The 55727-nt window shown below is 62.7% G+C and carries 56 protein-coding genes, 1 tRNA gene and 1 pseudogene (1 of these 58 running past the window's edge); 37 read left to right on the forward strand and 21 right to left on the reverse strand.

Annotation, left to right across the window (positions count from 1 at the left end):
- The 8 genes and pseudogenes from EP837_RS11365 to EP837_RS11395 all read left to right on the forward strand — a co-directional run.
- A protein-coding gene (locus tag EP837_RS11365; RefSeq protein ID WP_066527608.1) for a DUF2460 domain-containing protein crosses the window boundary here: on the forward strand, positions 1-376 show its final stretch. 1955 nt of this gene lie to the left of the window's left edge; the window shows 376 of its 2331 coding nt (coding positions 1956-2331); the start codon falls outside the window, past its left edge; its stop codon occupies positions 374-376.
- Positions 373-1188, forward strand: a complete 816-nt coding sequence (locus tag EP837_RS11370) for a DUF2163 domain-containing protein (RefSeq protein WP_066527611.1) — start codon at positions 373-375, stop codon at positions 1186-1188. The genes EP837_RS11365 and EP837_RS11370 overlap by 4 nt, the downstream gene beginning before the upstream one ends.
- Before the next feature lie 8 nt (positions 1189-1196).
- Positions 1197-1607, forward strand: coding sequence for a peptidoglycan endopeptidase (locus EP837_RS11375; protein ID WP_225870541.1), 411 nt, complete (start codon positions 1197-1199; stop codon positions 1605-1607).
- Entirely contained in the window at positions 1595-3331 is a 1737-nt protein-coding gene (locus tag EP837_RS11380) for a phage tail protein (RefSeq protein WP_225870542.1), read from the forward strand. Before EP837_RS11375 ends, EP837_RS11380 begins: the two co-directional genes overlap by 13 nt.
- Positions 3295-3786 carry a hypothetical protein gene (locus tag EP837_RS21565; RefSeq protein ID WP_225870543.1) on the forward strand — a complete coding sequence of 164 codons (492 nt, stop codon included), beginning with the start codon at positions 3295-3297 and terminating at the stop codon, positions 3784-3786. The genes EP837_RS11380 and EP837_RS21565 overlap by 37 nt, the downstream gene beginning before the upstream one ends.
- A 27-nt stretch (positions 3787-3813) precedes the next feature.
- Positions 3814-4316, forward strand: a pseudogene (locus EP837_RS11385) (DUF2793 domain-containing protein).
- A 178-nt stretch (positions 4317-4494) separates the two neighbouring features.
- Positions 4495-5583: an OmpA family protein gene (locus tag EP837_RS11390; protein WP_066527616.1), complete on the forward strand. Its 1089-nt coding sequence runs from the start codon at positions 4495-4497 to the stop codon at positions 5581-5583.
- Between the two features lie 231 nt (positions 5584-5814).
- The gene (locus tag EP837_RS11395) at positions 5815-6366 is read left to right on the forward strand and encodes a superoxide dismutase family protein (protein WP_066529286.1); all 552 of its coding nucleotides are present in this window, start codon (positions 5815-5817) and stop codon (positions 6364-6366) included.
- A 21-nt stretch (positions 6367-6387) separates the two neighbouring features.
- Here EP837_RS11395 and thpR read toward each other — a convergent pair whose 3' ends face one another.
- Positions 6388-6936 carry an RNA 2',3'-cyclic phosphodiesterase gene (thpR, locus tag EP837_RS11400; protein WP_066529289.1) on the reverse strand — a complete coding sequence of 183 codons (549 nt, stop codon included), beginning with the start codon at positions 6934-6936 and terminating at the stop codon, positions 6388-6390.
- A 118-nt stretch (positions 6937-7054) separates the two neighbouring features.
- Between thpR and EP837_RS11405 the strand changes: the two genes are divergently transcribed.
- On the forward strand, positions 7055-7789 hold the full coding sequence (locus EP837_RS11405; RefSeq protein WP_066527619.1) for a Bax inhibitor-1/YccA family protein: 735 nt from the start codon (positions 7055-7057) through the stop codon (positions 7787-7789).
- Between the two features lie 59 nt (positions 7790-7848).
- Here the strand turns inward: EP837_RS11405 and EP837_RS11410 are convergent, their stop codons facing one another.
- The 3 genes from EP837_RS11410 to EP837_RS11420 all read right to left on the reverse strand — a co-directional run bounded on the left by EP837_RS11410 (position 7849) and on the right by EP837_RS11420 (position 11428).
- Complete coding sequence (locus EP837_RS11410; RefSeq protein WP_066527620.1) at positions 7849-8481, reverse strand: glutathione S-transferase family protein; 633 nt, start codon at positions 8479-8481, stop codon at positions 7849-7851.
- A gap of 274 nt (positions 8482-8755) precedes the next feature.
- On the reverse strand, positions 8756-11074 hold the full coding sequence (gene clpA / locus EP837_RS11415; protein WP_066527623.1) for an ATP-dependent Clp protease ATP-binding subunit ClpA: 2319 nt from the start codon (positions 11072-11074) through the stop codon (positions 8756-8758).
- Between the two features lie 156 nt (positions 11075-11230).
- Complete coding sequence (locus EP837_RS11420; RefSeq protein WP_066527625.1) at positions 11231-11428, reverse strand: DUF1192 domain-containing protein; 198 nt, start codon at positions 11426-11428, stop codon at positions 11231-11233.
- Positions 11429-11529: 101 nt separating this feature from the next.
- Between EP837_RS11420 and EP837_RS11425 the strand changes: the two genes are divergently transcribed.
- The 7 genes from EP837_RS11425 (at position 11530) to EP837_RS11455 (ending at position 18214) form a co-directional block, all read left to right on the forward strand.
- A complete protein-coding gene (locus EP837_RS11425) occupies positions 11530-12549 on the forward strand; it encodes an NAD(P)H-quinone oxidoreductase (protein WP_066527627.1) in 1020 nt (339 codons plus the stop codon).
- Between the two features lie 84 nt (positions 12550-12633).
- A complete protein-coding gene (locus EP837_RS11430) occupies positions 12634-13497 on the forward strand; it encodes a UDP-2,3-diacylglucosamine diphosphatase (RefSeq protein WP_066527628.1) in 864 nt (287 codons plus the stop codon).
- Positions 13497-14525 (forward strand): glycosyltransferase family 4 protein, encoded by a 1029-nt coding sequence (locus tag EP837_RS11435; RefSeq protein WP_066527631.1) that lies wholly within the window; start codon positions 13497-13499, stop codon positions 14523-14525. The genes EP837_RS11430 and EP837_RS11435 overlap by 1 nt, the downstream gene beginning before the upstream one ends.
- A gap of 114 nt (positions 14526-14639) precedes the next feature.
- Positions 14640-15323, forward strand: a complete 684-nt coding sequence (locus EP837_RS11440; protein WP_066527633.1) for a DUF1013 domain-containing protein — start codon at positions 14640-14642, stop codon at positions 15321-15323.
- 182 nt (positions 15324-15505) lie between these two features.
- A complete protein-coding gene (locus tag EP837_RS11445; protein ID WP_066527636.1) occupies positions 15506-17212 on the forward strand; it encodes a long-chain-fatty-acid--CoA ligase in 1707 nt (568 codons plus the stop codon).
- A gap of 43 nt (positions 17213-17255) precedes the next feature.
- Positions 17256-17789 carry a peptide-methionine (S)-S-oxide reductase MsrA gene (gene msrA / locus EP837_RS11450; RefSeq protein ID WP_066527640.1) on the forward strand — a complete coding sequence of 178 codons (534 nt, stop codon included), beginning with the start codon at positions 17256-17258 and terminating at the stop codon, positions 17787-17789.
- A 158-nt stretch (positions 17790-17947) separates the two neighbouring features.
- Positions 17948-18214 carry a hypothetical protein gene (locus tag EP837_RS11455; protein WP_066527642.1) on the forward strand — a complete coding sequence of 89 codons (267 nt, stop codon included), beginning with the start codon at positions 17948-17950 and terminating at the stop codon, positions 18212-18214.
- A 27-nt stretch (positions 18215-18241) separates the two neighbouring features.
- Here the strand turns inward: EP837_RS11455 and EP837_RS11460 are convergent, their stop codons facing one another.
- Entirely contained in the window at positions 18242-19198 is a 957-nt protein-coding gene (locus EP837_RS11460) for an L-threonylcarbamoyladenylate synthase (protein WP_066527644.1), read from the reverse strand.
- 109 nt (positions 19199-19307) lie between these two features.
- Between EP837_RS11460 and EP837_RS11465 the strand changes: the two genes are divergently transcribed.
- Positions 19308-20126, forward strand: coding sequence for an ATP-binding protein (locus tag EP837_RS11465; RefSeq protein ID WP_066527645.1), 819 nt, complete (start codon positions 19308-19310; stop codon positions 20124-20126).
- Positions 20127-20140: 14 nt separating this feature from the next.
- Here EP837_RS11465 and EP837_RS11470 read toward each other — a convergent pair whose 3' ends face one another.
- The gene (locus EP837_RS11470) at positions 20141-21469 is read right to left on the reverse strand and encodes a PQQ-dependent sugar dehydrogenase (protein ID WP_066527648.1); all 1329 of its coding nucleotides are present in this window, start codon (positions 21467-21469) and stop codon (positions 20141-20143) included.
- A 42-nt stretch (positions 21470-21511) separates the two neighbouring features.
- Positions 21512-21685, reverse strand: coding sequence for a hypothetical protein (locus EP837_RS21335; RefSeq protein ID WP_197486271.1), 174 nt, complete (start codon positions 21683-21685; stop codon positions 21512-21514).
- Between the two features lie 223 nt (positions 21686-21908).
- On the opposite strand from EP837_RS21335, the gene EP837_RS11475 reads away from it, so the two are divergent.
- On the forward strand, positions 21909-22118 hold the full coding sequence (locus EP837_RS11475; protein WP_197486272.1) for a hypothetical protein: 210 nt from the start codon (positions 21909-21911) through the stop codon (positions 22116-22118).
- Between the two features lie 146 nt (positions 22119-22264).
- Here EP837_RS11475 and argC read toward each other — a convergent pair whose 3' ends face one another.
- The 4 genes from argC to EP837_RS11495 form a co-directional block, all read right to left on the reverse strand.
- Positions 22265-23209: an N-acetyl-gamma-glutamyl-phosphate reductase gene (argC, locus tag EP837_RS11480; RefSeq protein ID WP_066527650.1), complete on the reverse strand. Its 945-nt coding sequence runs from the start codon at positions 23207-23209 to the stop codon at positions 22265-22267.
- Positions 23206-24114 carry a C40 family peptidase gene (locus tag EP837_RS11485; RefSeq protein WP_066527651.1) on the reverse strand — a complete coding sequence of 303 codons (909 nt, stop codon included), beginning with the start codon at positions 24112-24114 and terminating at the stop codon, positions 23206-23208. The genes argC and EP837_RS11485 overlap by 4 nt, the downstream gene beginning before the upstream one ends.
- Positions 24074-24481, reverse strand: coding sequence for a MarR family winged helix-turn-helix transcriptional regulator (locus EP837_RS11490; RefSeq protein WP_066527653.1), 408 nt, complete (start codon positions 24479-24481; stop codon positions 24074-24076). The genes EP837_RS11485 and EP837_RS11490 overlap by 41 nt, the downstream gene beginning before the upstream one ends.
- A 62-nt stretch (positions 24482-24543) precedes the next feature.
- A complete protein-coding gene (locus EP837_RS11495; protein WP_066527655.1) occupies positions 24544-25941 on the reverse strand; it encodes a leucyl aminopeptidase family protein in 1398 nt (465 codons plus the stop codon).
- A 140-nt stretch (positions 25942-26081) separates the two neighbouring features.
- Here EP837_RS11495 and EP837_RS11500 point away from each other — a divergent pair, with 140 nt between their 5' ends.
- Both EP837_RS11500 and EP837_RS11505 read left to right on the forward strand, forming a co-directional pair.
- Entirely contained in the window at positions 26082-26282 is a 201-nt protein-coding gene (locus EP837_RS11500) for a hypothetical protein (RefSeq protein WP_066529293.1), read from the forward strand.
- Positions 26282-27130: a DUF4163 domain-containing protein gene (locus tag EP837_RS11505; protein WP_066527656.1), complete on the forward strand. Its 849-nt coding sequence runs from the start codon at positions 26282-26284 to the stop codon at positions 27128-27130. The genes EP837_RS11500 and EP837_RS11505 overlap by 1 nt, the downstream gene beginning before the upstream one ends.
- Here the strand turns inward: EP837_RS11505 and rimO are convergent.
- The 4 genes from rimO to serS all read right to left on the reverse strand — a co-directional run bounded on the left by rimO (position 27103) and on the right by serS (position 31771).
- Positions 27103-28491, reverse strand: a complete 1389-nt coding sequence (rimO, locus tag EP837_RS11510; RefSeq protein ID WP_197486273.1) for a 30S ribosomal protein S12 methylthiotransferase RimO — start codon at positions 28489-28491, stop codon at positions 27103-27105. The two genes, EP837_RS11505 and rimO, sit on opposite strands and share 28 nt — an antisense overlap.
- 38 nt (positions 28492-28529) lie before the next feature.
- Positions 28530-29588, reverse strand: coding sequence for a potassium channel family protein (locus EP837_RS11515; RefSeq protein ID WP_066527659.1), 1059 nt, complete (start codon positions 29586-29588; stop codon positions 28530-28532).
- Positions 29589-29607: 19 nt separating this feature from the next.
- Entirely contained in the window at positions 29608-30372 is a 765-nt protein-coding gene (surE, locus tag EP837_RS11520) for a 5'/3'-nucleotidase SurE (protein ID WP_066527661.1), read from the reverse strand.
- 121 nt (positions 30373-30493) lie between these two features.
- A complete protein-coding gene (gene serS / locus EP837_RS11525) occupies positions 30494-31771 on the reverse strand; it encodes a serine--tRNA ligase (RefSeq protein ID WP_066527663.1) in 1278 nt (425 codons plus the stop codon).
- 92 nt (positions 31772-31863) lie between these two features.
- Between serS and EP837_RS11530 the strand changes: the two genes are divergently transcribed.
- From EP837_RS11530 to EP837_RS11545, 4 genes are all read left to right on the forward strand, one after another.
- Positions 31864-32304, forward strand: coding sequence for a host attachment family protein (locus tag EP837_RS11530; protein ID WP_066527666.1), 441 nt, complete (start codon positions 31864-31866; stop codon positions 32302-32304).
- A gap of 356 nt (positions 32305-32660) precedes the next feature.
- The gene (locus EP837_RS11535; RefSeq protein ID WP_225870544.1) at positions 32661-33146 is read left to right on the forward strand and encodes a hypothetical protein; all 486 of its coding nucleotides are present in this window, start codon (positions 32661-32663) and stop codon (positions 33144-33146) included.
- Positions 33147-33709: 563 nt separating this feature from the next.
- Positions 33710-34174, forward strand: a complete 465-nt coding sequence (gene dksA, locus EP837_RS11540) for an RNA polymerase-binding protein DksA (RefSeq protein ID WP_066529300.1) — start codon at positions 33710-33712, stop codon at positions 34172-34174.
- A gap of 63 nt (positions 34175-34237) precedes the next feature.
- Entirely contained in the window at positions 34238-34597 is a 360-nt protein-coding gene (locus EP837_RS11545; RefSeq protein ID WP_066529301.1) for a PilZ domain-containing protein, read from the forward strand.
- A gap of 133 nt (positions 34598-34730) precedes the next feature.
- Here EP837_RS11545 and EP837_RS11550 read toward each other — a convergent pair whose 3' ends face one another.
- Entirely contained in the window at positions 34731-34886 is a 156-nt protein-coding gene (locus tag EP837_RS11550; RefSeq protein WP_066527673.1) for a YdcH family protein, read from the reverse strand.
- 189 nt (positions 34887-35075) lie between these two features.
- Between EP837_RS11550 and EP837_RS11555 the strand changes: the two genes are divergently transcribed.
- The 5 genes from EP837_RS11555 (at position 35076) to EP837_RS11575 (ending at position 42925) form a co-directional block, all read left to right on the forward strand.
- Positions 35076-35255, forward strand: coding sequence for a YdcH family protein (locus EP837_RS11555; protein ID WP_066529305.1), 180 nt, complete (start codon positions 35076-35078; stop codon positions 35253-35255).
- Positions 35256-35374: 119 nt separating this feature from the next.
- A complete protein-coding gene (locus EP837_RS11560) occupies positions 35375-35854 on the forward strand; it encodes a DUF1465 family protein (protein WP_066527675.1) in 480 nt (159 codons plus the stop codon).
- A gap of 115 nt (positions 35855-35969) precedes the next feature.
- Positions 35970-37979: an autotransporter assembly complex protein TamA gene (locus EP837_RS11565; protein ID WP_443019111.1), complete on the forward strand. Its 2010-nt coding sequence runs from the start codon at positions 35970-35972 to the stop codon at positions 37977-37979.
- The gene (locus EP837_RS11570; RefSeq protein ID WP_066527687.1) at positions 37979-42157 is read left to right on the forward strand and encodes a translocation/assembly module TamB domain-containing protein; all 4179 of its coding nucleotides are present in this window, start codon (positions 37979-37981) and stop codon (positions 42155-42157) included. Before EP837_RS11565 ends, EP837_RS11570 begins: the two co-directional genes overlap by 1 nt.
- 114 nt (positions 42158-42271) lie before the next feature.
- Positions 42272-42925: an outer membrane protein gene (locus EP837_RS11575; protein ID WP_066527694.1), complete on the forward strand. Its 654-nt coding sequence runs from the start codon at positions 42272-42274 to the stop codon at positions 42923-42925.
- 46 nt (positions 42926-42971) lie between these two features.
- On the opposite strand, the gene pyrF is transcribed toward EP837_RS11575, so the two are convergent.
- Positions 42972-43646, reverse strand: a complete 675-nt coding sequence (gene pyrF / locus EP837_RS11580; RefSeq protein WP_066527696.1) for an orotidine-5'-phosphate decarboxylase — start codon at positions 43644-43646, stop codon at positions 42972-42974.
- Positions 43643-43978, reverse strand: coding sequence for a DUF1049 domain-containing protein (locus tag EP837_RS11585; RefSeq protein WP_066527698.1), 336 nt, complete (start codon positions 43976-43978; stop codon positions 43643-43645). Before EP837_RS11585 ends, pyrF begins: the two co-directional genes overlap by 4 nt.
- Positions 43979-44115: 137 nt before the next feature.
- Between EP837_RS11585 and ku the strand changes: the two genes are divergently transcribed.
- Genes ku through EP837_RS11600 form a run of 3 tightly spaced genes read left to right on the forward strand, consistent with a single transcriptional unit; the run spans position 44116 to position 47734 of the window.
- Complete coding sequence (gene ku / locus EP837_RS11590; RefSeq protein WP_066527700.1) at positions 44116-44994, forward strand: non-homologous end joining protein Ku; 879 nt, start codon at positions 44116-44118, stop codon at positions 44992-44994.
- A 3-nt stretch (positions 44995-44997) separates the two neighbouring features.
- Positions 44998-47490 (forward strand): DNA ligase D, encoded by a 2493-nt coding sequence (gene ligD / locus EP837_RS11595; protein ID WP_066527704.1) that lies wholly within the window; start codon positions 44998-45000, stop codon positions 47488-47490.
- Between the two features lie 58 nt (positions 47491-47548).
- A complete protein-coding gene (locus tag EP837_RS11600) occupies positions 47549-47734 on the forward strand; it encodes a hypothetical protein (protein WP_066527706.1) in 186 nt (61 codons plus the stop codon).
- 87 nt (positions 47735-47821) lie between these two features.
- On the opposite strand, the gene EP837_RS11605 is transcribed toward EP837_RS11600, so the two are convergent.
- Positions 47822-48307: an EF-hand domain-containing protein gene (locus EP837_RS11605; protein WP_380807097.1), complete on the reverse strand. Its 486-nt coding sequence runs from the start codon at positions 48305-48307 to the stop codon at positions 47822-47824.
- 167 nt (positions 48308-48474) lie between these two features.
- On the opposite strand from EP837_RS11605, the gene purB reads away from it, so the two are divergent.
- The gene (gene purB / locus EP837_RS11610; RefSeq protein ID WP_066527711.1) at positions 48475-49791 is read left to right on the forward strand and encodes an adenylosuccinate lyase; all 1317 of its coding nucleotides are present in this window, start codon (positions 48475-48477) and stop codon (positions 49789-49791) included.
- Between the two features lie 181 nt (positions 49792-49972).
- On the opposite strand, the gene EP837_RS11615 is transcribed toward purB, so the two are convergent.
- Both EP837_RS11615 and EP837_RS11620 read right to left on the reverse strand, forming a co-directional pair.
- Positions 49973-50049 (reverse strand) — tRNA-Pro (locus tag EP837_RS11615).
- Positions 50050-50149: 100 nt separating this feature from the next.
- Complete coding sequence (locus EP837_RS11620; protein WP_066527714.1) at positions 50150-50449, reverse strand: JAB domain-containing protein; 300 nt, start codon at positions 50447-50449, stop codon at positions 50150-50152.
- Between the two features lie 167 nt (positions 50450-50616).
- Here EP837_RS11620 and thyA point away from each other — a divergent pair, with 167 nt between their 5' ends.
- From thyA to EP837_RS11640, 4 genes are all read left to right on the forward strand, one after another.
- Positions 50617-51576: a thymidylate synthase gene (gene thyA / locus EP837_RS11625; RefSeq protein ID WP_225870545.1), complete on the forward strand. Its 960-nt coding sequence runs from the start codon at positions 50617-50619 to the stop codon at positions 51574-51576.
- 105 nt (positions 51577-51681) lie between these two features.
- Positions 51682-53040, forward strand: a complete 1359-nt coding sequence (locus EP837_RS11630; protein ID WP_082919623.1) for a 3-methyl-2-oxobutanoate dehydrogenase (2-methylpropanoyl-transferring) subunit alpha — start codon at positions 51682-51684, stop codon at positions 53038-53040.
- 235 nt (positions 53041-53275) lie between these two features.
- Positions 53276-54280, forward strand: coding sequence for an alpha-ketoacid dehydrogenase subunit beta (locus tag EP837_RS11635; protein ID WP_066529314.1), 1005 nt, complete (start codon positions 53276-53278; stop codon positions 54278-54280).
- A 102-nt stretch (positions 54281-54382) separates the two neighbouring features.
- On the forward strand, positions 54383-55699 hold the full coding sequence (locus EP837_RS11640) for a dihydrolipoamide acetyltransferase family protein (protein WP_066527717.1): 1317 nt from the start codon (positions 54383-54385) through the stop codon (positions 55697-55699).
- The last annotated feature ends 28 nt before the right edge of the window (positions 55700-55727 follow it).

Below are 55727 nucleotides of genomic sequence, written 5' to 3' on the forward strand. Positions count from 1 at the left end.
TGATCGCAGCTGCGGGGTTGGCGCGGTGCCGGGGGCGCTCGACCAGCGGCTGGGAATTGGTGACGGGGTGCGGACCGAGTTTCCGCTGCAGCGCTATTATGGCGAGGGTGAGGAAGCGCAGGTGCGGCGCATCACTCGGCCTGTGGCGGGGAGCATCCGCGTGGCGGTGGATGGCGTAGAACTGACCGATGGCTGGAGCCATGCGGGGCTAGGCGTCATCGCCTTTGACGCGGCACCGGAGGAGGGCGCGGTGCTGACGGCGGGCTTTCGCTTCGATGTGCCGGTGCGCTTTGCCGAGGACCGGCTGGACATCAATCGCGCGACCTTCGCGGCGGGCGAGGCGCCTTCGGTGCCGCTGGTGGAGATACGGGAATGAGCGGGTGGGAGGCTTTGGAACAGCCGCTGGCGACGCTTGCTTTCTGCTGGCGGCTGGAGCGGCGGGATGGGGTGACGATTGGGCTGACCAGCCATGACGGCGATCTGGAGATTGGCAATGTCCGCTATCGTGCTGCGCCGGGCGTGATGCCTTCGGCGATCCGGAGTGGGATCGCCGCCAATGGGAGCGATGCCGATCTGCAGGGCGCGCTGGTGGCGGATGCGATCAATGAGGCCGATCTGATGGCAGGGCGCTGGGACGGTGCGGCGCTGGAACTGCGGCTGACGGAGTGGGAAGCGCCGGGCGAGATGTGGCTGCTGCTGGCGAAGGGGGAGATTGGAAGCGTTTCGCAGAAGGGCGGCGCTTTCACGGCGGAACTGGTGGGGGCAATGGCGGCTCTAAAAGCGCCGGTTGCGCCATCGACTTCGCCGGATTGCCGGGCGGCGCTGGGGGACCGGCAGTGCCGGGTCGATCTGGCGGGGCGGCGTAAGACCGTGGTAGTCGGGAGCGTCGATAACGTCGAGGTGAGCGTCTCCGGGTTGGTGGCGGGGGCCTATGCCTTTGGCACGCTGCGATGGATGACGGGTCCTAATGCCGGGGCGGTGCAGGCGGTGGTGGACAATGGCGTGGGCGTCCTGACGCTGGCCGACCCGCCGGTCTTTGCAGTGGAGGCAGACACGCTGGCGCTGCTGACCGAGGGGTGCGACCGGCAGTTGGAGACGTGCCGGAGCCGTTTCGCCAATGTCGTGAACTTCAGGGGCGAGCCCTATTTGCCGGGAACGGACCTGCTGACGCGCTATCCCGGCGCATGAACTGTACGATGGCGGACCGGATCGTGGCGGCGGCGCGCGATCTGGTGGGGGTGCGGTTTCGGCTTCATGGGCGCAGTACGGAACGGGGCGTCGATTGCGTGGGGCTGGCGGCGATCGTCTTGGCGCGGGCGGGGCATCGGGGGACTGCGCCGCGCGGATATGGGCTGCGGTCCGGGGATGGGGCTCTTGCGTGCGTATGGCTCTGTGAGGCGGGGCTGTCGGCCGTGCCCGAGGGCCGGGCTGGCGACCTGGCGCTCGTGCGGCCGGGACCGCTGCAATTGCATCTGATGATCCTGGTGCCGGGTGGGCATGTGCATGCTCATGCGGGGCTGGGGCGCGTGGTCGAAACGCCGGGGCCATCGCCCTGGCCGGTGATCGGTCATTGGCGGGTGAGACAGGAGGAGACATGGCGACTTTAGTGCTGACGGCGCTGGGCACGGCGATCGGCGGACCGTTGGGCGGAGCGATAGGCGGCCTGATCGGCAGCATCGACCAGGCGGTGCTGTTCAAGCCCAAGGGCCGCGAAGGCCGGCGGCTGAGCGACTTGCAGTTGCAGACATCGACCTATGGGGCGCAGATCCCCAAGCTGTTCGGGACGATGCGGGCGGCGGGATCAGTCATTTGGGCGACGGATCTCAAGGAGAAGAAGAACAAGAGCGGCGGCGGCAAGGGACGGCCGAGCGTCACCACCTACAGCTATTCCGCGAGCTTTGCCGTGGCCCTGTCGGCGCGCAGGGTGCGGGCGGTGCGGCGCATCTGGGCCGACGGCAATCTGCTGCGCGGTGCGGCTGGGGATTTCAAGACGGGGCTCAATGCGTTTCGCCTGCATCTTAGGGCCGAAGATCAGATCGCGGACCCGCTGATTGCTTCGGCGGAGGGGATCGACCGGACGCCCGCGCATCGCGGGGTCGCCTATGCCGTATTTGAGGACCTGCAGCTTGCCGATTATGGCAACCGTATTCCGTCGCTGACGTTCGAGGTTGAGGCGGATGAGGGGCCAGTGCCGATGGAGACGGTGGCCGCAGACCTCAGCGGGGGGTGGCTCGGTGCGGTAATTGGCGAAGCGGTTAGCGGCTTCGCTGCGGGTGGTGCGGATGTGAGCGATGCGATCGCGCCGCTGGTGGACGCGTGGGACTTGGCCTTCGTTGCCGATGAACAAGGGTTGCGGCTCGAGGGCACGAGCGCCGAGGGAGCGGCTGCTGAAATCAGCGCCGCTGCGCTGTGCGGGCGGGTGAACGGGCGATCCGTCGATCCTGTCGAGCAGTCCGGCGAGGGCGCGGACTCCGTGCCGCTGTCGCTTTCGCTGCGCCACTATGATCCTGCGCGTGATTACCAGGCAGGCGTGCAGCGCGTGAGCCGTCCGGGAACCGGGCGGGTGGAACAGGGTATCGACTTGCCCGTCACCATGTCCGGCGATGCCGCCCGGCAGCTGGCGGCGCGGCGGCTGAGCCATGGCTGGGCCGGGCGGGCGGCCATGACGCTGCGCTGCGGCTGGGACGCGCTGCGTCATGAAGCCGGAGATCTGGTGACGGTCGAGGGGAGATCGGGGCGCTGGCGGATCGAGGAGCGGGAATGGGAAGCCATGGCCGTGCGGCTAGCGCTGCGCCGGGTGCCGGGGGCAGGAGGCGTGCTGCCGACCGGGGCATCGTCCGGCGCGATCGTGCGGCAGGCGGACGCGCCGCATGGGGCTACGTCACTGATGCTCGTCGATCTGCCGCCGCTGCGAGAGGCTGCAGCCGTTGCGCCATTGATCGTTGCGGCCGCGAGCGGTGGGGAAGGTTGGCGAAGCGCGGCGCTGTTTGCGATGAGCGATACGGGCGAAGCTACTCCCGCCGGGCTCACCGCGCCGCGGGCCGTGATGGGTCAGGCGGATGAGGCTTTGGGTGACGGGAGTTGCACGCTGGTCGATACCACCAATACGCTTCACGTGACCCTGCTGGCCGCTGACATGGAGCTTGGCGATGCGGATGAAGCGGCGTTGGCGCAGGGGCGTAATCTTTGTCTTTTGGGGCGGGAGCTTCTGCAATTTTCCCGCGCTGTGCAGACCGGCCCGGCGAGCTTCCGGCTTGAAGGCTGCGGCGCGGGCTGTGCGGGACCGAATGGGCGGTGGCGGGGCACGCCGCTGGCGAGCGGTTCCTGTTGATCGAGGAGGAGCGGCTGGCGGAGCCTTTTGCTGGTCAGGGCAGCGGCGAGATTGGCGGCGGGCTGCGGCTGGCCGCAATCGGAATTGGAGACGCGGAGCCGGTTGAAGCCATGCTGACGGTCAGCGGCGAAGCGGTGACTCCCGCGGCGCCCGTTCATGTGCGCGCCGTGTCCGATGGCATAGGCGGATGGAACCTTAGCTGGACGAGGCGCAGCAGGAACGGGTGGCGCTGGATCAGCGGCGCGGATGTGCCGCTTGGCGAGGAAAGCGAGCGCTACGAGCTACGCGTGCTGAGCGGCGAGAGCCTGCTGCGCCGGGTGGAAACCACATCGCCAGCCTGGGCATATGATGCGGCGGCGACCGCTGAGGATGGCGGGGGAATGGTGACGGTCGAGATTCGACAGATCGGATCCTTTGCGCTGGGCCGGCCGGGGCGGATCGATCTGGCGCTTTGATAGCGGAAGCAGGAAAGGAATTTGATCATGACGATGGAAGCGACCCCCCGCTGGGGCCTGCCGCAGCTGTTTGCCGGGCAGGCGCAGAAGGAAATCTTTCACAATGAGGCGCTTGCGAGGATCGACATGCTGCTGCACGGCCAGGCAGAGAACGCGGACGAAGGTGCGCCGCCCTCGTCGCCGATGCCGGGGCAATGCTGGATCGTGGCTGGAAGCGCGACTGGAGAATGGGCCGGGCAAGATGGCTTCGTCGCCTGCTGGACAGAGGGTGGATGGCGCTTTGCCGCGCCGCGCGCGGGCTTGAGGCTCTGGGTCGCCGATCGGGAACATTCCATGTTCTATGATGGTGACGCGTGGCGGGATGCGCCGGTGCGCGAGGACGGGTTTATGTCGGCGATTTGCGCGTAGCAGGGCCGCGCCAAGGGGCGATCGCTGACCCTTCAGGCGGAGCGGCTCCGGACAACGAAGCGAGGAGTGCGATCGGTTCCATCCTGGCTGCGATGCGGAGTCATGGATTGATCGAACCATGACTTATAGCTGTCCATCTTTTACAGTGGAGAGAGGCGGAAATGCTTAACGTAGCCGGGGCGGAGTTGCGGCATGATGTATTTGTGCAACAGTTTCGCCAAATGTGGACTTGCCATGAAACTTTCTAGCCGATACATGGTTTCAGCAGTCCTTCGTGACACTATTGAAAGGGGAATTCAGATGCGGAAGCTTGCCCTCGCGGCTGCTCTTGCGACCAGCGCCCTGGCCACTCCGGCCTTGGCGCGTGACGACAGTTGGTACATCGGGATCGATTCCGGTGTTGTGCTTGTCGAAGACCAGGATATCACCTTCACCCCCGGCATCAGCCCCACCACGGGCCTTCCGACCGCCAGCACCACTCTGGAAGATGTGGATTACCACAAGGGCTGGGACGGCGATGCCGTCATCGGTTATGACTTTGGCGGTTTCCGTCTGGAAGCTGAAGCCGGCTATAAGCGTGCCAAGGTCGATCTGGACAAGAGCGGTTTCGGCGGTTCGGCGTCGGCTCTCTCCTTCATGCTGAATGGCTTGCTCGACTTCGGTTCGGACGATGGCCTGCAGGGCTTCGTCGGTGGCGGTGTCGGCGTCTCGCGCGCCAAGCTGGCTAACGACCTCGTCAATGACAGCGACACTGGTTTCGCTTGGCAGGCCCTGGCGGGCGTTCGCTATCCGGTGACCAACAACATCGACGTCTCGCTGAAGTACCGCTTCTTCAACCAGGACGACATTAACCTCGTCCCGGCCTTCACGACGGTTGCTGGCGTTGCTGGTGGTGATGTCGAGACCAAGCTGCGTACGCACAGCCTGCTGCTGGGTCTGACCTACAACTTCGGTGGTGAACCGGCTGCTCCGCCGCCGCCTCCCCCGCCGCCCCCGCCGCCCCCGCCGCCTCCGCCGCCGCCTCCGCCGGTCGCTGAATGCAGCCCTGGGCCGTACATCGTCTTCTTTGAATGGGACAAGTCGGACATCACGCCTGACGCCGCCACCATTCTGGACAACGCGGTTTCGGCCTACAGCAACTGCGGTAGCGCCCAGGTCATGCTGGCAGGTTATGCGGACCGTTCGGGTTCGGCCTCCTACAACGTCGGCCTGTCGCAGCGCCGTGCTGACGCGGTCAAGGCTTACATCTCGTCCAAGGGTATTCCTGACGGCGTGATCACGACCCAGGCGTTCGGTGAATCGAACCCCCGCGTCGAAACCGCCGACGGTGTACGCGAACTGCAGAACCGTCGCGTGGAAATCACTTACGGTCCGGGTTCGGGTCAGTAAGCAAGATTTTCATCCTCGCGGATGGAACATGGAACAAGGTTGAGGGGCTGGTCGAAAGACCGGCCCCTTTTCCATTGGCTTTAGGGCCTCTCGCAAGGCTTCAGAGTGCAAGGCGATAGTGGAGCGCCGCGTGAGGAGGTCCGCACATCGCTTGGCAACATGAACTATATCCGCAACAAACGCTGTCTTGCCGCGTTCGCGAGATATGCTTTGCCCGGAGTCCTCATGATCATGAAAAAGCCCGCCCTTGTCTTCACATCCCCCTTCCTCGCTTTTCTTGCCGCTTGCGTGAGTGGGGATGGAAGCATGAACAATGCAGGGTTGGCCTCTGCGCCGTCTTCAAGCGCTCCGTTGCTTTCGGCAGATGGATCGCGTCGGGGAGACGCTACCGTGACGGAAACGGCCACTGGTTTGCATGTCGCCGTGCGTGCCACCGGGCTTACTCCGGGCGTTCACGCGGTCCATATCCATATGACGGGCACTTGCACGCCGCCAGATTTCACCAGCGCGGGCGGGCACTGGAACCCAATGGGCCGGCAGCATGGCAAGGATAACCCGGCGGGTATGCATATGGGCGACATGCCCAATTTGACGGCATCGTCTGACGGATCAGGTCAGATCGAATATCTCATTCCCGGCGGAACGCTCCGCACGGGAGCCCATCCATTGCTCGACGCAGATGGTGCCGCGGTGGTGATCCACGCTCAGGCCGACGACAACAAGACCGACCCTGCGGGTAATGCGGGTGGCCGGATCGCTTGCGGTATCTTGGCGGCGAACTGAACAGGGGGCAAACCTGCGTCTTCAAATAGCTGGCAGGTCGGCTGGATACACAACCGCAATATCATAGCGTGCGCCGCTCTGGGTCAAACGGCTTTCAAAAAGGATGAATTTATCGATCAGAAAAGGCGGAGTGGATAGTCCGGCGTGGCTCGCTAAAAATGTGTCGGTGGGACCGCCGCCCGTCCGGCTGAAGCGGGCCAGCGTGATGTGCGGCAGATAAGCGCGGTCATCCGCTGCAAAACCGGCGCGGCCGCAGGCGCGGTCGATTTTGCGGTGGAGCTGGGTGAGTATGTCGCGCGGTTCAACGCCAGCCCAAAGGGTATCGACCCGGCCCTTTCGCTCAAACTGACCGAGGCCGGACAGCGAAAGCGCAAACGGAGCGAAGCGGACCGTACCGAGGGCAGCGGCTAAGTCGTCGGCCTGATGGGTGTCGGCGCCGCCGACAAAGCGCAAGGTGATGTGCAACTGGTCATCATCCTGCCACCGGGCGCCAGCGACGCCGCCCATCAAGGACAAAAGCCTGGCCCGGATGTCAGCAGGCGGACGGATCGCGACGAAGAGACGATGCATCCTGTAGATATAGGACAGGAGCAGCGGTAGGCTATGGCCCACTCTCACTTGAATTGGCGGCGATATGCGCCGATAATGAACGAACCGGCGGACATGTGCCGGCGAAGGAGATTATCTCATGGCCAATTGGTCTGATCCCCGCTCGGGCGTAGCCGGCTTCGGCGGGACGACGGTAGCGCGTGGGGAGGCGTTCGACGCCGGTCTGCGCAGCTATATGCTGTCGGTTTACAATTATATGGCGAGCGGCGTGCTGTTGACCGGCATCGTCGCGATGTTGTTCGCCTCAAGTGGTCTAGCCTATCAGATCTTGGCAGGCCCCGGCATCCTGAAATATGTCATCATGTTCGCGCCGTTGGCCTTTGTCCTGGTGTTGAGCTTTGGCATTGGGCGGCTATCGACGGTGACCGCACAGGCGCTCTATTGGGCCTATGCGGCGGTGATGGGGCTGTCGCTTTCGTCCATCCTGCTGGTTTATACGGGAACCTCTGTCGCGCAGACCTTCTTCGCAACGGCGGCGGCTTTCGCTGGTCTGAGCTTGTGGGGCTATACGACGAAGCGGGATCTGTCGGGCTTCGGCACCTTCCTGATCATGGGCGTGGTTGGGCTGCTTGTCGCCTCGCTCATCAATCTCTTCCTGCGCTCCAGCGCGATGGACATGGTGGTCAGCTTCATCGGCGTGCTGCTGTTCGCGGGTCTGACCGCTTATGACACGCAGAAGATCAAGAGTATCTATGTCCATGTCGCGGGCACGGAAATGGTTGGCAAGTCGGTGGTGATGGGGGCGCTGAACCTCTACCTTGACTTCATCAACATGTTCCTGTTCCTGCTGCGTTTCATGGGCAATCGCGACTGAGAGCGGCAGCAGAACGGTTAGAAAAGAGGCCCGGTGGATCGTCCGCCGGGCCTATTTCTTTATGCGGGCTTTTTCATCTGAGCGATCAGCGCGCCGTCCAGTTCTTTCTGCCGCTTATAAGCGGGCCGCTCCCGAAGGCGGCTTGCATAGCCTTCGAAGGCGGGCCGGGTGGGCAGAGTGCCAAAGGTCAGGCCCCAATCCACCTGCGCTCCCACATAGACGTCCGCGGCGGTGAACTGATTGCCGCATATCCAGGCTGGCACTGAGACCGCATGCTCCAGCGTATCGATGGCATGGTCGAATGTTCCATAGCCCGCCATCCGATCGCGACCTTCCGGCATGACGAAGCCGAGCGCCTTGTTGGTGATGGCGGCCTCGACGGGTCCGGCGGCGAAGAACAGCCAGCGATAATAGTCGGAGCGGCTGTCGGTCGGCGGCGCCAGCCCAGCGGCGGGGAAGGCATCGGCGAGATAGGCGCAGATGGCGGCAGCTTCGGTCACGACCTTGCCCGCATGAACGATGGCAGGCACTTTGCCCATTGGATTAATCGCCATATAGTCGGCGGACTTCATGCCGTCGTCGCCATAATCCAGTACCACCGTCTCATAGGGCTGTCCGACTTCCTCCAGCATCCAACGAGCGATCTGTCCGCGCGACATGGGGTTTGTGTAGAAGGTGATATCTGCTGGCATGAGGGGGCTCCTTTACCGCGGCGAGTAGTATCGCTGCCAGCATGGACAATGATCGGGAGGCTGGCAACGGGCCAGGTCTCGCCCTCGTCGGGAACTGACCGTAGTTTGCCAGTATTTTTACGGGCGGCGCGGACGTCCAGAGGGGGCGGATCGCTTGCTCGGCGTTTCGTTTAAGGCGCTGGATGGAGGCCAGGGTGACTGCTGTTCAGTGGTCTGCTCGCATAAAAAAGGGCGGCCTAATTGAGCCGCCCTTATCCATCTTCGTCAGTTCAGATTACTTTGCCGATTCTGCTGGCTTGGCCTTGCCACCTTTCTTGCCCTTTTTGGGGGCGGCGGGGCTGATTTCGAATGCGAGGGCGTCGTCCTTCAGCCGGACATGGACCTCCCCGCCATGGACCAGCTTGCCAAACAGCAGTTCCTCGGCCAGCGGTTGCTTGATCTTCTCCTGCATCAAACGACCCATCGGGCGGGCGCCGTAGAGCTTGTCATAGCCACGTTTGGTGAGCCATGCCTTCGCTTCGTCGTCCAGCGTGATGTGGACGTCGCGGTCGGCCAGTTGCAGTTCGAGCTGCAGCACGAACTTGTCGATGACCCGCGCCACGATTTCCGGTGGCAGATAGCCGAACGGCACGATCGCATCGAGACGGTTGCGGAATTCCGGGGTGAAGAGTTTCTTCACCGCATCCTCCTGCACATCGTCGCGTGTCAGTTCGCCAAAGCCGATGCTTTCCTTCGCCATGTCCGACGCACCGGCGTTGGTGGTCATGATGAGGATGGTGTTGCGGAAATCCACCGTCTTGCCGTGATGATCGGTCAGGCGGCCATTATCCATCACCTGCAACAGGATGTTGAACAGGTCAGGATGTGCCTTCTCGATCTCGTCCAACAGCAGCACGCTGTGCGGCTGCTGATCGACCGCGTCGGTCAGCAGGCCGCCCTGGTCATAGCCGACATAGCCCGGAGGCGCGCCGATCAGGCGGCTGACCGAATGGCGCTCCATATATTCCGACATGTCGAACCGCTGGAGCGGAATGCCGAGCAGATTGGCGAGCTGGCGAGCGACCTCCGTCTTGCCGACGCCGGTAGGGCCGGAGAAGAGATAGCTGCCGATCGGCTTTTCCGGATCGCGCAGCCCGGCCCGCGACAGCTTGATCGCGGAAGACAGCACCTCGATAGCCCGGTTCTGGCCGAAGACGACGCGCTTCAGGTCTGTGTCGAGCGTTTCCAGCACCGACTTGTCGTCAGCCGAAACGGTCTTGGGGGGAATGCGGGCCATCGTCGCGATGACCTGCTCTATCTCGCGCGGGGTGATCGTCTTCTTCCGCTTGCTGGGCACGACCAGCATCTGCATTGCGCCGACTTCGTCGATCACGTCGATGGCCTTATCGGGCAGCTTGCGATCGTTGATGTAGCGCGCTGACAGTTCCACAGCCGCCTTTATCGCGTCGGGCGTGTACCGGACGTTATGATGCTCCTCAAAGGCGCTGCGCAGCCCGGCGAGGATCTTGATCGTATCCTCGATCGTGGGTTCATTGACGTCGATCTTCTGGAACCGGCGCAGCAGGGCGCGGTCCTTCTCGAAATGGTTGCGGAACTCCTTGTAGGTGGTGGAGCCGATGCAGCGGATCGTGCCGCCCGACAGAGCGGGCTTGAGCAAGTTTGACGCGTCCATCGCGCCGCCGCTGGTTGCGCCCGCGCCGATCACTGTGTGAATCTCGTCGATGAAGAGAACCGCGTGCGGCATCTTCTCCAGTTCGGTGACGACCGCCTTCAAGCGTTCTTCAAAGTCGCCGCGATAGCGGGTGCCAGCGAGCAGCGCGCCCATGTCGAGCGAGTAGATAACCGCTTCCTTCAAGACGTCTGGCACTTCGCCCTCGACGATCTTGCGCGCCAGGCCCTCCGCGATCGCGGTCTTGCCCACGCCCGGATCGCCCACGTAAAGCGGGTTGTTCTTGGACCGCCGGCACAGGATCTGGATGGTCCGGTCGACTTCGGCCGCGCGGCCAATCAGCGGGTCAACCTTGCCCCGCGCCGCCTTCTCATTGAGGTTGACGGTGAACTGCTCCAAGGCACTGTCCTTCTTGCCCTTGCCGTCCTGCACCTTCTTTTCCTCTTCCTGCGCGCCCTTGGTCTCGCGGGTTTCGGGCGCCGCGGTGCCCTTGCCGACACCATGGCTGATATAGCTGACCGCATCGAGGCGGCTCATATCCTGCTGTTGGAGGAAATAGACGGCATAGCTCTCACGCTCAGAGAAAAGCGCCACGAGGACATTGGCTCCCGTAACCTCATCCTTGCCCGAAGATTGGACGTGCAGGATGGCGCGCTGAACAACGCGTTGGAAGCCGCTGGTAGGGGACGGGTCGCTGGAGCCGTCCACCTTCAAACTGTCGAGTTCGCTGTCGAGATATTGGGTGACGGCGTCGCCCAACTCGCCCAGCTCCACGCCGCACGCCTGCATCACCTTCGATGCATGCTCATCATCGATCAGCGCGAGGAGCAGATGCTCCAGCGTCGCATATTCGTGACGGCGCTCCGACGCATGGGTCAGCGCGTTGTGCAGGGTGGTTTCAAGGGCGGGTGCGAAAGATGGCATGTCTGTTCTACTCCTGGCCCCAAAGAGGGGCTGACTTGAACCATATGTCGGCATTGCTCGACGGCAGATCAAGGAGGCTTCCCTGACCGCCGGAATTGCCAGACTGCCCGTGCCCGGTGAAGCCCCTGTCAGGGCAGCAAGGGGCGGGGCGCGGGTTCATCGCTTGAATAACGCCTCGGCACTTGCTTTGTGGTTAACGGCGCTTTCAATTTTTGATCGAGTTCGGGCTATTTCGCCCTCCAGCGCTCTGATGCGCTCCTCCAAATCGGCAACGGACAGCGGACCCAAATCCTGTCGAAGCAGTTGGGCCAGCGGATTATCAATCTTGCGAGGCAGATCGTCGTCCATGTCCATGCATGCCAATGTTGACCGCCGGGGCTGGTCTGTCAATAAGGCCCTTGAGCCGCTCGTCGAATTTGGGTGCGGTGCAACATCGCTGCTGGGGGACGGTCATCATGGCGCTTGAGAACGCGTTGCCCGATGAGATGACGGCAATCGCCATTCCTGTTCCCGGCGGTCCCGAGGCGCTGGTGCCCGAGCGCCGTTCCGTTCCCGTCCCAGCAGCAGATGAAGTGCTGATCCGTGTTGCGGCTGCTGGCGTGAATCGGCCCGACGTGATGCAGCGGCAGGGCAAATATCCGCCGCCTCCCGGTGCGTCGGACATACCCGGATTGGAAGTCTCGGGTACGATCGTCGCGGCGGGCGGCAGTGCGGAGCGGCTGGTTGGGCAGCGTGTTTGCGCTCTGCTGCCCGGTGGCGGCTATGCGGAATATGCGGTGGCGCCCGCGGGCCAGTGCCTGCCGGTTCCGGACGGCTATGACATTGTCGAAGCTGCTGCACTACCCGAGACGCTCTTCACCGTTTGGACCAATTTGTTCGAGCGCGCTTATGTCGTCGGTGGCGATACCGTGCTGGTCCATGGCGGAACGAGCGGCATCGGCACCATGGCGATTTCGCTCTGCCGCCTGTTCGACATAAACATCATCGTCACCTGCGGCAGCGATGCGAAATGCGAACAGGCGAAAGTCTGGGGCGCTCATCATGCCATCAACTACCGCGACCAAGACTTTGTCGAGGAAGTGAACCGCATCACTGGGGGCCAGGGCGTGCAGGCGGTGCTGGACATGGTTGGTGGCGACTATGTGCCGCGAAATCTCCAGTGCCTGGCCGAAGATGGCCGCCATGTCTCCATTGCGGTGCTGGGGGGAGCGAAGGCCAGCATATTTCTGCCCGCGGTCATGACGAGGCGACTCACGCTGACCGGTTCGACGCTGCGGCCGCGCTCGTCCGCCTTCAAGAGCCTGGTAGCCGACGAACTGGCGAGAGAGGTCTGGCGCTTTGTCGAGGAAGGCAAATTGCGGCCCGCGATGGACCAGCGCTTCGCTTTGACCGAGGCGGCACAAGCGCATGCCCGGATGGACGCGGGAGAGCATTTCGGGAAGATCGTGCTGACTGTCGATCCTGCCTGCAAGTAGCATTTCCGTCACAATCCTTGCGGAGTTGTAACATTGCGACGCTAAGGATTCGGTCCCGAGGACAATAGCTCCAGGGATCGCATCATGAATGCCATTACGCGCTTGCCCTTCTTGGCCGACATGGAAGAAGGCGTCATCGATCGCGTCGAGACGCTGGAACGAACGGGCAAGCGCCGCCGCTATCGCACCATCTGGATATCGGACATTCACCTCGGCACGCGCGGGTGCAATGCCAAGCTGCTCATCGATTTCCTCGACAGTGTCGATAGCGAGACCATGTATCTGGTCGGTGACATTATCGACGGCTGGCGGCTAAAGAGGCGCTTCTACTGGCCCGCCGCGCATAATGACGTCGTCTGGCGTGTCATGAAGCGCGCCAAGCGCGGCACCCGCGTCGTCTATATCCCCGGCAATCATGACGAGATGTTCCGACAGTTCACCGGTCTCAGCTTCGGCGGTGTGGAAATCCGGCGCAGGGCTGTCCATGAGACCGCCGATGGCCGCAAGCTGCTCGTCCTGCATGGGGACGAGTTCGATACCATCATGCTGGCCCATCGCTGGCTCGCCTTCGTGGGTGACGCTGCCTACAGCCTATTGATGCGCCTCAACGTCGTGGTGAATGCCGTGCGGCAGCGCATGGGCCTGCCCTATTGGTCGCTCAGCAAGATGGCCAAGCACAAGGTCAAGAACGCGGTCGAATTCATTTCCCGCTTCGAGGAAGTGGTTGCGCATCAGGCCGCCGCGCGCGGCGTCGATGGGGTCGTCTGCGGCCATATCCACAATGCCGAAATGCGCGAGATTGGCGGCGTGCAATATTATAATGACGGCGATTGGGTCGAAGGCTGCACCGCGCTGGTCGAGCATTTCGACGGCCGGATGGAAGTGCTGCATTGGGCGGATGAGGTTGCCGCGCGCGCTTCCGCCGCGCAAGCTCGGCTGGCCGCCTGATGCGCATCGTCATCGTCACTGACGCCTGGTCGCCACAGATCAATGGGGTGGTGAGGACGCTTCAGACGATCCAGGCGCAGTTGGAGGGAAGGGGGCACGCCGTCACGGTGCTCTCGCCCGATCTTTACGGCTCGGTTCCGTGCCCGACCTATCCGGAAATCCGCCTGGCCTTCGTTCGCTCTGGCGTGATCGGTCAAGCGATCGCAGCTTTTCAGCCCGATGCCGTCCACCTCGCGACCGAGGGGCCGCTATGCCTCGCCGCCCGGCGCTGGTGCCTGCGTAGCGGAGTGCCGTTCACCACCGCCTATCACACGCATTTCCCCGATTATATCGCCCGCCGTACCGGCCTGCCCGCGAGCTGGTTCTGGTCCTATATCCGCTGGTTCCACGGTCCCGCGCAGGCGGTGTTGGTTTCGACGCAATCCGTCCGGCGGCAGCTTCGCGCCCATGGACTGTCGCAGGTGCGCCCATGGGGCAGGGGCGTGGACCTCGCCGCCTTCACGCCCGATGCGAAGCCGCCGGCGCTGTTTGCCGGTTTGGCCCGGCCCATCCAGCTCTATGTCGGCAGGGTGGCGGTGGAGAAAAACCTCGAAGCCTTCCTGGCCGCCGATCATCCCGGCAGCAAGATCGTCGTAGGGGACGGCCCCGCACGCGCGGAGCTGCAGCGGGCCTATCCGAACGCGCATTTCATGGGCGCCCTGTTCGGTGAGGAACTGGCGGGCGCCTATGCGGGCGCGGACGTGTTCGTCTTCCCCAGCCGCACCGACACATTCGGCCTGGTGATGATAGAGGCGCTGGCTTGCGGCACGCCAGTCGCAGCCTACCCGGTGACCGGCCCGGTCGATATCGTGACGCCCGAGTGCGGCGCATTGTCGGACCGCCTGGACGATGCGATCGCTGCTGCGCTACGGTGCAGCCGCGACGCCTGCGCGCAGCATGGCCGCAGCTTCAGCTGGGAACGCAGCGCCGAAGAATTCCTGACCGGCCTCCATTGCATCGATTCCGCCGTCATGAACAGTGCGGCCTGACGCTTTTCCTTGCTCCACGGGGCTTCATGCACTATCTCGGATCGGGCGTGGCCGCCCTGCTTGGGCGGCCCTTGTCATTTTTAGTGCCGGAGAATACCCGTGTCCCAGCCTCTCATGCCCCATGCGACAGCCAGCTGGCTGGTCGATAATACCGCACTGAGCTTTGACCAGATCGCGGAATTTTGCGGGCTGCATATCCTGGAAGTGCAGGCGATCGCCGACGATACCGCCGGGACTAAATATACCGGCCGAGATCCCGTTCGTGCGCATGAAATCACCATGGACGAAATCCACAAGGGCGAGGCGAACCCGGATTACCGCCTCAAGATGCTGAAGGGCCCTGAGCCTGTCCGCCGCACCAAGGGTCCGCGCTACACGCCGGTTTCCAAGCGTCAGGATAAGCCCGATGGCATCGCCTGGATCCTGCGCAATCATCCGGAAGTGTCCGACGGCGCGATCGGCAAGCTCATCGGCACCACCCGCACGACCATCGCCGCTATCCGTGATCGCACCCACTGGAATATCTCCAACATCGTGCCCAAGGATCCGGTGACGCTCGGCCTCTGTTCGCAGCGTGAACTGGATGCGCTGGTGTCGAAGGCGGCGAAGAAGGCGGGTATCGAAGCGCCTACAGATTCCCGTCTGGACGGCGACCGTGAAGCGCTGATCGAAGAACTGCGCCGCGAACGTCAGGACGCCGCCCGCCGCGCTGAGGAAGCGCTCAAGAGCGAGGCTGAATTGATCTCCGGCGCTGCGAAGATCCTCGATCCGTTCAGCGACAATCAAGGCCAGGTTTGATCGTCTAGGTCCGTCCGTTCACCTGGAGCGGACGGATCCTCGAGGTGTATCATTACCTTCGAAACGAACGGGGGTCAGGGGCCTGCACTCCCGAGGTCAGGATGACGTCGTCATCATAGCAGCCGCCCGCCAGCCCTGCTTTACGCTTGCGTAAAGCAGGCGCCTCACTTACACCTTCAGCAATGGAGAGCAGCGAGAAGGTCTGGCAGGACCGCTATAATCATCCCGCGCCCTGGGATCAGTCCTTTCCTCCCATGTCGATGGTGGACATGGTCGTGAATAGCGCGACGGCAAAGCCCGACGCGGTGATGATCGACTTCCTCGGCCGCAAGACCAGCTATGGCGACATGCTCAACATCATCCGCCGGGTCGCGAAGGGCCTGCAGGATATGGGCGTGCAAAAGGGCGATCGCGTCGGCCTCTATCTTCCCAACGTCCCCCATTATGTCGCCGCCTATTACGGAGCGATGATGGCCGGGGCGACGGTCGTCAACTTCTCGCCACTCTACACCGCCGCCGAACTGGAACATCAGGTCGAGGATAGCGGGACGAAGATCCTGTTCACGCTCTCCGCCAAGGCGCTACTCCCGACCGCGCTGGAGGTGCTGGATAATAGCAGCCTCGAACGGTTGATCGTCGGCTGCGTCGCCGAAGCGCTGCCGCCAGCCAAGTCGGTCCTTTTCCGCATCTTCAAGCGCAGCGAAACCGCGCCGTTGCCGCATGACACCCGCATCAGCAACTATGCCGACCTGTTACGCCATGGCGATGACCCCGCGCCGGTCACGATCGACCCTGTCGATGACGTCGCGCTGTTGCAATATACCGGCGGCACCACCGGCCGTCCCAAGGGCGCGATGCTCACGCATCAGAACCTGACCGCCAATGCCCGGCAGGTCCGTCTGATCGATCCGCATCCCGAAGCCGCCGACCGCATCATCGCGGTGCTGCCCTTCTTCCACGTCTTCGCCAACACCTGCGTTCTCAATCGGACCGTTCTGAGCGGCGGGGAGATGGTGATGCTGCCCCGCTTCGAGGCCGTCCAGGTGCTGGCCGCCATCCAGCGGACCAAGCCCAGCTCCATGCCGGGCGTGCCGACCATGTATCAGGCGCTGCTTGATCATCCGGCGACGCCCAATATCGACTTCTCATCCCTGCGCCTCTGCATTTCGGGCGGTGCGCCCCTGCCGCTGGAACTGAAACAGCGGTTCGAGGCCGCAACCGGAGCCAAGCTGTGCGAAGGCTATGGCCTCACCGAAAGTAGCCCGGTGGTGTGTTCCAACCCCTATGAGGGATTGAACAAGCCCGGTACGGTGGGCCAGCCCATTCCCGGCACGCATGTGAAGCTGGTCGATCGCGAAGACCCGACCCGCCCACCTCCGCCCGGAGAGCCCGGCGAACTGGTCTTTGCAGGGCCGCAGATCATGAAGGGCTATTGGCAACGGCCCGACGCCGACAAGGAAGTGTTCATCGACGGCTGGCTGCGCACGGGCGATGTCGGCCTGATCGACGAAGATGGCTATGTGAAGATCGTCGATCGTTTGAAGGACATGATCGCGGTCGGCGGCTTCAAGGTGTTTCCGAGCCAGGTGGAGGAGGTTCTCTACCACCACCCCGCCGTCAAGGAAGCGCTCGTCATCGGCATCCCGGACGCCTACCGCGGCGAATGCCCCAAGGCTTTCGTTACGCTCCAGGAGGGGGCCGAGATCGACGGCGAAGGACTGAAGGCGTGGCTCAATCCGCAACTTGGCAAGCATGAAAAAGTCTGCGCCCTGGAGGTTCGCCTGAACCTGCCCAAAACCCTTGTCGGCAAGCTGTCGCGCAAGGAACTGGTCGCCGAAGAGCGCGCCAAGGCGGAAAGCAATCAAGGGCAGACTGGAACGGCCGCCTGATCGCTCCTATCTCTTGGCCCCCGACAGGATAAGGAACAGGCACATGGCCGAAGAGATCGCGACGCTGGCAGGCGGCTGCTTCTGGTGTACCGAAGCAGTCTATCAAAATCTGAAAGGCGTCCAGTCGGTCGAAAGCGGCTATATCGGCGGGCAATTGCCCGATCCGACCTATGAACAGGTGTGTTCGGGCGCCACTGGTCACGCCGAAGCGATCCGCATCGCTTATGATCCGCAAGTGATCTCCTACGGCGATCTGCTCGACATCTTTTTCGCGACGCATGACCCGACGACGCTCAACCGGCAGGGTAATGATGTCGGCACCCAATATCGTTCCGCCATCTTCCCTCATTCGCCGGAGCAGGAGGCGGAGGCGCAAACCGCCATCGCCCGCGCGCAGGCGGATCATGGCAACCCGATCGTCACAACGATCGAACCCGACGCGCCCTGGTATCCGGCCGAGGACTATCACCAGAAATATTGGGAGCGGGTTGGGGATCGGAATCCCTATTGCATGGCGGTCATCCCACCCAAGCTCGCCAAACTGCGCAAGGGCTTTGCGGAGCGGATCGAAAGCTAAGGCATTTGCGCGCCTGCCTCCGTTCACCTCGAGCCTTTCGAAGGGCCCATGCAGGGCTTCTGCAAAGGAGCGAAACTGAACGTCGCATAGCTGCCGCTGCTTAGGCCGAGGTTAATCTTGCCTATGCCATGCCGACAGGACAGCACAGGGGACTTTCCATGCGTATTTTCGCGATATTGGCCGCGACGGGGGCAATGATCATGCTTCCCGGTTGTATAGCAAAGACCGCCCTCGACGTGGCGACCATGCCGGTTCGCGCCGGAGCGCAGGCCGCCGATTGGGCCACCACCAGTCAGGACGAGGCCGACCGCAATTATGGCCGTCGCATGCGTGAGCAGGAGGCCCGAGAAGGCCGGGAACGCAAGAAAGCCGAACAACAACGCCGCCGCGAATGCCGCCGGGCTGGCTATGAGGATTGCGACTGAAGTGGCCCGGCAGCGGTCGGCCAGTCGCTAAGCCGCGGCCCGGCGCAATCGATCATTGATCGCAATCCCGATCCCCACATCGGGTATCGGCGCAACTGCGATATGCGAAGCCGCGCTCGCGTCAGCGATGTGCAGCGCTGCGAATAAATTCGCCGCCGCTTCCTGCACGTCGGCGTCGGGACTCAAATTCATATTGCAGGGCATCAACCCAAAGCCGATCAGATATTCATCCTTCTCCGCCCGCAACGCGTTCAGCCGCACCGGCTTGGACGGCGCATAATGGCTTTCCAGTTGCCCCGGCGCTTCGATCTTCGCGTCGGCCATCGCGGTAATCACCGGCAAGCCCGTCGCCTGCTCCAGCATCGCCGCCGTCACCGGCCCTGGCCGCAGCAGCCGGATGCGGTCGTCCTCGGGCGCAGCGATGGTTGATTCCAGCCCTTCGCTGGTCGGTCCCTCGTCCAGGATCAGCCGCACCTTGCCGTTCAAGCTGGCCAGCACATGTTCCGCCCGCGTCGGGCTGATCGCCCCGCTGCGATTGGCTGACGGTGCGGCAAGCGGCCGTCCGCTCTCCCGGATCAGCGCCCGCATGGCAGGGTGGGCGGGCAGCCGTATGGCGACCGTGGGCAAACCCGCCATTACCAGCGGCGACAGGCCGCTCCTTTCCCGCACGGGCAGGACCATCGTCAGTGCGCCCGGCCAGAAACGCGCGGCCAGTTTGTCGGCAACGGGCGAAAATACCGCCAACCGCTCGGCCATGTCCTTGTCGGACACATGAACGATCAGCGGATTGAAGCTGGGCCGTCCCTTGGCGCTGTAGATGGCCGCGACCGCGCTGGAATCCGTGGCGTCGGCCGCGAGGCCATAGACGGTTTCGGTCGGTACGGCGACCGGCTCGCCCGCGCGGATCAGCAGTGCGGCCTCACGTAGCGCCTCTGCGCCATAAGGGCAGATCCGGGTTGAAAAGACAGGATTTGGGATGGTCACGGCCCCAGCGGTATATGCTTTGCCGCCGGAGAGTAAAAGTCCATTACTACAGAAGAATGACAGGGCCGGGCAGCTTGCCGAGGTGGGGCAGGGGGGCTAAGCCCGGCGCATGAACGACAATGTCTTGAGCCGCATCGCTGAAGCGCTCGAACGGATTGCGCCGCCGCTCGCCCCTTCCGCTGACCTTGCCGCTGCGCCCGCCTATGTCTGGGACGGCACGGCGATACAGGCGGTCGAGGCATTCGATCCGGTAAATTATGAACTGCTGGCCGGCATCGACGCGCAGAAGGCGACGCTGCTGGAAAACACCCGCCGCCATGCTGCTGGCCACGCCGCGCATGACGCGCTGCTGTGGGGCGCCCGGGGAACCGGCAAGTCGGCAGTGGTAGCTGCTGTGATCGACCGGCTCCAGCGCGAGGGCGCCGATATTGCCCTGCTGCAATGCGCGATCGATGAGTTGGCCAGCCTGCCGCGGCTCTTCTCCCTCCTGCGCTCGACGCCGCGGCCCTTCATCCTTTTCCTCGATGACCTGGGCTTCGATGAAAGCGGCGTGGGCGACGCTCGCGCGCTACGCTCGCTGCTGCAGGGCGGCACCGCTGCGCGCCCCGCCAACGTCCGCCTCTATGTGACGTCCAATCGCCGCCACATCGTTCCGCGTCACCTGTCGGAGCAGGACGACCCCGTCAATCCGCGTGACGTGATCGACGACAAGATGGCGCTGTCCGACCGCTTCGGCCTCAGCCTTGGCTTCCACGCGATCGATCAGCAGGCTTATGTCGAAATCGTGAGCGGCTATGCAGCGAGCCTCGGCCTCAGCTTCGACCCGCTGGAGGCGATCCAATGGGCGACCCAGCGCGGCAGCCGTTCGGGTCGCGTCGCCTGGCAATATGTTGTCGAATTGGCGGGCCGCAACGGCATCTCCGTCTGATCGCTGGTCGCTAATTACCGCGCGCCGGTCACCCGCCAGATCACATTGCCCACATCGTCGCTGACCAGCAGCGCACCCTTGGCGTCTGCGGCGACGTCGACCGGCCGCCCATGCGCATCGCCATCGGCGTTCAGGAAGCCGCTCAGCACATCGACCGGCTTTGCCTTGCCCACTTCGCCATTGGCGGCGAAGGGCACGAACACGACCTTGTAACCCGCCGCAGGCTTGCGGTTCCAGCTGCCGTGCAGCCCCACAAAGGCGCCGTTCGCCAACGTGCCGCCGATCTTCACCTTGTCGGCGAAGGCCAGCCCCAGCGGCGCCACATGATTGCCCAGCGCATAGTCGGGCCGCTTGGTATATTCGCGCACTTCCGGCCGCTGCGGCTGGACGCGGCGATCCTCATAACCGCCCCAATAATTCCACGGCCAGCCATAGAAGGCCCCGAACTCCACCCGCGTCAGATAGTCGGGCACCAGGTCGCCGCCCAGCATGTCGCGCTCATTGACGACGCCCCACAGTGCGCCGCTCTTCGGCTCGAACGCTAGCCCCACCGGATTGCGCAGTCCCGAAGCATAGATGCGATAGCCGCCGGTTTTCGGATTGACCTCCAGCACGGCGGCGCGATTGGCCTCACCGTCCAGGCCATTTTCGCCGATATTGCTGTTGGAGCCCACGCCGACATAGAGCAGCCCCTCGGGGCTCGCCGCCAGGCTCTTGGTCCAGTGCATGTTCGGCGCGTTGGCGGGCAGGTTCAGGATCTTGCGGCCCTTGGCGGTGATCCGCGTTTCGCCCGCCTTGTAGGGGAAAGCCATCAGCGCGTCGGTATTCGCGATGTAGAGCGTGTCGCCGACCAGCGCCATGCCATAGGGCGAATGGAGCCCCGTCAGAAACGCCGTCTTCACTTCGGCTCGTCCATCGCCATCGGCGTCGCGCAGCAGCGTGATCCGGTTGGCCGAAGGCACGCCTGCGCCCGCCTTGTCCATCAGGTGGGTCATGATCCGGTTGACGATCCCGCCGCTCGGCCGGGGTGGGCTGTTCGTCTCGGCCACCAATATGTCGCCATTGGGCAGCGCCAGCAGCGATCGGGGATGGGAAAGCCCCTCGGCAAAGCGGGCAACGCTCAGCCCCTTCGCCGCCACCGGCTTCTCACCGGCTGCCCAGCCTTTCACGTCGGCGACATTCATGGTCGGGATCAGTTCGCTGCGTGGTGCGGTGAAGACGGGCTCCTTGCCCGTGTCCGCGCCTACCGCCAGCTGCGCCTTATCCCCTTGCGCGAAATAGAAAATCACGCCCGCGACCAGGACCAGGATGATGAGGGTGATGGCGATCAGATGCTTCTTCATGCCGCCCTGTCTATGCTGCGATGAACCGCGCGGCAAGGCGCGCTAATGCCCCCGTTCGCGCAGCCAGAGCAGCAGCGCGATCACGCCGCCGAGCGCCGCGCCGCCCAGCAGCCCTGCACTCGGCTGGCCCAGCATGCCGCCCAGGATCGCGCCCGCCAGGATGAGAAGGGCGATGATGGCGCCCGCGCCGGTCGGATTCTTCTTGCCGTTGGTCATCGTGCGAGCCCTTGCCACGACAGGTGCGGCAATGCCAGTGGCTTTCCCGCCTGCGTCATTCCGGGACGCGCGCAGTCCCGCCTTTGGACATCTGTGCCGCATCGGGACTTGGCTAATGCATCATTCACCCTCGAAAGCTGCGGCTGTGCGTTAAAGCATGGAAATGGCACGAGGCTTGAACCCTGGATCCTATCGGGGTCCGGGAATTATCGGGGGGTCATCAATGCAGTTGCCATATCTGTCGGATCGGCGGAGCTATGAGGATGCGGCGGAACTGATCGCTGCGTTCGGCGACAATGCAGGCTATGAAGCCGCCGCCCGCGCAGACCGCAGCCGCGACCTGGGCAACTATATCCATTTCTGCCACTGGCGGCAGATCGAGCGGCTTATCGTGCTGCTGACCCATGACGCGGCGCTCGGCACGGTTCACTGAAGTGGCCACATAAACCCACCTGCATTCGCTTCGAGCGAAGTCGAGGGTGGCGAGTCAGGTGCCCCTGAATTGAAATCACCCTTACTTCCGTTCGGGCTGAACTTGTCGAAGCCCGCAGGCTCGGAGCGAACGGCGGTTGGGATGTTTTAAAGCCGCAGCCCAGCCGTCTCCGGCAACCCAGCCAATATGTTGAGGTTCTGCACCGCCGCGCCCGCCGCGCCTTTGCCAAGATTATCGAGCGCCGCCACCAGCCGCACCTGGCCAGCCGACTCATTACCGAACACGAACAGCGCCAGCCGGTCCGTCGCGCCGACATGTTCGAGCGCGACTTGGCCCATTGCAGCGCTGTCTTCCAGCGATGCGACGCTGACGACCGGCGATCCGGCATAGGCTTCCGCCAAGGCCGCATGGACATCGGCAACCTTGGGCGCACCCGCCATGGCGCGGAGCTGCAGCGGCACTTCGACGATCATACCGCGATAGGCATTGGCCACTGCAGGCGCAAAGATCGGGGGATGCGCCAGCCCTGAATAACGCTGCATCTCTGGAATATGCTTGTGCGTCAGGCTGAGCCCATAGGGCCGGAAAGCGCTCGGCGCGCCATCTGCGCCCTCGAACTCGGCGATCATCGACTTGCCGCCGCCCGAGTAGCCCGACGCGCCGGACACGGTGACAGGCCAGTCCGCAGGCAGCAGGCCAGCCAGCACCAGCGGCCGCACCAGCGCCAGAAATCCGGTCGGCCAGCAGCCCGGATTGGATACGAAGCGCGCATTGGCGAGCTTTTCCCGATGACCAGGCTCCAGCTCGGCGAAGCCATAGGTCCAGCCTTCCGCCACCCGGTGCGCGGTGGATGCGTCGATCACCCGCGTCCGATCATTGTCGATCAGCGCCACGGCCTCCCGCGCGGCATCGTCAGGCAGGCACAGGATGACGATGTCGGCAGCGTTCAGCGCCTCCCGCCGCGCGCCCGCATCCTTCCGCTTGTCTTCGTCTAGCGTGATGAAGGACAGTTCGGGCCGTCCCGCCAGCCGCTCGCCAATCTCAAGGCCCGTCGTGCCGACGCCGCCATCGATGAATATCTTGTGGGTCACGCGCCGATCCTCCGCCGCGAAATGATGGGCTCCGCATGGTCGCTCGCCAGCCGGGCTACGACATCGGCCAGGGGTTCGATGACCACCGCCATCCAATGGGCGTTCGCATGCAATATATTGTCGCCATCGGTCATGATGCCGACATGGCCGGGAAAGAAGACGAAGTCGCCCCGCTGCAGCGGCTCGTCGGAGGCCAGGGCATTGCCGATGCCTTCGCGCTGCAGGTCGGTGTCGCGCGGCGCCTTGATCCCGCATTGGCCGAGCGCCACCTGCACCAGGCCCGAACAATCGATGCCCCGATGACCCCGTCCACCCCAGACATAAGGCTGGCCGAGGTAGCGCAACGCCACAGCGACCCAATCGCTCTCCAGCGCGTCGGTGTGCACCGCATGCCGTTCATGCACATAGCCCTCGGCGCAGGCAATGAAGCTGCCCTGCGCTTCGCCGGTAAACAGTGCGCCGCCCGGCCAGTAATCCCGCACCGACGATTTGATGTCGGGCGCGCTGAACAAGGGGGCCGTGCCGGCGAAAACCCGGTGGTTCGTTTCCTCATGGACGTCCAGCGCCTCGCGCCGGACATAGCCGACATAACCGTCATGGCCGCAAAAGCCCCATGCCCAGTCGGTCGTCACGTCAAGCGCATGGAAGCTTTCGCCCCGCAGCAATTCGCTGACGGCCGTGGCGGTGATCGCGGGGGAAGACAGCAACGGCGTACCCGCCGCAACGCAGGTCAGCTCCACCGCGCGTGCATAATGCGCTGAAAACAGGACGCCTGCCAGCGACAGGTCCGCCAGGTCGCCACGCGCGGCATGGACGCGGCTGTCGAGCTTCACAGAGCGGCCGTCCAGTTTGAACCGGATGCGTTCAGGCGGTGTGTTCCGCGGAGGAGTAATCATGGCGTTCATCGCGGCCGGTTCCTGCGATGAAATGGTGAAAGGCGTCAAGGAATTCCGCCCCCTTGGGGGTCCGGGTGATGAAAATATTGCGCCGATCGGCTGCATCGCGCTCTCGCCGCAGGTAACCGAGCGCCGACAACTTGTTCAGCGCGCGGGTGATGACCGGCTTCGACACGTGCAGGGCTTCGGCGAGTCCCCGCACCGTATGCGGCCCCGACATGATGTACACGGTCATCATCAGGGCCATTTGACGGTTGGTAAGGTCGGGCCTGCCGGATCGCACATAATCGACCAGCGTACGCATCCATTGGGTAAGTGGCTTCAAACCTGGGCGGTTCAGCTCAGCGGTCTGATCCTGTGCAGAGGCGGCATCCATGCCCCCCGTAACGCACAATGGCCAATCCGGTTGCGTAACGGCCTCACTCTACAGGATCATTTCTATACTGTTTTACTATAACGTTGGTGCAAGAGGTGGAAAACCGCCCGGAGTCCCAACGCTTCGCCGCCCTTCGGCCGGCCGGGCCGCGGCGATGGCCGCCAGGCGAACGTATCGAGGTGGATCCACTTCGCCTGTTCCGGCGCGAAGCGCTTCAGGAACAGCGCGGCGGTGATCGCCCCTGCAAAGCCGCCTTCGCCCGCGTTGTTGATGTCGGCGACGTCCGACTTCAGCATCTCGGCATAGCCGTCCCAGAGCGGCAGGCGCCAGGAGGGGTCATCGACCTCGCTGCCCGCTGCATCCATCTCCCGCGCAAGCTCATCGTCATTGGTGAAGAGGGCAGGGAGGTCCGGCCCCACCGCGACCCGCGCCGCGCCGGTCAGCGTCGCATAGTCGATGACCAGTTCGGGCTGCTCCTCTCCCGCCCGCGTCAGCGCGTCGGCCAGCACCAGCCGCCCTTCCGCATCGGTATTGCCGATCTCCACCGACAGCCCCTTGCGGCTGCGCAATATGTCGCCCGGCCGGAAGGCGTTGCCGCCCACGGCATTCTCCGCCGCCGGGATCAGCAGGTGCAGGCTCACCGGCAGGCGCGCGCCCATGATCAATCGCCCCAGCGCCAGCGCATGGGCCGCGCCGCCCATGTCCTTCTTCATCAGGCGCATGGCGGAGGACGGTTTGATGTCCAGCCCGCCGCTGTCGAAACAGATGCCCTTGCCGATCACCGCCAGGCGCGGATGGCTGGGGTCGCCCCAATGCAGTTCGATCAGACGCGGCGCAAACGCCTTGTCCGCTGCCCGCCCGACCGCATGGATCATCGGAAAACCCTGCTCCAGCGGATCGCCCTTCGTCACGGTCAGCTTCGCGCCGAACTCCTTCGCCAGCTTCGCCGCCTCCGCTTCCAGCTCCGCTGGACCCATGTCACCTGCGGGAACATTGACCAGATCGCGGACCAGCGCCACGGCCTCGGCCAGCCGAACGGCAGGTTCGATCTGCGCAATCTCTCCGGTCAGCAGCACGCGCGGGCCCACCGGATTTTCATCGCGGCGATAGCGATCGAAACGATATTGCGCGGTCAGCCACCCCAGCATCGCCGCGCCCGGATTTGCGTCCGTCAGACGATACTGGCCTTCGGGCAGAACCTCCGCCACCTTGGCAAGGCACCAGCTGCTCAGCTTCTTGCTGTTGGCCACGCCCGCGACAACCGACCAATCTGCCGCCCCCTCGCCCGGAATGATCGCATGCTCATATCCCTTGCCGCTGAATTTCTGCGCGGCGGCGATGGCGCGCACGCGCTCAGGCTGTCCGGCGAGCCAGCTTTCGAAGCCCTCTGCATCGATGATCTGGATCATATGGGCGGGCTGATTGTTGTCTGCTTTCAGCAGGTCGGCATAATTGGTCATGACCGGGAGTCTGGACAAGGACGGCAAGGTTGGAAAGCCCCATTTTCGTCGAGCCGCTGTCTCGGTCCGCCCCCGCCGCATTTGCACGGCGCGGACAACGGGCCTAGACTTGAGGCCAAGCAATAAGAAGGAGAGACATGATGATGCACGGTGATGATGCACGGCTCCAGGCCCTTCGTGCGCGTGCCTATCAATTGGCGGAAACTGGCCGCTTTGACGGCGCGCACGCGGTCGAACAGGCGTTGGTCGCGGAAGGCTGGGCTAATGCCGCCGCCGCGCTGCAGAGCAGCTATACCCGCAAGGCGATCAGCGAGCGCTGTCTGGCGGCCAAGCCGCATTGATGCTGCGGCGCCATCGGGGGAAAGCGGGGCCGCTCCTCGGGTTGGCCCTGCTTCTTGGTGCCTGTTCGCCATCTCCCAATGATGAGACGGCGTCCAGCGCGGGCGACAGCGGCAATGATGTTGCGACGGCCAACTTCGTCAACCGGATGGCAGGTGAGGAGCTACCCGCGCCGCCCGCCAAGCCGTTTCAACAATCTGAAAAGACCGGCCTGCTGGAATTTCTCTACGCCTGGCCTGCACAGGCTGCCGCGGTGCCCCCGATCGACGCCAAATTTCGCGAGGATATGGAAACGGGGAAAGCAGACGCGCTGAAGATGGCCGCGCAGGACCGCAAGTCGGCGCAGCAGTCCGGCTTTCCATTCCACGCGCACAGCCTGGAAACTCGCTGGACCGTAGCGGCTGACACGCCGCGCTTCCTCTCGCTCCAATCCAGCCGCTACACCTATACCGGTGGCGCACATGGCATGACCGGTTATGACACGCTGCTTTGGGACAAGGCGCGCAAGCGTGAGACGAGCATCCGAGCCGTCATGACCTCACCCGACGCGTTCGCCGCCGCCATCCACGACCGTTTCTGCGACGCGTTGGACAAGGCGCGGGCGAAAAAACGCGGCGGCCCCGTCTTGCGCGGTGATGATCCCTTCACCCAATGCGTTGATCCGATGAAGGAAGTTCTGGTCCCCGTCTCCAGCGACGGAAAGCTGATCGACGCCATCAAGGTGGTGATCGGCCCCTATGACGCCGGACCTTATTCGGAGGGCAGCTATGAAGTGCCGCTGCCTGTGGACGCGGCCATGCGCAAGGCGATCAGGACCGAATATCAGGACGCGTTTACCGGCACCCCATAAAGGTCATGCTCATCTGCATCTTCGATCAATACGTCGAAGATATCGCCAGCCTTCCGCCCTTCGCCAACATCGCGCAGGAACACATTGCCGTCGATCTCCGGCGCATCCGCCTGGCTCCGCGCCGTCGCGCCGATCGAACCGTCCTCGTCAGCCTCGCCAACCTCGTCCAGGATGACCGGCAGCACGCGCCCGACCTTGGCGCTGAGCTTCGCCGCGCTGATCGCTGCGGTCTTCTCCATGATCCGCTGGTATCTCTCTTCCTTCACCTCTTCGGGCACCGCGCCCGGCAGGTCGTTGGCTGGCGCGCCCTCCACCGGTTCGAAGCGGAACGCCCCGACGCGATCCAGTTGCGCCTCGTCCAGCCAGTCGAGCAGATATTGGAAATCCGCCTCCGTCTCGCCGGGAAAGCCCACGACGAAGGACGAGCGGATTGCGATGTCCGGGCAGATGTCGCGCCACTTACGGATGCGATCCAGCACCTTCGCCTCATTGGCGGGCCGCTTCATGGCTTTGAGCACATTGGGCGAGGCGTGTTGGAACGGAATGTCGAGATAGGGCGTCAACAGCCCCTCCGCCATCAGCGGGATCACCTGGTCCACATGCGGATAGGGATAGACATAGTGCAGCCGCACCCAAGGCGGAGGCCCCTCGGCCGTGCGCAGCTGCCCTAGTTCGCGCGCCAGGTCCGTCATATGCGCGCGCACCTCGCGCCCCTTCCAGCTGCGCGCCTCATGCCGGATATCCACGCCATAGGCCGAAGTATCCTGGCTGATGACCAGCAATTCCTTCGTGCCCGCGGCAACCAGCTTCTCCGCTTCCCGCAGCACCGCATCCACCCGCCGCGACACCAGATCGCCGCGGATCGAAGGAATGATGCAGAAAGAGCAGCGATGATTGCAGCCCTCGGAAATCTTGAGATAGCTGTAATGCCGCGGCGTCAGCTTAAGGCCCCCCTCGGGGACCAGATCGACAAAGGCGTTGGGCACCGGCGGCGACGCTTCATGCACCGCATTCACCACCTGCTCATACTGATGCGCGCCCGTGACGGCCAGCACCTGCGGGAATTTCTGGCGGATCATCTCCGCTTCATTGCCCATGCAGCCGGTGACGATGACGCGGCCATTTTCCGCAATCGCCTCGCCGATCGCCTCAAGCGATTCTTCCTTCGCCGAATCGAGGAAGCCGCAGGTATTCACCAGCACGACGTCCGCGCCGGCATAGTCGGCGGACATTTGATAGCCGTCAGACCGCAGCTTGGTCAGGATGCGTTCGCTATCGACCAGCGCCTTGGGACAGCCCAGGGACACCATGCCGACCTTGGGCGGTTCGGGAATTTTGGTTGCCATGATCGGCGCGCACATAGGGTTTTTTGCGCCAAATGTCACGTGGGGCGTGAAGATCAGGCGGAATCGCGTACTCCGCCGCGCATATCCCCTTGAACGATCTCGATGATAAGGTCGCCCGGCTCCAGCCTCTGCGCGCCCGCCTCCCAGGAGCCGATGGCCTGATCGCCGCGATAGACGCGCACGCCCAGCCCTGTGCTGATCGCTGATAACGGCCCGCCAATCTCCTCCGCCTGCACCGGCCGCTCCTGCAGCTTCACCGGCCCGCCGGAGGCCGCCAGATCCGCCATATAGTCCGCGATATGCGGCCCGCTCGTGCTCCCCGCCAGCAGCAGCCCGGCAAAGCTCACCGGATTGATCACCGTTGTCGCCCCCGCCTGCCGCGCGGGCAGTTCATTATCCTCGTTACGCACCACTATGCTGATCGGCAGGCGGGGCGCCAGATGCCGCGCCGTCAGCGTGATCAGGATCGACGTATCGTCCCGCCCCGCCGATACGATCAGCGTACGCGCCCGATCGATCGCCACATCCTTCAGCGTCTTGTCCCGCGTCGAATCGCCGCACATCACGTTGCAGCCCAGATCCTCCGCCGCCACCAGCGGCTTTTCCTGCGGATCGACCACCACGATCTCGCGCGGATCAACGCCGCGCGCCAGCAGTTCCTGCACCGCCTCGCTGCCGCTGGTGCCAAAGCCGGTGACGATGATGTGATTATGCAGATCGGCCTGAATGCGAGCCATGCGCCACCTGTAAAAGATGTTGCGGAAAAAGAGGTTATAGGCCGTCCCGAGGAAGATCAGCCAGACAAACAGCCGGATCGGCGTCACCAGCAGCGCTTCGAACAGCCGCGCTTCCGGGCTGACCGGCACGATATCGCCATAGCCAACCGTCGTGACCGTGACGGTCGTGAAATACAGGACGTCAACGAAGCTGATCTGGTTATCCAGATTATCCTTCAGCCCCTCGCGCCCGAACCAGTGCAGCGCCAGCACCAGCGCGATGAGGCTGAAAACCAGCGCCACACGCCACGCCAGATCGGCCCAGATCGGCATCGACGATCGCCGCCGCAAAAAGCCGGTTTGGGCTAGGGGCAGGCGGGCGGGGTTGATCCTCATCGTGCGTGCCGGAACCTCGTCACTCCTCGAACAGCCGCGCGGTTGCGGCCATCGCACTATCCTGCGTCAGGTCATAATGAAGCGGCGTCACCGTCACATACCCCTCTGCAATGGCGGCCAGATCGCTGCCCTCCGGCACGGCGGAACTGCTTCCCAATCCGAACCAGTAATAGCGGTAACCGCGTGGATCGGTTCCCTCGACGATCTGCGTGCGGTCCACATCATGAAATCCCTGCCGCACCACACGGATGCCTTTAACCGCCTCGGCCTCGATCGCGGGGAAATTGACGTTGAACAGCAGCCGAGGGCTGGCAGGCATGGCTACCAACGGCCGCAGCACCTTTTCGCCCCATGCGCGGGCGGCGGCGAAGGGCACCGCGTCGCCCATCCCCTCGCGCGCATAGACCTGGCTGAGCGCGATCGACTTGATGCCGGAAATTGCGCCCTCCATTGCGGCGGCGACGGTGCCCGAATAGGTGACATCCTCGGCCAGATTGGCGCCCCGGTTCACGCCGGAAAGGATAAGGTCGGGCTTGGCGTCCTTCATCAGATGCCCGACCGCCATCATCACCGCATCGGTCGGCGTGCCGGTGACGCTATAATGTTTCTCGCCATGCTGCCGGATACGCAGCGGCCGGGTGAGCGTCAGGCTATGCCCTGCGCCGGATTGCTCCTCGGCGGGCGCGACGATCCAGATATCGTCCGACAGCGTCCGCGCAATCTCCTCCAACACCTGAAGGCCGGGCGCATGGACGCCATCATCATTGGTGAGCAGGATACGCATAATTTCTCAACATCCGTAACAAATGTAACGTCATCCCAGCGAAAGCTGGGATCTTATGAGAGGACGCGCCACCGCCCCGCAGACCCCAGCTTCCGCTGGGGTGACGAGAGGTAAGAGGCGCTTACCGCGGCTCCAGCTTCGTAATCCCGCCCATGTAAGGCGCCAGCACCTCAGGCACGATCACGCTGCCGTCTTCCTGCTGGTAATTTTCCAGCACCGCCACCAGCGTGCGCCCCACGGCCAGCCCCGACCCGTTCAGCGTATGCAGGAAGCGCGTTTGCTTCTCGCCTTCGGGTTTGTAGCGCGCATTCATCCGCCGCGCCTGGAAGTCGCCGCAGTTGGAAACGGAGCTGATCTCGCGATATGTCTGCTGGCTCGGCAGCCAGACCTCCAGGTCCCAGGTCTTGCGCGCGCCGAAACCCATGTCGCCGGTGCACAGCAGCATCTTGCGATAGGGCAGGCCCAGCGCCTGAAGCACGCCTTCGGCCGCCGCGCACATGCGCTCATGCTCGGCCTCGGACTCTTCCGGCTTGCAGATCGCGACCAGTTCCACCTTTTCGAACTGATGCTGGCGGATGAAACCGCGCGTATCGCGTCCCGCCGATCCTGCTTCCGACCGGAAACAGGGCGTCAGTGCCGTAAAGCGCAGCGGCAGGCTTTCGACGGCGACAATCTGCTCGCGCACCAGATTGGTCAGGCTCACTTCAGCCGTGGGGATCAGCCAGCGACCATCGGTGGTGCGGAACAGATCTTCGGCGAATTTGGGAAGCTGCCCGGTGCCGAACAGCGCCTCGTCGCGCACCAGCAGGGGCGGGTTCACTTCCTCATAGCCATTCTCGCCTGACTGGCGATCCAGCATATATTGCGCCAATGCCCGGTGCAGCCGCGCCATCTGTCCGCGCAGCGCCGTGAAGCGCGCGCCGGACAAGGATGCTCCGCCCTCGAAATCCATCCCCAGCACTGGCCCGAAATCCGCATGATCCTGCGGCGTGAAGCTGAACTGCCGCGGCTCGCCCCAACGGCTCACTTCGACATTGGCCGCTTCATCCTCGCCCTCGGGCACATCGTCGGCGGGCAGGTTGGGAATGGCCGCCAGCAGGGCATGCAAGCGCTCACCCAGCTCCCGATCCTCATTCTCCCGCGCGGGCATGCTTTCCTTAAGCGCCGCGACTTCCGCCTTCAGCGCCTCGGCCTTCTCCATATCCTTGGCGGCCATGGCCGCACCGATGGCTTTGCTCGCCTCGTTGCGGCGTGCCTGACCTTGCTGCAATTCCGTCTTGATCGCGCGGCTTCGCTCATCCAGCGCCAATATCTCCGTGCTGGAAGCACCAAGCCCCCGCCGTGCCAAACCGGCGTCGAAAGCTGCGGGATTTTCGCGGATGAAACGAATGTCATGCATGGGTCAGCCCTATGCCGTTCCGCGCCGAACCGCGCAACCCTGCGCGCTCCCGACCGTTTGTCCTTGCAAGTTGTCAGGAAAGGAACCGGGTGATGTGGATCGATCATGATGCGATGGTACTGGTGGCTGACGGGCGCAAAATGCTGTTCTTCAGGAACAAGGGCGACCGAATGGCCCCAAATCTGGAAGCCGAGACGGTGAAGCTGCAAGACAATCCCTATGATCGGGATCAGGCATCCGACGCCCCCGGCCGCTCGATCAATTCGGTGGGCAGTAGCCGGAGCGCCATGGAGCAGACCGACTTTCATGAACTGGAGGAAACACGCTTCGCCGCCGAAGCTGCCGAACTGCTGAAACGCCGCGCCTTGTCCAATGAATTTGAAAAACTGATCGTCGTCGCGCCGCCAGCAGCGCTGGGCGAGATGCGCAAACATTATCACAAGGAAGTGCAAAGCCGCCTGGTCGGCGAAATCGCCAAGGACTTGGCCAATCACCCGGTTCCGGAGATCGAAAAGATCATTGCTCAGAGTTGAGGGGTTCCAACAGGCTGAATCGAAAAGGGCGGCCCCTACGAGCCGCCCTTCTCCCCCTTAATCGACCGTGTCAGTCGGTCGATCTGCCCGCTCCGGCATTCTAAAACTACTTCGTGGGAGGCAAAATCGCTCGCTTCCCTTAGGCTCCCTTAGCCTTCCGTTCCGCAAACCGCCGCCGCGCCAGCAGCGCCACGGCCCCTGCGCCAAACAGCAACACCATCGGCGGGGCGGGCACGTCGGTCCCGCCGCTGCTGCTCGAACCCCCCGAGCTGCTGGAAGAACTGGACGACGAACTGCTCGACGAGGAACTGGAAGACGACGAGCTGGAACTCGAGCTGGATGAAGACGAGCTGCTGGTGACGTTGCCGCTGGATGTGGAAACATTGCCGCTCGACGTCGATACATTCCCGCTCGACGTGGACACCCCACCTGTCGAGGTTGAAACCCCGCCCGTCGATGTGGACACGCCGCCGGTTGATGTGGAAACGCCACCCGTCGAAGTCGAAACGCCACCCGTCGATGTCGATACCCCGCCCGTCGTCGAACTGGTCGAACTGCTGATGCCGCCCGTCGAACTGCTGGTGGAGGAGATCACCACCGACCCGCCGCTGCTGCCCCCGCCGCTGCCGCCGAAAAAGCCCCCGACGAAGCCGCCACCGCCGAAACCGCCGCCGCCTGCCATCACCACCGGCGCGCCGCCGCCGCCCGACATGACCGGCATTTCAGCCGCCACCATCGGCGCAGGCAGGGGAACCGGCGCGCCCCGCGTCGTCACGGTGACGGTTTGCGGGGCGCAGGATACGGTCTTCACGACCTTCCGCTTCACGGTGCGGACGGCATAGCGCTTGCGCGGCGCGGCCTTCACGCTCTTGGTGCTGTGGACCACCGCCGGGCGGGCGCTTTCCGCGACATGCACGGCACCGCCGCCGATGATCGCACCACCGCAGGTGCAGGCGCATAATTTGGCCAATGCCATCCGTACCGACATAGGGATCCACTCTTGTTCGTCTTCAAGCTTCTGGTCTGGCCATTAATGACCAGGAAGCTATTGCCTTCGTATAACAACGCAAAAGAACAGGTTAACTTCAATGCTGTTAACCCTGAATGTGGGCAATAAGTGGACGAGGTATATAACAAAAGGCCAACTTTTATGGTTAACGTCTCATTATGAAACGCCCATGCTTAGTCGTGCTGACTTTATTTTGTCTTGAAAGAGAGCGGCGCTGCGCATGAGAAGACTCGGCCGGAGGCGCGCCTTTGGCATCGCTCGCTTCGTGCAGCAGAATGGCCGCTCTTTGAATGCGCGCTTGTGTCGGTCCGCGCCGCTCGTTATTAGGCGCCGTCAATCATAAGTCACGGGCGACCGGCACTTTCCATGCTGGCGCCTCTCGAGTCGGAGAGCCAGATGGCATCGGTCCTTAATTCCGATAAAGACGGCCATAATCCGCCGAAATCGGCTATAATACTTCCTCCGGACTATCGTCCTTCGCCCGACGAAGAGTTCATGAACCCGCTCCAGCTTGAATATTTCCGCCAGCGGCTCTGGGACTGGAAGAAGCAAATCCTGACAGAGGCGGAAGGCACGTTGGCCGTGCTGCAGAATGAACCGCTCCGCGAACCCGACCTCAACGACCGCGCGTCGAGCGAGACCGACTGGTCGATCGAACTGCGCACCCGCGATCGCCAGCGCAAGCTCATTTCCAAGATCGACGCCGCGCTCCGCCGCATCGATGAAGGCGAATATGGCTATTGCGAAGTGACCGGCGAGCCCATCTCGCTCGGCCGCCTGGAAGCGCGCCCCATCGCCACCATGACGGTCGAAGCGCAGGAGCGGCACGAGCGGCAGGAAAAGGTCTCGCGCGACGATTAACGCTTTGTCCACCGGTCGCTGGCAAGGTCCCCCAAAACAATGGGTCTTTGCAAGGGATTGGACATGGACAGCGATCAGGGAATGGCGGAACGGGGCCCGGCTCGGTCGGGTCCGCGGGACAGCCTGTTCCTGCTCACCAATTTGACGTCACATGAAGGCACGCCGCTCGGCCGCGCCCGCGTCCGTAACCTGTCGGCGACCGGCCTCATGGCCGACTGCGAGCGCCCAGTGCCAGCTGGCGCCGCCATCGTCTTCGACCTGCGCGGTGTCGGCAGGGTCAGCGGCAAGGTGGTCTGGTCCCGCGAGGACAAGATCGGCATCGCCTTCGACCAGGAAATCGATCCCCAACTCGCCCGCAAACCCATATCGAGCACCTGCGAACGTGCTCCTTCCTATTTGCGCCTGCACCAGATCAGCCGCTGAAGAATCGCGTTTTTCCCGCTATTTCCTTCATTAAAAAAAGACGACCCGGCATTTCCGCCAGTTCGCCTCTACTTTTGGAGGGGAGGGCGGGCCCGCTCATCCGGCGGCGCCACGCCTTCCTCTCAATGCCGGATTAATTCCGCGACATTTCCTCTTTCACGCGCAGTTTTTGCTTCTTGAGCGAGGCGACCAGGATCGCGTCAGGCATAGGCCGACTCGTCTCTGCCTTAATTCGCGCCTCAAGCCCTGCATGCTTGGCCGAAAGAGCTGAAATGTGGCTGTTTTCCATGACATTCTCCTAGTGAGGGTGATGGACGAATGAGTAGATCACGATTCCCCCGCTTTGTCTTCGCGCGATTCGGCCTTTGCGACGGGCCGCTCGCAAATTTGCGATGGTCCGATCTGGCCTGCCGGGTTATCAGGGGGCAGTCCGCAACATGGCTGAGAAAGTGGGTAGTGGGTGAGCCGGGAAGACATCATGCGACGGCTGGAACTGCTGCGAGTCGAGCATCGCGATCTCGACGACGCCATTGCGGCGCTGATCGATGGCGGAGCCCGCGATCAGATGCAGGTAGCACGGCTCAAGAAGCGCAAACTGCGGCTGCGTGATGAGATTGCCCTGCTCGAGGATGCGCTGGTTCCCGACATCATCGCTTGATGGCTCGCCACAGATTGATGGTTAACCGCAGGCTTGGACGGCCCTGAATGAGACAATCGCCCCAGAACCGCGCCTGGCGGGACTGACAAGCCTGCACTTTTATGTCAGTGATTCGACTTATGTCTCGCGCCGTCACCCTTGACCGTGGCCTGCATCGACGATTGGTCGATGGCCTGTATCTCGAAGCCATGGTGATGGCTGACGAGGCACGCGCTTATTTCGACATGCGGGATGCGAATGAGCCGGAGTTGGAAGATCCTCTTCGCCGCGTCTCTTTCGCCTGCGAATCGCTTAAGGTCACGACGCGGCTCATGCACATCATCGCTTGGCTGCTGAGCCAGCGAGCATGGCAGCGGGGCGAGATAGCCGATGCGGATTTGGCTGACGAAAAATACCGGCTCGGCCGCGCGACGCATACCGATCTGGAAATTGCGGCCGCCTTTCCCTTCGCCGCGCGCGCGCTGATCGAAGCCAGTCAGGACCTGTATGACCGGGTTGCCCGCCTGCAGGATCGCATGGATCGGATGGCCCGCCCGCGGAGCCAGCCTGAAAGCAGTCCCGCTCGCGCACTGATGGACCGCCTGAACACCGCTTTCTGAGATGCCGGGCCAGATGTGCCGCAAGCATGGTCTTACGGGCTGGCGCTTTCTTTCCGATTTGGGCTAGACCGTTGATATGAACACGGGCTTGCGGACTTGGCGCCGCGCATCAGCCATGTCGCAAGCCACCCGGCTTCTTGCCCTGCCTCTGCTCTTGGCGGCTCACCCCGCATATGCGCAGATCGTAGAATCACCAGTAAACCCTGTTGATCAGGACCTGCCGCTCGACCCCATGCCGGACCTGGGCGTGGACTGGCCGGACATGGGTACGCCGGACACCGTCGCGCCGCTTCCGTCTAATCCGGCGGATATCGTCGGCGGTAACGAGCAGCCGGAAGAAGAAGCCGCTGTGGACGCCAATGCGGACGATGCCGCCGTGGCCGCGGAGTTTGCGGACTCTGGCGAAGAGAGGCGATATTCGATTCGGCTGACCGGCGTGGATCAAATTGCCGATGCGCAGTTCGAAACTCGCTTCAAGGAGTTGTCGATCCTTTGGGAAGGCGAGGGGAAGCCTGCCAATCTCGCGCAGATCAATCGGCGCATTATGGAAGACAGCGAACTGCTTGAAAGGCTGCTGCGCGCCAAGGGCTATTATGCCGCGCGCATCCGCAGCGCCATCTCACCGCCGCCGCCGGGCGGTGACAGGTTGAGCGTAGGCTTCGAGATCGTGCCGGGCGTGCGTTATCTGCTTTCCTCCGTCGATCTGCAGGGCATATCGGCCGCAGGCGAACGCGAGCCCAACTTGCGTGAAGCCTTTCCTGTCCATAGCGGCGATCCGATCGACGCCGACGCCATATTGGCGGGGCAGGCGTCGCTCTCGCTAGCCCTCGCCGAAAATGGTTTCCCCTTCGCCAAGTTGGGCGAACCAGAGGTCCGCATCGACCATGAGGAACGTAAGGGCGATCTCGACATCGTCGTGACGCCTGGTGCTTACCGCACTTTTGGATCGATCATCCTCAATGATGATAAGCTGTTCAGCGCCAAGCATGTCGAGCGCATCGCCCGCTTCAACCGAGGCGATCCCTATATGGCGTCGGACGTCGAAGACCTGCGCAGCGCGATCGTCGCGACAGGGCTCGTTTCATCCGTTACGTTGACCCCCAAGGATGCCGGGGATGGGGAGCATGTCGATCTGGCGGTGGACGTGCGTCCCGCGCCGCTTCGCACCATTGCCGGGGAACTGGGATATGGAACAGGCGAAGGCTATCGCGCTGCGGTGAGTTGGCAACATCGTAACCTGTTTCCTCCAGAAGGCTCGCTTCTTCTGCGCGGGGTGCTGGGCACGCAAGAGCAGACAGCGTCCGCCACCTACCGGCGCAACAATTTCCGGGAGCGCGACCATGTGCTGACCGGGCTTGTTTCGATCAGCAACATCAAACGCGATGCCTATGACGCCCGCACGATCACTTTGTCCGGCGCGCTGGAGCGGCAGACCAATATCCTGTTCCAGAAGAAGTGGGTCTGGCGGATAGGCGCTGAACTGATCGCCTCGGATGAAAAGGACGCGTTCAGCGGTGGCAATCGACGGACCTTCCTGATCGGTGCGGTGCCACTCAGTCTGACCTATGATGGCAGCGACGATCTTTTGAACCCTACGCGCGGATTCCGGTTGGGAGGGCGGTTCAGCCCTGAACTCTCCTTCCAGAACAAGACGTTCGGCTATTCTCGCGTGCAGCTGGACGGCAGCATCTACCAGCCTATGAGCGATAGCATCGTCCTGGCGGCCCGGGCCCGGTTCGGGACGATATTGGGTTCTACGGTCGATCAGATCGCCCCGTCTCGTCGCTTCTATGCCGGTGGCGGTGCGTCGGTCAGGGGTTATGGCTACCAAGCGATCGGACCGCGTGACGCCAATAATGATCCGATCGGTGGCAAGAGTCTTGCCGAATTCTCACTGGAATCGCGCGTCCGCTTCGGCAATTTCGGGGTCGTGCCTTTCATCGATGCCGGTAATATTTCCACCAGTTTCCTGCCCCGCTTCCGGGATCTGCGCATCGGAGCTGGCATGGGCCTGCGCTATTACAGCAGTTTCGGCCCAATCCGGATAGACGTCGGCACTCCGTTAAACCCGCAAAAGGGCGATCCGCGCATCGCCGTCTATGTATCGCTGGGACAGGCTTTCTGATGCCCGAGGATCAGCCCCACCAAGCGCTGAAGCGGCGTCACCGCACCTGGGACGGCCGATGGCAGCGCTGGATAACCGGGCTTCTTGCGCTGCTGCTGCTCATCATGGCGGCGGCGCTTACTTGGCTCGATACCTCGGCCGGCCACCGTTTCCTGGCGTCACGCATCGCCCGGATCAGCCCGCCCTCCGGCTTACGCATCCATGTTGATCGCATAGAAGGCAGTATCTACCGACGGGCGGTACTTCATGGCGTCACGCTGTCCGATCCCAGAGGCGCCTTTCTGGATGCGCCGCGGGTGGAACTGGATTGGTGGCCGCTGGCATGGCTGTCCAACCGGCTCGATATCGATCGGCTGACGATCCCGCTTGCGAGGCTGCACAAACTGCCCAGGCTCAATCCGGCCCAGCAGGAAGGGCCGATCCTGCCGGGCTTCGACATCCGCCTGATGCAATTTTCTATCGACCGCCTCCTGATCGACAAGAGCGTCAGTGGGCGGGCGCAAACCGCAACAATTTCGGGCGACGTCGATATTCGCGGCGGGCGGGCGGTCATCGACCTTTCCGCGCGGGCGCTGGACGGGGAGGATGCGATCAACATTGCTCTCGACAGCCGGCCCGACGATGACCGCTTTGACGTCGATGTCACGCTGAACGCACCGGCGGGGGGTGTGCTTGCGGCCGTGGCCGGGTTGCGGCAGGACGGCAATCTTCGCATCCGGGGTAAGGGCAGCTGGACCCGATGGAACGGCCGTCTCGCCGGTACGCTCGACGGCGCGCCGGCGATCGACATGGCGCTGGCGGCACGCAGCGGCGTTTATTCCGCAATGGGCTCCATAGAGGCGTCGGCCATAGCCGGTCAGGGACTGCTTCAGCGTCTGTCGGTACCGCGCCTTGCAATACAGGCTCGGGGCTCTCTGAAGGACAGGGTGCTGGACGGTAAATTGGCGCTGCGTTCGGCGGCCATCGATCTCGACGCGAACGGGGCCCTCGATCTGCGCAACAGCGCGTTCGACAATTTGCTGGTTGATGTGAAGCTGGCCCGGCCTCAAGCCTTGCTGAAATCGATGCGGGGGCGGAACGTGGTGGCGAAGGTGCGGCTTGACGGCCCCTTCACGGCATATGGGTATGAATATCTGTTGAGCGCCAAGCAGTTGGCCTTCAATCGAACGGTAATCAGCGATGTGCGCGCCGAGGGGAAGGGGCACAAGGCCAGGAAAGGCCCGCTGCTGATCCCGCTTCACTTGCGCGCACGCCGCCTGGATGGGCAGGGCGAACTTATAGAAGGCATCATCCGCAATTTCGTTCTCGACGGCGTGCTAGAACTGAAGGGACAGCAGGTCCTGAGCAATCCAATGACGATCCGGTCGGATAAGCTTAGCGGCAAGCTACTGATGCTGGCTGACCTTAAGACCGGACGTTATGATTTTGGTCTGGATGGCCAGATACGGGGCCTTGCCATTCGCGGCCTTGGCGTCGTCGATCTGACCTCCAAGCTACGCGCGGTGCCGGGAGCGAAGGGGACTTTCAGCCTCAGCGGCAATGCGATCGCTCGGATGCGCCGGTTGGACAACAGTTTTTTGCGCAGCCTTGGCGGCGGCCTTCCGGTTGTCAGAAGCGGCCTGTCGCTGGGCGCTGATGGGCAGCTCAACTTGACCAGCTTGCGCTTGGAAACGCCGCTGCTCAGTCTGAACGCGACCGGCTATCGGCGGCGCGACCGGACCTTCCATTTTGAAGGCGCAGGTACGCATAAGCGATACGGACCCTTGCGCTTGACGCTGGATGGCAAGATCGAGCGGCCGTCCATTGACCTTTTGCTCCAACGGCCGCTGGACGCCTTGGGGGTCACCGATATGCGGGTACATCTCGTCCCCGACCAGGCTGGATATGGCTTCACGGCGCAGGGCGGATCGACGCTGGGCGCTTTCACGGGAAATGGCGCGATCCTGTTGCCGCGTGGTGGGCAGGCGGTTGTGCGGGTGGCGCAGCTTGCTGCTTCCGGCGTGACGGCGAGCGGGGACTTGCGGCCGGTCACCGGCGGCCTTGAAGGGCAGCTGAACGTAGCAGGACCGCTGAACGGCAGCATTGTCTTCGCTCCAGTTAACGCCGTTCAGCAGTTGGTCCTCAAGCTCGACGCCGCTGACGCCAGCTTCAACGGGCCTACAGTGATTGCCGTCCGTCGAGGTAAGCTCGACGCGACGCTTCTGCTTGATCCTGCGGGCACATCCATCAAAGCCACTGTCCAGGCTCGGGGCCTCCGTGTCGGCGGCGTGCTGGTGGGCCGACTGGCTGCTAATGCGGACCTGATTGGAGGGCGCGGCACGGTCAAGGCCAGCCTTTCAGGCCAGCGAGGACGCCTGTTCGACCTGCAAGGCGAAGCCGATGTGGAGCCGGACCGGATATGGGTCGCTGCGCGTGGCATGATCGACAAACGCCCGATCCGCCTGACGCGCAGGGCAGTCTTCACCCGCAGCGCCGACGGCTGGCGGCTGTCGCCCACGACAATTAGCTATGCTGGCGGTTCGCTGCAGCTCGGCGGCGAGTTGAGCGGTATGACGACCAGCATCGAAGGGCGCATGCAGAAGCTGCCGCTTTCGCTGCTGGACATCGCTTATGACAATCTGGGGCTCGGCGGTACGGCCACGGGCTCGCTCAGCTACGTGCACACACGTGGCGCGATGCCCACCGGCAAGGCGGAATTGCGGGTGCGAGGTCTGTCCCGTTCGGGCCTGTCGCTCAGTTCCCGCCCTGTGGATGCAGGGGTCAATGCGGTTCTTACCCGCGACAGGCTAGCGGCGCGGATGCTCTTCGCCGCGGAAGGCCAGACAATCGGCCGGGCTCAGGTGCTGCTGATGCCGCTTGGGAGCGAGGGAGGGCTGATCGAGCGGCTGAACCGGGCTCCGTTATTTGGACAGCTACGCTACCGGGGTACTGCGGATACGTTGTGGCGCCTGACCGGCGTCGAGATCGTCGATATTGCGGGGCCCGTGAGCGTGTCGGCGGATGCGCGGGGGACGCTGGGTAATCCGGTGATTGCTGGTTCGCTCGCAACGGATAATGCAGCCATCAGCAGCGCCGTGACAGGCATGCGATTGCACAATGTAAAGGCGCGAGGGCGATTTTCCGGTGCGCAATTGGTCATGTCGAGTTTTTCCGCCAATGCCCAGAATGGCGGAACGGTCATGGGGACGGGCAGTTTCACTTTCGCTGGCATTGGTGGCGTTGGGATGGACTTGCGGTTGCAGGCCGAAAATGCCGCCCTGTTGCAGCGGGATGACATCGCCGCGACCGTTACGGGGCCAATCACTCTGAGGTCCGACGGAAGCGGGGGCACTATCGGAGGCGACCTTCTGCTCAATAGGAGCCGTTTCACTTTGGGCCGCGCCGCCGCGATAGCTCAAATCCCGGAACTGCGAGTCACCGAAATCAATCGTAACGGAGAAGAGATTGAGCGCCTCCGCGTGACCAAGCCTTGGGCTCTTGCGATCAAGGCGCGCGCTCGTAATCGTTTGATTGTTACCGGCCTCGGCCTCGATAGCGAATGGCGTGCTAATTTGGACATTGGCGGTACTGTGACCAGCCCAGCCATCTCGGGCACCGCTGAGTTGGTCCGGGGGGGCTACACCTTTGCTGGCCGCCGCTTCGATCTGCGCGAAGGCAAGATCCAGTTCGACGGCCGCACACCGGTAAACCCGATGCTCGACATCGACGCAGAGGCCAACGTCAACGATCTCACCGCGGTTATTCATGTCGGGGGCACAGGCTTGAAGCCCGACATCAGCTTCACCAGCGTGCCTGCGCTGCCGCAGGACGAACTGCTCTCCCGCATCTTGTTCGGGACATCGATCACGAATCTGTCGGCGCCCGAGGCGCTGCAACTCGCGTCAGCAGTTGGATCATTGCAAGGGGGCGGGGGGCTTGATCCCATCAATGCCGTGCGCAAGGCGGCAGGGCTGGACCGCTTGCGGATCATCGCAGCCGATCCGACGCAGGGGCAAGGTACTTCGATTGCAGCGGGGAAATATCTGACGCGCAAGACCTATGTGGAACTGATCACCGATGGCCAAGGCTATTCTGCGACCCGCATAGAATATCAGGTTACGCGCTGGCTATCCTTGTTGGCGGCCATTTCTACTTTAGGCCGGGAAAGCGCGAACGTGCGCATATCCAAGGACTATTGAAGTTGCCGAGATGCCACATTTTCAGTTGTTTATCTAAGGTTCATGCAACCATCACCGGCTAGGGGACTTCCTCCACTTCCTCCTCAAGGAGGTAAGTGACGAATGGAGTACCCTATGCGAAAGATAATGGTCGCAACCCTATTGGCCGGATCGGCCGTCGCCTCTCCCGCCTTAGCGCAAGATGTTGGCCCTACCTTCACTGGTCCTCGCGTCGAAGCGATCCTCGGCTATGATCATACTGGGGCCGGTAGCAGCGTCGATAACGACAATGGCGACGACGACCAGTCGATTGATGGCCTGCTCTACGGCGTCGGGGCTGGCTATGACTTCAATCTTGGTAGCGCGGTCGTTGGTGTCGAAGGTGAGTTCACAGACTCCACTGCCAAGAGCAGCCGAAATCCTTTCACTGACCAGTTTGGCTTCGGCCGCGTGAGCCAGGGCCGCGATCTCTACATCGGCGCGCGTGCCGGTATCCTCGCCAATCCAAACACGCTCGTTTATGTGAAAGGCGGTTATACCAACAGCAAGTTGAATGTTCTGGCTGGCGATACCAACCAAAGCACTGATACGTCATTCAAGTTGGATGGCTGGCGCGTTGGCGGTGGTGTGGAACGCGCCTTCAATCAGAATATGTTTGGTAAGCTGGAATATCGCTATTCCAAATATGACAGCGCACAGATCGATTTCCCGAACGGCGCGACGAGCACCGAGTTCGACATCGATACTGACCGTCATCAGGTCGTGGCCAGCGTGGGCTGGCGTTTCTGACCGGATCGGAGGGCCGGTTCCGCCGGTCCTCTAATCTTCCCTCAGCTTATAATGTGGCTTCGATTTCCCGCGCCGCGAGATCGGGGTTTTCCGCCAGGCTGATCGGCCGCCCGACGACGAGGATTGAAGCACCGCGATCAAGAGCTTCGCGTGGTGTCACCGCCCGCTTTTGATCCGCCATTGTCCCGCCCGCTGGTCTGACCCCCGGCACGACGAAAAAGCCGTCCGCCCAAGCCCGCTTTGCCAAGGCCACCTCTTCTCCCGAACAGACGATGCCGTCCAGCCCTGCGCCGTGCGCCAGGTCGGCGAGCCGGGTCACTTGATCCTCCGCCTTGCTGCCGACGCCGATATCGACCAGGTCGCTATTGTCCAGGCTGGTAAGAACGGTAACCGCGACGACCTTGGTATTGATGCCTGCCGCAGCCTTTGCATCTTCCAGCATCGCCCGGCCCCCTGCAGCATGGACGGTCAGGATCGCAGGCTCCAACCCATTGAGCGCCTGTATAGCCTTCGCCACGGTGTTGGGAATGTCGTGGAGCTTGAGGTCGAGGAAGATGGGCAGGTCAAACTTCATCATCTCGCGCACACCATGATGGCCATGCGCGCAGAAGAATTCGAGCCCCAGCTTCAGCCCACCGACATGTCCCCGAACTCGCCGGGCCAAATCCTGGGCTTTGGTGAGGTCGGGCGTATCGATAGCGACATAGATGGGGCTGCTCATGCTGTTCCTGTTGCGGAGAGAGAAGGAGGAGGAGTGGAGTTGTCGTCGGCGGTGGAGATGGACGCTGGCAGCGGAGCGGCAGATGCGGTGGCCGCGATGAGCGCGCGCTCTGTGCTTTCCAGCTTGCGCTTCATCCGCCAACGCGTGGTGCGCGCCATGATCCAGAAAGGAACGGCGCCTACCAGGAACGCGATCAGGATCGGAAACCAGATACGCGTGCCCCAGACGATATCACCCCAGATTTTGATTTCGGTGGGCCGGTTGTTCGCCTTGCAGAACAGGGCGACCGCGACGGCCAAGACAACCCAGAAGGCAGTCCGTAGGAATTGCATTCGGCATGTCCTCTAGCTGCTGATTTCGGTTAGCTTAGGCCATTTCGGCGCAGTTCGGAAGCGTCTCGTCGTTCTTTTCCTGAGCGGAACCCTTGGCGGCCCCCACGCATTTCCTGCTTGCAAGGAGGTCGTGGAAGATGGCGGCGCGCGCATATTGGCAGGGGCAAATCAGGCTGGCGCTGGTATCGATCCCCGTCGAAATCTACGCTGCCACCAAATCGGGCGCGCAGATCGCCTTTCATCAAATCCATCAGCCGACCGGCAAGCGTGTGCGCTATGAAAAGACCGTGCCGGGCATCGGTCCTGTAAAGCCGGAGGACATCGTAAAAGGCTTCGAGGTTAGCAAGGGCGACTATGTTTTGCTGCAGCCTGAAGAGATTGAGGCGGTTAAGCTTGAGAGCAAGAAGACGCTCGAACTGACGCAGTTCGTCGATGCGGACGAGATCGATGTCCTTTATTATGAGCGGCCTTATTATGTTGTCCCCGCCGACGATCTAGCGGAGGAAGCATTCGTCGTGCTGCGCGAAGCGCTGCGGCGCGCTAAGAAGGTTGGTTTGGGTCAGCTCGCCATGCGGGGCCGCGAATATATCGTTTCTCTGAAGCCGTGCGGCCGCGGCATGGTCTTGGAAACGCTGCGCTACGCCGATGAGGTCAATCGCGCTCAGTCCTATTTCCGTGAGATTGACGATGTAAAGCCTGATCCGGAACTGCTCGATTTGGCCGAGGCGCTCATCGAGAAGAAGACTGCGCCATTCAAGCCTGACACGTTCCACGACCGCTATGTCGATGCGCTGGAAAGGCTCATTGAGAAGAAGAAAAAGGCCAAGGGCCGCCGGATCATAGAGGATGAGGAAGAGGCGCCGGCCAAGCGCAGCGGCAATGTCATCGATCTTATGGCGGCGCTGAAAAAGTCGGTCGATACAGGCGGCAAGAGTGCGCCCGCCAAGAGGCCAGCCAAAAAGCCTGCGGCCTCGCGAAGCGCCAGTAGCAAGGCTCCCGCGCGCAAACGGGCCTGAGCCATGGCCGAAGCCGATCCTCTGAAGGAATATAATCGCAAACGCGATTTCACCCGGACCAAGGAGCCGGCGGGCAAACAGGGCCATACCAGCGGGAACAGCTTCATAGTCCAGAAGCATGATGCCTCGCGGCTGCATTATGACTTCCGGCTCGAACTGGATGGCGTACTCAAGAGCTGGGCAGTGACGCGCGGGCCGAGCCTGGATCCTGCCGACAAGCGGCTGGCGGTGCGGACCGAAGATCATCCGCTGTCATACGCCAGTTTCGAAGGGACGATCCCGAAGGGAGAATATGGCGGGGGCACCGTGATGCTTTGGGATGAGGGAACATGGGAGCCTGTTCCGGGTAAGAGCGCCAAGGACCTGCCGGAAGGACATCTGCATTTCATTCTTCACGGGCAGCGGATGAAGGGCGAATGGCTCCTCATCCGGCTGAAACCCCGCCCCGGCGAAGGGAAGCGGGAGAACTGGCTGCTTCGGAAGATCGACGACGCCCATGCCGGGCCGGCCGAAGATTTGGTCGGGCGAGAACTGACCAGCATCAAGACTGGCCGAACGATGGGTGAGATCGCCGCCAACGCACCCGCCATTTCGCTGAAGGGCAAGAGAGGCAAGGCGTTCGATGCCGCCATGGCGGAGGCTGAACAGGCTGCGCCCGCGCGTGCCAAGCCCAAGCGGCGGACCGGCAAGCCGCCGCCATTCCAGGCGCCGCAGCTCGCCACACTCGTCGACGCGGTGCCGACCGGCAGCCAATGGCTGCACGAGATAAAGTATGACGGCTATCGCACTCTGTTGAGCGTGGCGGGAGATCGCGTACAGGTGTTCACGCGGACCGGCCTCGATTGGACCGAGCGGTTCGCTTCGCTCGCGAAAGAAGTGGCGGGCATGGGTTTGCCCTCGACCTTGATCGATGGGGAGATCGTCGCGCTGGGACCTGACGGAAACCCTGATTTTTCCACATTGCAGCAGGTCTTGAAGGGTGAGGCAAAGGGCGCGCTCCACCTTTTTGCCTTTGACCTTCTGTCCCTGGATGGGGAGGACCTGACATGGCTTCCCAACATCGCGCGCAAGGAAAAGCTTGCAGCCTTGCTCGGGCAGGGGAGCGCCCATGTGCATTTTTCGGACCATATCGTCGGCGCTGGGGAGAAACTGTTCCGCACCATGTGCGATGCCGGCCAGGAAGGCATCATCTGCAAACGCGCGGACGCTCCCTATCGCGGCGCGCGGACGAAGAACTGGCTGAAGGTCAAATGTACCCGCCGCCAGGAGTTCGTCATCGTCGGATGGACGCCAAGCTCCGCAAGCGGGCGGTCGCTTCGCAACATTCTGCTTGCCCAGAACGGCGAGAATGGCCTCGTCTATGCTGGGAAGGTCGGGACCGGCTTCAACGCGCGCAACAGCGACGGTTTGCTCCGCCAGTTGAAAGCTCGAACCCGCAAATCGCCCGCCCTTACAGTGCCCCGGGCCGAGGCGCGCGGCGCGCAATGGGTTCGTCCGGACGTAGTGGCGGAAATAGCCTTCGTCGAATTTACCAGCGACAATGTCGTGCGCCACGGCAGCTTCCTTGGCCTGCGTGAAGACAAGCAGGCGGGCGAGGTCACCAGGGAGCAAGTAATGACAACACCCCCAAGTGAGAGCGATGTCCATGTGTCCAACCGTGACCGGCTCATTTTCCCGGAAGCAAAGGTCACCAAAGGCCAGTTGGCTGATTATTATGAAGCTGCTGGCGCAATCATGCTGCCGTGGATCGCCCATCGTCCGATCAGCCTGGTCCGCTGTCCGCAGGGCCGAGCTAAGAAATGCTTCTTCCAAAAGCATGACAGCGGCAGCTTTGGCGATCATGTGAAGCACGTCCCGATCCGCGAGAAGGACGGGGACGAGCAGGATTATCTCTATGTCGATGACATAGACGGGCTGGTGGCCTGCGTGCAGATGGGAACGATCGAGTTCCATGGCTGGGGTTCGCGGGTGGAGGATGTGGAGAAGCCCGACCGCCTGATCTTCGACTTGGACCCGGACGAAGGTCTGGACTTTGAAGATGTGAAAAAGGCGGCGCGCGATATTCGTCGCACCCTAGAGGATATCGGGCTGATCAGCTTCCCGATGTTGTCAGGCGGAAAAGGCGTGCATGTCGTCGTGCCGTTGACGCCCGAGGCGGAATGGCCTGCCGTCAAGGATTTCGCCGATCGTTTTGCCAGGGCGCTCGCGGCCGCTGAGCCTGATCGATTTACTGCCACCATGAGCAAGGCGAAGCGCAAGGGGCGCATCTTCATTGACTGGCTGCGCAACCAGCGTGGAGCCACTGCCGTGCTGCCCTATGTCGTCCGTGCTAGGGAAAATGCGCCCGTGGCGGCGCCCGTCACCTGGGATGAATTGGACGATATCGAGCGCGCCGGATCTTACACCATTGCCGATGTGGATCAGTTGGTCGAGCGGGCGGGGTCGCGGCAATTGCGGGGATGGGGCGAGGCGCGCCAGACGCTGCCGGACTATTGATCGTGTGACTTCTCGGTCTTTCCTCTCGCGCCGCCTTTGTGCATAAGTTCGAGTCATCATGACCAAAATTGAGAAAGATGCGCTCTCGGGAAGCGCCGAAGCTCCAGACACCAACCCCACATCCGATCTGGCATCGGCCGCGCGTAAGACTGCGGGGAGAAGCGTATGGATGGGGACGGCTGTCGGCATCGGTTCGGCCGCCATTGTCGCGGCACTACTTTACGCCAACAAGAAACGCCGCTGACCTTGTAAAAAGGAGGCGGCATGGCCTTCGCTCCATGCCGCCCCATGTTGCGACCATCAGGCTGCCTGACGGCTGACGTTTATTGGATCAGGCGGTTCCGCCGCTGAGATAGCTGATAAGTTCGGGCTTGCTAATCGCCGTATTCTTATCGGTATCCGCTGTATTGAACGCGCCGTCGGCCCAAGTGGTGACATCGGTTGCCGCCAGTTTCTGGCCGCTGCTCTTCATCTCCTGGTCCTTCAGCGCAATCATCCAGCGAGAAAATTCCGCTTTATCCAACTGATCGTCATTATTCGCGTCATAGGCTGGGAATTCGCTATCCACGATCGAAGCTACGGAGTCCGCAGGCGATTGGGCTGGCGTCGCTGCTCCCGTCTGCGGGCTGCCAGGAGCAGGGTTTGCCGCTTCTCGGGCAATAGCAGGGACCGCGCTCAATAATGCAGTCGATAGTAACAGGGTCCGAAACATTACCAACTCCCTCAGGTGTGATCGTAGCGGCGATGTGCCGACCGATCGCTTGTCCAGGAGAATACATAAGACAAAGGTGGGTTTCCTGAACCAATGTTCAGGCATCTCCGTTCACCTTGTGAAGTGGCTCATCTCGCCTTTGAATGCTGCGATAATCGAGATTAAGGGCTATCGAAATTGAGGGGAGAGGCCTGACGAAGCCCTCATTTGCCCTTCAATGGCGGGCCTGCTAGGCGGCGCGCGACCCTTTATCAGCAATCAGGATTCGCCCGATGGTCCCCCGTTACGCCCGCCCCCAAATGACCGCCCTCTGGGAGCCGGAAGCCCGCTTCCGCATCTGGTTCGAGATCGAGGCGCATGCCACCGAGGCGCTAGGCGAGTTGGGCGTGGTTCCCAAATCAGCGGCCAAGGCGCTGTGGGATTGGTGGGCGACCAAACCGGCCATCGATGTCCCCGCCATCGATGCGATCGAAGCGGTTACGAAACATGATGTGATCGCCTTCCTGACCTGGGTCGCCGAGCAGGTCGGTGATGAAGCGCGCTTCATGCACCAGGGGATGACGTCGTCCGACGTGCTCGATACCTGCCTCGCCGTGCAGCTTTCCCGCGCAGCCGACATATTGATCGATGACCTGGACAAGCTGCTCGACGTCATCAAGCGCCGGGCATTCGAACATAAGCTGACGCCGACGATCGGCCGCAGCCACGGCATTCATGCAGAGCCAGTTACCTTCGGGCTGAAGATGGCTGAAGCCTATGCCGAGTTCAGCCGCTGCCGTGCCCGCCTGGTCGCAGCGCGGGAGGAGGTGGCGACCTGCGCCATTTCCGGTGCCGTCGGTACTTTCGCCAACATCGATCCGCGCGTCGAGGAACATGTCGCGGCAAAGCTGGGCCTGGCGATCGAGCCCGTTTCGACCCAAGTCATCCCGCGTGATCGTCACGCCATGTTCTTTGCAACCTTGGGCGTCATCGCGAGCTCGATCGAGCGGCTCGCGGTCGAGGTTCGCCACTTGCAGCGGACCGAGGTGCTGGAGGCCGAGGAATATTTCTCGCCCGGCCAGAAGGGCAGCTCGGCCATGCCGCATAAGCGCAATCCGGTGCTGACCGAGAATCTGACTGGCCTCGCCCGCATGGTGCGCAGCTATGCGTTGCCGGCGATGGAGAATGTCGCGCTCTGGCACGAACGGGATATCAGCCATTCGTCGGTGGAGCGCTACATCGGGCCTGACGCGACCATTACCCTTGACTTCGCGTTGGGCCGCCTGACCGGCGTGATCGACAAGCTGCTCGTCTATCCTGAGCGGATGATGAAGAATCTCGACAAGATGGGTGGGCTGGTTCACTCGCAGCGGGTCCTGCTCGCGCTGACCCAGGCTGGCGTGAGCCGTGAGGACAGCTACCGTTATGTCCAACGCAACGCGATGAAAGTCTGGGAATCGGACGGGCAATTGTCGCTTCTGGAACTGTTGAAAGCCGACCCCGAGGTTGCCGCCGCGCTTCCGGCCGAGCAGATCGAGGAGAAGTTCGACCTGGGTTATCATTTCCGCCAGGTGGACACGATATTCCGCCGGGTTTTCGGGGAAGTCTGAAAGTCGGTCAAGGTACAACAGTGATCGGAGGAGGGCGCGGAAACGCGCCCTTTTTTGTGCGTGGTGATGGATAGCGGTTGCTAAGTGCCACTTGAACAGGAGGCGCGTAGGTTCGCATGCTGTGTGCGCCGTTGACGGCCGCCCGTGTGATGCCTGACCGGCTATATGAGATAAGATAAATTGGTCGGGGAGAGAGGATTCGAACCTCCGGCCCCTGCCTCCCGAAGACAGTGCTCTACCAGGCTGAGCTACTCCCCGACCGATAGCGGCATTGCTCTGCAGCGCCGCTGGGCAGGCGGGGTCTATAGAGGGGGCTTTTGGGGCTGGCAAGCGGCTGGAGACGCTTTTTTTCTCATGGTCAAAGTAGGCCGGCCGCGCGGAAGCTGAAGTGATGGCCGCGGCCTTGGATCACATGGTCTGCAAGCTTGACTTCTATTGGACGTAGGCGGCGGGAAATGGCGCGGGAGAAGCGAATATCGGCCCAGCGGGGGGCCGGCGACTGATCGTCGAAGCGCTGCTGTTCTATGACGAGCCACTGGCTGTCATGCTGCAGTAGTTCATGGACGACTTCGCGCCAGTCATCATCGGCACTGACGCGATGGATGGGGGTCCATTCATCGTTAAGGAGCAGAAATTGCGTGCTGTCCAAAAGTGGCATGGGTCCAAGATGCCGTTGGCCTTGGGAAGCGCCACTGGCGACTCCTCCACAATGGACGGGAAGGCAGCTAAATTGATCCGAAGCGAAAGCAAGATTTGGCTTGAGGACCTTCGCTCGGTTAGATGCCGGAGGCCGCGCGAGCGGAATCGCATCAGGGAAGAGCCTCTTTGACCAGCACGACAATTCCGGCGGAAGTTCCTGCCGAAGCGCATTATGAGCAGCAATATCTTGACCTGATGCGCCGCGTGTGGACGCAGGGGGACGAGCGGATCGATCGTACGGGTGTGGGTACGCGATCGCTGTTGGGAGCGAGCATGCGCTTTTCGCTTGCTGGTGAAGCGGTGCCGCTGCTGACCACCAAGCGGGTTTACTGGAAGGTGGCGGCGCGGGAGATGCTGTGGTTCCTGACCGGGGACACCAACATTCGCGAGCTGGTGCGGCAGGGAGTGCACATCTGGACCGATTGGCCGCTGGAGACCTATCGCAAAGCGACGGGGGAAGAGATCAGCCGCGACGCGTTTGAGGCGCGGATTATCGAGGATGCGGCCTTTGCGGAACGCTGGGGCGATTTGGGGCCGGTCTATGGCGCGCAGTGGGTGAACTGGCCGCGCTATGAGGCGGTGGGGGACGGGCTCTACCGGCGCGCCGAGAAGGGGCACAATCAGATCGCGGAACTGGTCGAGGGGATCAGGAATAATCCGGGATCGCGGCGGTTGCTTTTTACGGGATGGAATGTAGCTGAGGTGGCGCAGATGGCGTTGCCGCCTTGTCATATGACCTATCAGTTCCAGGTGGCCGACGGGAGGCTGAATGGTTTGCTGTTCCAGCGCAGTTGCGACCTGGGGCTGGGTTTTGCCTTCAATATCTTCGGGCTGTCGTTGATTACCCGGATGCTGGCGCAGCAGTGCGATCTGGAGCCGGGGGAAATCGTTTGGCAGGGCGGGGATGTGCATCTGTATCTGAACCACGCCGAACTGGTGGAGGAGCAGATCAGCAGGACGCCGGGGGGAGCGCCGAAACTACGGATAAAAAGGCGGCCGGAGAGCATTTTCGATTATCGGATCGAGGATTTCGAAGTGGTCGATTATACGCCGCAAAGTCACATTGCTGCGCCCGTCGCGGTTTGAATTAGCGAAGGAAATAGCGAGAAAACGGAACTCTTGCCTTTTGGGGGCGTTGTAATATAATAATTGCATTAAGCAATAATATTGCAATGGCGAAGAGGAGGCGGGATGGGCGACCGGAGCGGTTCGGGCGCTGGGAAGGCCGGAGAGGAGCGCGTGCCGCAGGCCGGACGCGGTCATTTGGACGCGTCCGAGCGCGAGCTGGCCGGCCAGGGGCGCAACCTGCCGCCCCTGCAGTTGCATGTGCCGGAGCCGCGCTACCGGCCTGGTGACGCCGCCGATTTCAGTGACCTGGAGATACCGGCGGCAGGTACGGCGCCGCGGCCCGATGAAGCGGCCGACCCGGGCACCATGCGGGACATGGCCTATGGACTGGTCCGCGTGCTGGATGACGAGGGGCAAGCGGTTGGCCCCTGGGACCCGAAACTGCCCGCAAAGACGCTGATCCGGATGCTCCGGGCGATGGCGCTGACGCGCGCTTTCGATGCGCGCATGTTCCGGGCGCAGCGGCAGGGCAAGACCAGCTTCTACATGAAATCGACAGGCGAGGAAGCTGTGTCGATCGCAGCGGCGGCGGCGCTGGCGAGCGATGACATGTGCTTTCCGAGCTATCGCCAGCAAGGGGTGCTGATCGCGCGCGGTTGGCCGCTGATCGACATGATGAACCAGATTTATTCGAACAAGGGCGACCGGCTGAAAGGCCGTCAGTTGCCGATCATGTATTCGGCGCGGGAGGCGAGCTTCTTTTCGATCTCCGGCAATCTGGCGACGCAATATCCGCAGGCGGTCGGCTGGGCGATGGCGAGCGCGGCGCGAGGGGACACGCGGATCGCGGCGACTTGGTGCGGGGAAGGTTCGACGGCCGAGGGCGATTTTCATTCGGCCTGCACCTTCGCCAGTGTCTATCGCGCGCCGGTGATATTGAATGTGGTCAATAATCAATGGGCTATAAGCAGCTTTTCAGGTTTTGCGGGAGCCGAGGCGACGACCTTCGCGGCGCGGGCGATCGGTTATGGCATCGCGGGGCTGCGCATCGACGGGAATGATGCGCTGGCGGTCTATGCGGCGACACGCTGGGCGGCGGATCGGGCGCGGGCGAATGGCGGGCCGACGCTGATCGAGCATTTCACCTATCGCGCCGAGGGGCACAGCACATCGGATGATCCCAGCGCCTACCGGTCGGCGGATGAAGGGAGTCACTGGCCGCTGGGCGACCCGATCGCGCGGTTGAAGCAGCATTGCATTGCGCTGGGCATCTGGGACGAGGAACGGCAGGCGGCGATGGACAAGGAGCTGGCCGAGCAGGTGCGCGACGCGGCGCGGGAGGCGGAGAAGAACGGGATTTTGGGCCATGGGCTCCATCATCCGATGGAGAGCATGTTCGAGGATGTGTTCGAGGAGATGCCCTGGCATTTGCGGGAACAGCAGCAGCAGATGCTGGATGAGGCGAAGGCGGCAGGGTTGTGAGGGGTTTTAGGCTCCGTCATCCCGGCGGAAGCTGGGACCTCTTGTCGATCTGCGAACCATCGCTTGGAGGCAGAGAGATGCCAGCTTACGTTGGCATGACGGACATTCAGAGGCGGGGGCTGGTTCCCGCTCTCCCAGCTGCGCTAGCCAGCGGGCTGGCAAGCTTCCTCTCCCCTGAAGGGGCAATAATGGGGGGCGCCCTGGCATGACCGAGGCAGCTACCGAAACCCGCCAGATGAGCATGATCCAGGCGATCAACAGCGCGCTGGACGTCATGATGGAGCGCGACCCCGAGGTGGTCGTGATGGGGGAGGATGTCGGCTTTTTTGGCGGTGTGTTTCGTGCGACCGCGGGGCTGCAGAAGAAATATGGCAAGAACCGGGTGTTCGACACGCCGATTACCGAAATCGGGATCATCGGCGTGGCGATTGGCATGGGTGCCTATGGGCTGCGGCCGGTGCCGGAGATACAGTTTGCCGACTATATCTACCCCGCGCTCGACCAGTTGGTGAGCGAAGCGGCGCGGCTGCGCTACCGGTCGGCGGGGGAGTTTATCTCGCCGATGACGGTGCGCTCGCCCTTCGGCGGGGGTATCTTTGGCGGGCAGACGCATAGCCAGTCGCCCGAGGGGATATTCACCCATGTGTCGGGGGTGAAGACGGTCATTCCTTCGACGCCTTATGACGCAAAGGGGCTTTTGATCGCGGCGATCGAGGATAATGATCCGGTGATCTTCTTCGAGCCCAAGCGCATTTATAATGGGCCATTCGACGGCCATTATGACCGGCCGTCGAAAAGCTGGGCCGGGCATCCGGGCGCGATGGTGCCCGAAGGCTATTACCGGGTTCCGCTGGGGCGCGCGCGCACGGTGCGGGCGGGGGAGGCGCTGACCATCCTCTGCTACGGCACGATGGAGCATGTGGTCGAGAGTATGGTGATCGAGATGGGCGTGGATGCGGAGATCATCGACCTGCGCACGTTGGTGCCCTTGGATATCGAAGCCGTGGAGCGGTCGGTGAAGAAGACCGGGCGCTGCATGATCGTGCACGAAGCGACGCGGACAAGCGGTTATGGCGCGGAACTGTCCGCACTGGTGCAGGAGCGGTGCTTTTATCATCTGGAAGCGCCGGTCGAGCGGGTGACGGGGTTTGACACGCCCTATCCGCATAGCCTGGAATGGGCCTATTTTCCGGGGCCGGTGCGGATACGCGAAGCGATCAACAAGATCATGAGGGAGTAGGGCCTTCGTCTCCCCTTCCGTTCGTTTCGAGCGAAGTCGAGAAACGGAAAGGGCAGCCCTACGGGCGTCTCGACTTCGCTCGACACGAACGGAGTTTTTCCGATGCCGCTGTTCACGTTCAGGCTGCCCGATATTGGCGAAGGCATTTCCGAGGCGGAGATTGTCGGCTGGCATGTGAAGGTCGGCGACCGGGTCGAGGAAGACCAGCCGATCGCCGATATGATGACCGACAAGGCGACGGTGGAGATGGAAAGCCCGGTGGCCGGCGTCGTGAAGCGGCTGGCCGGAGAGGCGGGCGAGCAGGTCGCGATCGGGGCGATGCTGGTGGAGATCGAGGTTGAAGGGGAGAGCGAGAACGCGCCGCCTTCCCAAGCGGTTATCGAGGCTGAGGCGCCGGGAACGGGAGAGGTCGAAGCTGCTCCGCTGAATGGGATCATGTCATCCTCCGTTCGCCCTGAGGCCGTCGAAGGGCCTTCTGAAGAGGAAGAAGGGGGCATCGACAAGCTCGGCCCGAACGGGAACGGGGATGGGAACGGTCCTGACGGTTCAGGATCAGGGGCACGGGTGCTTGCCTCGCCTGCCGTTCGTGCGCGGGCGAAGGATTTGGGGATCGATCTGCGCCAGGTGAAAGCGAGCGGCGATCATATCCGGCATTCAGATCTGGACGCTTTCCTGCTCTATGGTGCGGGGCAGGGCTACCGGCCCGCGAACCCACGCGTGCGGCGGGCGGATGAGACGGTCAAGGTCATCGGCCTGCGTCGCCGGATCGCGGAAAATATGGCGGCGTCGAAGCGGCATATTCCGCATTTTTCCTATGTGGAGGAGATCGACGTCACCGAACTGGAGCGGGTGCGCGCGCAGTTAAATGGGGAACGGGGCGAGCGGCCGAAGCTGACCATGCTGCCGTTGCTGATCGTGGCGATTTGCCGCGCGCTGCCCGACTTTCCTATGCTGAACGCCCGTTATGATGATGAGGCGGGCGTGGTGACACGCTTTGGCGCGGTGCATCTTGGGATAGCGACGCAGACCGATGCCGGGTTGATGGTGCCGGTGATCCGGGACGCGCAGGACATGAATATCTGGCAGCTGGCAGCCGAGATAAGGCGGCTGGCGGAGGCTGCGCGATCGGGCAAGGCGAAAGCGGAGGAGCTTTCGGGGTCGACCTTGACGCTGACGTCTCTAGGGCCGCTGGGCGGGGTGGCGACGACGCCGGTGATCAACCGGCCGGAGGTGGCGATCATCGGGCCCAACCGGGTGGTCGAGCGGCCGGTGTTCCGGGGGCGGGAGGTGGTGCCTGCGAAGCTCATGAACCTTTCCATCAGTTGCGACCATCGGGTGGTGGATGGATGGGATGCGGCGAGCTTTGTTCAGGCGGTGAAGCGGTTGCTGGAGACGCCGGTTTTGTTGTTTGCGGATTAGGATTGGCGAGCAAATTTCGTCATGCCAG

The sequence above is a fragment of the Sphingobium sp. EP60837 genome (genome assembly GCF_001658005.1).
GTDB lineage: Bacteria > Pseudomonadota > Alphaproteobacteria > Sphingomonadales > Sphingomonadaceae > Sphingobium > Sphingobium tyrosinilyticum.

What these genes read in the sequence shown, in the direction of transcription:
- EP837_RS11370 (WP_066527611.1), top strand. Translation starts at nt 373, where the DNA reads ATGAGCGGGTGGGAGGCTTTGGAACAGCCGCTGGCGACGCTTGCTTTC.
- EP837_RS11375 (WP_225870541.1), top strand. Translation starts at nt 1,197, where the DNA reads ATGGCGGACCGGATCGTGGCGGCGGCGCGCGATCTGGTGGGGGTGCGG.
- EP837_RS11380 (WP_225870542.1), top strand. Translation starts at nt 1,595, where the DNA reads ATGGCGACTTTAGTGCTGACGGCGCTGGGCACGGCGATCGGCGGACCG.
- EP837_RS11390 (WP_066527616.1), top strand. Translation starts at nt 4,495, where the DNA reads ATGCGGAAGCTTGCCCTCGCGGCTGCTCTTGCGACCAGCGCCCTGGCC.
- EP837_RS11395 (WP_066529286.1), top strand. Translation starts at nt 5,815, where the DNA reads ATGAAAAAGCCCGCCCTTGTCTTCACATCCCCCTTCCTCGCTTTTCTT.
- thpR (WP_066529289.1), bottom strand. Translation starts at nt 6,936, where the DNA reads ATGCATCGTCTCTTCGTCGCGATCCGTCCGCCTGCTGACATCCGGGCC.
- EP837_RS11405 (WP_066527619.1), top strand. Translation starts at nt 7,055, where the DNA reads ATGGCCAATTGGTCTGATCCCCGCTCGGGCGTAGCCGGCTTCGGCGGG.
- EP837_RS11410 (WP_066527620.1), bottom strand. Translation starts at nt 8,481, where the DNA reads ATGCCAGCAGATATCACCTTCTACACAAACCCCATGTCGCGCGGACAG.
- clpA (WP_066527623.1), bottom strand. Translation starts at nt 11,074, where the DNA reads ATGCCATCTTTCGCACCCGCCCTTGAAACCACCCTGCACAACGCGCTG.
- EP837_RS11420 (WP_066527625.1), bottom strand. Translation starts at nt 11,428, where the DNA reads ATGGACATGGACGACGATCTGCCTCGCAAGATTGATAATCCGCTGGCC.
- EP837_RS11425 (WP_066527627.1), top strand. Translation starts at nt 11,530, where the DNA reads ATGGCGCTTGAGAACGCGTTGCCCGATGAGATGACGGCAATCGCCATT.
- EP837_RS11430 (WP_066527628.1), top strand. Translation starts at nt 12,634, where the DNA reads ATGAATGCCATTACGCGCTTGCCCTTCTTGGCCGACATGGAAGAAGGC.
- EP837_RS11435 (WP_066527631.1), top strand. Translation starts at nt 13,497, where the DNA reads ATGCGCATCGTCATCGTCACTGACGCCTGGTCGCCACAGATCAATGGG.
- EP837_RS11440 (WP_066527633.1), top strand. Translation starts at nt 14,640, where the DNA reads ATGCCCCATGCGACAGCCAGCTGGCTGGTCGATAATACCGCACTGAGC.
- EP837_RS11445 (WP_066527636.1), top strand. Translation starts at nt 15,506, where the DNA reads ATGGAGAGCAGCGAGAAGGTCTGGCAGGACCGCTATAATCATCCCGCG.
- msrA (WP_066527640.1), top strand. Translation starts at nt 17,256, where the DNA reads ATGGCCGAAGAGATCGCGACGCTGGCAGGCGGCTGCTTCTGGTGTACC.
- EP837_RS11455 (WP_066527642.1), top strand. Translation starts at nt 17,948, where the DNA reads ATGCGTATTTTCGCGATATTGGCCGCGACGGGGGCAATGATCATGCTT.
- EP837_RS11465 (WP_066527645.1), top strand. Translation starts at nt 19,308, where the DNA reads ATGAACGACAATGTCTTGAGCCGCATCGCTGAAGCGCTCGAACGGATT.
- EP837_RS11470 (WP_066527648.1), bottom strand. Translation starts at nt 21,469, where the DNA reads ATGAAGAAGCATCTGATCGCCATCACCCTCATCATCCTGGTCCTGGTC.
- EP837_RS21335 (WP_197486271.1), bottom strand. Translation starts at nt 21,685, where the DNA reads ATGACCAACGGCAAGAAGAATCCGACCGGCGCGGGCGCCATCATCGCC.
- EP837_RS11475 (WP_197486272.1), top strand. Translation starts at nt 21,909, where the DNA reads ATGCAGTTGCCATATCTGTCGGATCGGCGGAGCTATGAGGATGCGGCG.
- EP837_RS11485 (WP_066527651.1), bottom strand. Translation starts at nt 24,114, where the DNA reads ATGAACGCCATGATTACTCCTCCGCGGAACACACCGCCTGAACGCATC.
- EP837_RS11490 (WP_066527653.1), bottom strand. Translation starts at nt 24,481, where the DNA reads ATGGATGCCGCCTCTGCACAGGATCAGACCGCTGAGCTGAACCGCCCA.
- EP837_RS11495 (WP_066527655.1), bottom strand. Translation starts at nt 25,941, where the DNA reads ATGACCAATTATGCCGACCTGCTGAAAGCAGACAACAATCAGCCCGCC.
- EP837_RS11500 (WP_066529293.1), top strand. Translation starts at nt 26,082, where the DNA reads ATGATGCACGGTGATGATGCACGGCTCCAGGCCCTTCGTGCGCGTGCC.
- EP837_RS11505 (WP_066527656.1), top strand. Translation starts at nt 26,282, where the DNA reads ATGCTGCGGCGCCATCGGGGGAAAGCGGGGCCGCTCCTCGGGTTGGCC.
- rimO (WP_197486273.1), bottom strand. Translation starts at nt 28,491, where the DNA reads ATGTGCGCGCCGATCATGGCAACCAAAATTCCCGAACCGCCCAAGGTC.
- EP837_RS11515 (WP_066527659.1), bottom strand. Translation starts at nt 29,588, where the DNA reads ATGAGGATCAACCCCGCCCGCCTGCCCCTAGCCCAAACCGGCTTTTTG.
- surE (WP_066527661.1), bottom strand. Translation starts at nt 30,372, where the DNA reads ATGCGTATCCTGCTCACCAATGATGATGGCGTCCATGCGCCCGGCCTT.
- serS (WP_066527663.1), bottom strand. Translation starts at nt 31,771, where the DNA reads ATGCATGACATTCGTTTCATCCGCGAAAATCCCGCAGCTTTCGACGCC.
- EP837_RS11530 (WP_066527666.1), top strand. Translation starts at nt 31,864, where the DNA reads ATGTGGATCGATCATGATGCGATGGTACTGGTGGCTGACGGGCGCAAA.
- dksA (WP_066529300.1), top strand. Translation starts at nt 33,710, where the DNA reads ATGGCATCGGTCCTTAATTCCGATAAAGACGGCCATAATCCGCCGAAA.
- EP837_RS11545 (WP_066529301.1), top strand. Translation starts at nt 34,238, where the DNA reads ATGGACAGCGATCAGGGAATGGCGGAACGGGGCCCGGCTCGGTCGGGT.
- EP837_RS11550 (WP_066527673.1), bottom strand. Translation starts at nt 34,886, where the DNA reads ATGGAAAACAGCCACATTTCAGCTCTTTCGGCCAAGCATGCAGGGCTT.
- EP837_RS11555 (WP_066529305.1), top strand. Translation starts at nt 35,076, where the DNA reads ATGCGACGGCTGGAACTGCTGCGAGTCGAGCATCGCGATCTCGACGAC.
- EP837_RS11560 (WP_066527675.1), top strand. Translation starts at nt 35,375, where the DNA reads ATGTCTCGCGCCGTCACCCTTGACCGTGGCCTGCATCGACGATTGGTC.
- EP837_RS11565 (WP_443019111.1), top strand. Translation starts at nt 35,970, where the DNA reads ATGTCGCAAGCCACCCGGCTTCTTGCCCTGCCTCTGCTCTTGGCGGCT.
- EP837_RS11570 (WP_066527687.1), top strand. Translation starts at nt 37,979, where the DNA reads ATGCCCGAGGATCAGCCCCACCAAGCGCTGAAGCGGCGTCACCGCACC.
- EP837_RS11575 (WP_066527694.1), top strand. Translation starts at nt 42,272, where the DNA reads ATGCGAAAGATAATGGTCGCAACCCTATTGGCCGGATCGGCCGTCGCC.
- pyrF (WP_066527696.1), bottom strand. Translation starts at nt 43,646, where the DNA reads ATGAGCAGCCCCATCTATGTCGCTATCGATACGCCCGACCTCACCAAA.
- EP837_RS11585 (WP_066527698.1), bottom strand. Translation starts at nt 43,978, where the DNA reads ATGCAATTCCTACGGACTGCCTTCTGGGTTGTCTTGGCCGTCGCGGTC.
- ku (WP_066527700.1), top strand. Translation starts at nt 44,116, where the DNA reads ATGGCGGCGCGCGCATATTGGCAGGGGCAAATCAGGCTGGCGCTGGTA.
- ligD (WP_066527704.1), top strand. Translation starts at nt 44,998, where the DNA reads ATGGCCGAAGCCGATCCTCTGAAGGAATATAATCGCAAACGCGATTTC.
- EP837_RS11600 (WP_066527706.1), top strand. Translation starts at nt 47,549, where the DNA reads ATGACCAAAATTGAGAAAGATGCGCTCTCGGGAAGCGCCGAAGCTCCA.
- EP837_RS11605 (WP_380807097.1), bottom strand. Translation starts at nt 48,307, where the DNA reads ATGCCTGAACATTGGTTCAGGAAACCCACCTTTGTCTTATGTATTCTC.
- purB (WP_066527711.1), top strand. Translation starts at nt 48,475, where the DNA reads ATGGTCCCCCGTTACGCCCGCCCCCAAATGACCGCCCTCTGGGAGCCG.
- EP837_RS11620 (WP_066527714.1), bottom strand. Translation starts at nt 50,449, where the DNA reads ATGCCACTTTTGGACAGCACGCAATTTCTGCTCCTTAACGATGAATGG.
- EP837_RS11630 (WP_082919623.1), top strand. Translation starts at nt 51,682, where the DNA reads ATGGGCGACCGGAGCGGTTCGGGCGCTGGGAAGGCCGGAGAGGAGCGC.
- EP837_RS11635 (WP_066529314.1), top strand. Translation starts at nt 53,276, where the DNA reads ATGAGCATGATCCAGGCGATCAACAGCGCGCTGGACGTCATGATGGAG.
- EP837_RS11640 (WP_066527717.1), top strand. Translation starts at nt 54,383, where the DNA reads ATGCCGCTGTTCACGTTCAGGCTGCCCGATATTGGCGAAGGCATTTCC.